We start from the raw sequence: 57,671 nt of genomic DNA on the forward strand, positions 1-57,671 counted from the left end.
ACACTGCCTTACCAACTGCTTCTGGCTTCGATGAACTGAAGCGCAACCGCTGCCGAAAACCGCGTAACTCGTTGAATCTCAAGGAGTTTTCCGTTTCGACTGCGCCGGAAGTGGGGCGAATTATAGAGAGATATAATTCGCCGTCAACACCTATTTTCGATTTTATTCAGATTTAAGCGTAATACGTGCAAATGCCTTCTTGCCGGCCTGACACACGTAGGTCGAACCCACCGCACATATAAAGGAACGATCAACAACCTCCCCCCCTACCCGCACACCACCCGAACCTAGAAGATCCCGTGCCACTGCCGCGTTCTTCACAAGCCCAGCCTTATTAAGGACAGCTGCAATCGGCATATCCTCAGCAGCGACCAACTCAACTTCCGGCAGATCCTCCGGCAGCTCGCCATCCTTCATACGGTTGCCCGCGCCACGATGGGCATTTGCGGCCGCCTCGTCACCATGGAAGCGCGCAACGATCTCCTCTGCCAGCTTGATCTTGATATCACGCGGGTTGGCGCCCGCTTCAACATCAGCCTTGAATGCATTGATCTCATCCATCGAGCGAAAGCTAAGCAGCTCGAAGTAACGCCACATCAGCGCATCAGGAATAGAGACCAGCTTGCCATACATAACCCCTGGAGCTTCCTGAATGCCTACATAGTTACCCAAGGACTTGGACATCTTCTTAACGCCATCCAACCCCTCAAGCAGAGGCATAGTCAAAATGCACTGAGCCTCTTGACCATAACCACGCTGCAGCTCACGACCCATCAACAGATTGAACTTCTGATCGGTACCACCCAACTCGACATCAGCGCGCAGAGCGACCGAGTCATAGCCCTGCACCAGCGGATACAAGAACTCGTGAATGGCAATCGGCTGATTGGTCGAATAGCGCTTGTCGAAGTCATCCCGCTCAAGCATGCGCGCAACGGTGTACTGGGAAGTCAGACGAATGAAGTCCGCCGGCCCCATCTTGTCCATCCAAGTAGAGTTGAATGCGACTTCAGTCTTAGCAGGATCAAGAATCTTGAAAACCTGACTCTTGTAGGTCTCTGCATTATCAAGAACCTGCTCGCGAGTCAGCGGCGGACGAGTAGCGCTTTTGCCACTCGGATCACCGATCATCCCGGTGAAGTCGCCAATCAGGAAGATTACCTGGTGACCAAGATCCTGGAACTGACGCAGCTTATTAATAAGCACGGTGTGGCCGAGATGCAGATCCGGAGCCGTCGGATCGAAGCCAGCCTTAATACGCAGCGGCTCGCCGCGCTTGAGCTTCTCGATCAACTCGGACTCGACCAACAACTCTTCCGCACCACGTTTGATCAGCGCTAGCTGCTCTTCAACCGACTTCATAACAGACCCGCAAGGCTCAGATTCAAAAGGGAACCAACCATACAAGATCACGGACTAATTACAAGTTTTGCCCGGCGTACGGGGGCATTCACGCAGCAGAGCGTCCGCGAGCTTGCGTCACAGATGATTTGGTTATATTTTATACAGTTATTTCATCTTCATCATGTCATTCATCTTTTCCATTTCATCTTTTCAAAGTCAAATTACCTATGACCACCGAACCGTCTAAAGCGCCACCGCTTTATCCGAAGAGCCACCTGCTCGCCGCAAGTGGCATCGCAGCCCTTCTAAGCCTGGCACTACTGGTATTCCCTTCCAGTGATGTAGAAGCCAAAAAAACGACACTAAGCCTTGACCTGGAAAGTCCGGTCGAGCAACTGACACAAGATCAAGACGCCGCCTCCGTCGAACAAGCCACAAGCGAAAGCGTCGCCTCTCCTTTCGCACAGATCGACAACGCCGCCGAAGCCACACCGGAGACTGCTGAAGCTGCACCAACAACCGCTGTCACGGAAGAGCAAAAAGCCCCAGGCCATAGAGAAGTGATAGTGGCCAAGGGCGATACCTTGTCCACACTCTTCGAGAAGGTTGGCCTGCCAGCTACATCTGTTCACGAAGTCCTGGCAAGCGACAAGCAAGCAAAGCAGTTTTCCCAGCTAAAACACGGCCAAAAGCTTGAGTTCGAACTGACTCAAGACGGCCAACTGAGCAACCTGCACACTAAAGTCAGTGATCTGGAAACCGTCACTCTGACCAAGGGCCCCAAAGGCTTTACCTTCAACCGAGTGATCACTAAACCAGTAGTCCGCTCGGCTTATGTACATGGCGTCATCAATAGTTCGCTTTCACAGTCCGCGGCACGTGCCGGCCTGTCTCATAGCCTGACCATGGATATGGCCAACATTTTCGGCTACGACATCGACTTCGCGCAGGATATTCGCCAGGGTGACGAGTTTGACGTCATCTACGAACAGAAAGTAGCCAACGGCAAAGTGGTCGGTACCGGCAATATCCTTTCTGCACGCTTCACCAATCGCGGCAAGACCTACACCGCCGTGCGCTACACCAACAAACAGGGTTCCAGCAGCTATTACACCGCCGACGGCAATAGCATGCGCAAAGCGTTCATCCGTACGCCAGTGGACTTTGCCCGTATCAGCTCGCGCTTCTCCATGGGTCGTAAACACCCGATTCTGAACAAGATCCGCGCTCACAAGGGCGTCGACTACGCCGCCCCACGAGGCACGCCGATCAAGGCTGCCGGTGACGGAAAGGTTCTGCTGGCGGGCCGCCGCGGTGGTTACGGCAACACCGTGATCATTCAGCACGGCAACACCTACAGGACCCTGTATGGCCACATGCAAGGCTTTGCCAAGGGCGTCAAGACCGGCGGCTCCGTGAAACAGGGTCAGGTCATTGGGTATATCGGCACCACAGGCCTGTCTACCGGCCCTCACTTGCACTACGAGTTCCAGGTCAACGGCGTCCACGTAGACCCTCTGGGCCAGAAACTGCCGATGGCTGACCCTATTGCCAAGGCCGAGCGAGCTCGCTTCCTCCAACAGAGCCAGCCTCTTATGGCTCGGATGGACCAGGAAAAGGCCACCATGCTGGCCTCGAGCAAGCGCTGAGCCATGGCGCTCTACATAGGAGTAATGTCCGGAACCAGCCTCGACGGCCTGGACATTGCCCTGATCGAGCAAAGCCCGGCGATCAGATTGATCGCTACCCACTACATCCCCATGCCAGAGACCCTGCGCGCCGAACTCCTGAGTTTGTGCGCCAGCGGCCCTGACGAGATCGCCCGTTCCGCCATGGCCCAGCAACACTGGGTCAAGCTGGCTGCCCAGGGCATCCAAAGCCTTCTGCAGCAACAACAACTCCAGCCTCAAGACATTCGCGCCATAGGCAGTCACGGGCAGACCGTGCGCCATGAGCCAAGCCGCGGTTTTACCGTGCAGATCGGCAACCCAGCATTGCTCACAGAACTCACCGGTATCACCGTTATCAGCGACTTCCGCAGTCGCGACGTGGCTGCCGGCGGCCAAGGCGCCCCTCTGGTCCCCGCCTTCCACGAAGCCCTGTTCGAGCAGCGCTCCGGAAAGCGCGCCGTTCTGAACGTCGGTGGCTTCAGCAACCTGAGCCTGATCGAAACCGCCAAACCGGTCGCCGGCTTTGATTGCGGCCCCGGCAACGTGCTGCTCGATGCATGGATACAGACTCAACGGGCTGAAACCTTCGACCGCAACGGCCAATGGGCGGCCAGCGGCCAGCTTGACCAGGCCCTTCTGAAGACCCTGCTCAGCGATCCCTTCTTCGCCACTCAAGGCCCCAAGAGCACGGGGCGCGAGGTATTCAACCTCCAGTGGCTGAATCAGCATCTGGCCCAGCATCCCGCCATCCCCGCAGAAAATGTACAGGCCACCCTGCTGGAACTGACGGCACTGACCATCGTCGACTCGCTGCAGGCCGCACAAGTCGGCACCCAGGAGCTTTTGGTTTGTGGCGGCGGAGCCCATAACGGCACATTGATGCGGCGCCTCAGCACGCTACTGCCCGGGACACAGGTCAACAGTACCGCCATTTATGGCGTGGACCCCGACTGGGTAGAAGCCATGGCCTTCGCCTGGCTGGCCCATTGCTGCCTGGAAGGCATCGCCGCCAACCGGCCCAGCGTCACAGGCGCCCGCGGCCTGCGTGTACTGGGCGCTATCTACCCGGCTTGAACGCCAGATAGCAAAACGCCGCAGAGTCGTTAGACACTGCGGCGTTTTGCTATCCGGTTTTTGCCGACTGATCAGATCGAGAACGAGGACCCGCAACCACAAGTAGTGGTGGCATTGGGGTTCTTGATCACGAACCGCGAACCTTCCAGACCTTCCTGGTAGTCCACTTCAGCACCGGCCAGGTATTGGAAACTCATCGGGTCGACCACCAGGCTTACGCCTTCGCGCTCGACGATGGTGTCGTCCTCGGCCACTTCCTCATCGAAAGTGAAACCGTACTGGAACCCCGAACAACCGCCGCCCGTAACGAATACGCGCAGCTTCAAGCGATCATTACCCTCTTCGTCGACCAGGGTCTTCACCTTGTGCGCTGCACCTTGAGTGAATTGCAAAGCCGTGGGGGTGAAGGATTCAACGCTCATGCTGACTATCTCCCGGCGTTAAGCCGCCATACTGCGTAATGACGCGCATTATCCGCTTCTCCCAGAAAAGCGGTCAACTATTGTTACGGTATATCAATAGTCATCCAGTTGCCCGCAGAACGCAGAAAGGCCCGTCAAACGGGCCTTTCTGTTCACCTCTAAACCGACCTTAAGGCAGCATGCCAGCGTGGGACAGCCCCAGGCGCTCGTCCAAGCCGAACAGAATGTTGAGGTTTTGCACCGCCTGGCCGGAAGCCCCCTTGACCAGATTGTCGATGACCGACAGCACCACCACCAGATCACCATCCTGTGGCCGGTGCACGGCAATCCGACATACGTTGGCACCACGCACACTGCGAGTCTCAGGATGACTGCCCGCCGGCATCACATCAACGAAAGGCTCGTTGGCATAACGCTTCTCAAACAGCGCTTGCAGATCAACCGAGCGGTCCACCACGGTCGCGTAGAGCGTCGAGTGAATGCCGCGAATCATTGGCGTCAGATGCGGCACAAAGGTCAGGCCGACGTCCTTGCCTGCCGCCCGACGCAGACCCTGGCGTATTTCCGGCAAGTGACGATGCCCTTTGACCGCATAGGCCTTCATGCTCTCGGAGGTTTCCGAGTACAGCGAACCAACGCTGGCACCACGGCCTGCTCCACTGACACCGGACTTGCAATCAGCGATCAACTGCGTGGTGTCGGCAAGACCGGCCTCCAGCAATGGCAGGAAGCCCAGCTGGGTGGCCGTTGGATAGCACCCGGGAACGGCAATCAGACGAGCCGTCTTTATTTGCTCGCGGTTGACTTCCGGTAGTCCGTAGACCGCCTCATCCAGCAGCTCAGGTGCGCCGTGGGGCTGGCCGTACCATTTGGCCCACTCATCGGCATCCTGCAGACGGAAGTCCGCCGACAAATCGATGACCTTGGTCCCAGCCGCCAGCAACTCGCCGGCCAGTGCATGGGCTACACCGTGGGGCGTTGCGAAGAACACCACATCACAGGCACCCAGCGTCTTGATATCCGGCACGCTGAAAGCCAGGCCGTCATAGTGACCGCGCAGGTTCGGGTACATGTCGGCTACGGCCAGGCCCGCCTCGGATCGCGAAGTGATGACTTCCACTCGCGCCTGCGGATGCTGTGCCAACAGACGCAGCAGTTCGACACCGGTGTAACCCGTGCCGCCGACAATACCGACCTTGACCATAAACCTGCCCTCAACGAACCCACTGGAAAGCTGCCGATAATAGGGGTGGCGCGCCCCTGCGACAACCGTCAAGGTGACGTGCGGCCGCTCTACCCTCTACTATCTTCGCCACCGTGAACCTGGGAATAACTAAAAATGCTCTATCTATGGCTCAAAGCCTTTCACATCGTCAGTGTGGTCTGCTGGTTTGCCGGCCTTTTCTACCTGCCGCGCCTGTTCGTCTATCACGCTCAAAGCGAAGACAGCATCAGCCGTGAGCGCTTCTGCCTCATGGAGCGCAAGCTGTATCGCTTCATCATGGGGCCGGCAATGATCGCCACGCTGATCTTTGGCATCTGGTTGATCAGCCTCAATCCCAGCGCCTACTTCGGCCAGGGTGGCTGGATGCACGCCAAACTGGCCCTGGTGGTGATCCTGATCGGGTACCACCACATGTGCGGCGCTCAAGTGAAACGTTTTGCCCGTGGCGAAAACACCCGCAGCCATGTCTTTTATCGCTGGTTCAATGAAGTACCGGTCCTGATATTGCTGGCTATTGTAATTTTGGTCGTTGTACGGCCGTTCTAACTCTTACTAGTCGCTTCCACTGGGGGTACTCCAATGTCACTGCCCGCTCTGCTCGAACAACGCCTGCGCCTGCCTCTGGTGGCGGCGCCAATGTTCCTGATCTCCAACCCTGAACTGGTTCTGGCCTGCTGTCGCAATGGCGTGGTAGGCAGCTTCCCTGCCCTCAACCAGCGTGAAAGCAGTGGCTTCAAGGCCTGGCTAGAGGAGATCGAAGCAGGGTTGGCCAAATTGGAGAACCCTGCCCCCTACGCAGTGAACCTGATCGTGCACAACAGCAACCCGCGTCTACAGGCGGATTTACAGATCTGCATCGAACACCAGGTGCCGATCGTCATCACCAGCCTGGGCGCGGTCAAGGAAGTGGTAGACGCCGTACACAGCTATGGCGGGCTGGTATTCCATGACGTGACCACCCGCCGGCATGCGGAGAAAGCTGCAGAGGCCGGAGTCGACGGACTGATCGCTGTAGCGGCAGGGGCGGGCGGACATGCCGGAACCTGGAGCCCGTTCTCCCTTATTGCCGAGATTCGCCAGTTCTTCGACAAGACCCTGTTGCTGGCCGGCTGCCTGAACCGCGGTCACGAGATTCTCGCCGCACAGCTGCTGGGCGCCGACCTGGCCTATCTGGGCACCCGTTTTATCGGCACCACCGAAAGCCATGCACCGGACGCCTATAAGGAGATGCTGCTCAACTCTCGCGCTGCGGATATCGTGCACACTGCCGCCGTCTCCGGGGTCCCTGCCAGCTTCATGCGCCAGAGCCTGGAAAACGCTGGTTTCGACCTGGCAGCCCTGCAAGGTAAAGGCGAAGTCAATTTCGGCTCCAAGCTCAAACCCATCAGCGACGAAGCCAAGGCCTGGAAAACCGTGTGGTCTGCCGGCCAGGGCGTCGGTGAGATCAACGACCTGCCCAGCGTCGATCAACTGATTGCCCGCCTGGACAGCGAATATCAGGCCGCTCAGGAACGCTCGGCGCAACTCATTAAACGCTGGCCACGCTAACCAGTTCTCATTGTTTTTTGGCCAGCCGGGGGGCACTGGCCTTAAACTGTCGGCCTTTTATGTAAGCCTTCTTTTCAAGCGACAGGGATGCCCCCATGAGCGAGACCCGCTACAAGATTGTTTTCGACGGCACATTGCTGCCCGGCGTGGAAAAATCCACCGCCCAACTGAACCTGGCCGAACTGTTCAAAAGCGACGTCGCTGCCGTGGAACGCCTGTTCAGTGGCCAACAGGTGGAACTCAAGCGCGACCTGACTCAGGCCGATGCCCAGCGCTACCTGGAAGCGTTGAAGAACACCGGGATCGATGCCCGCATCGAATCCGAGCCCTCGTTGCAGTTGAACCTCGATGCAGTAACCCCCACGCCCACGGCCGCCAGCATCAGCGCGTCGCCCTATGCGCCCCCGCAAGCGGCGGTGGGCGATGCCCTCCCCCAATACGCCACACTCAATGTCTTCAGTTTCGAAGGCCGCATCGGTCGCCTGCGCTATCTGGCCTGGACCCTGGTCCTGACGGTGGCCATGCTGGCAGTGATCGGTGTGGGTGCCTTCTTCGGCATCCTGTCCGCCGCAATGTTCAACTCCACACTGCTCACTGTCCTTGGAATTACTGGTGGGGCAGTGGTCTTCATCGGCTTCATCGTCGTCAGCATCCAGATCAGCGTGCAGCGCCTGCACGACCTCGGCTGGTCGGGCTGGCTGTGGCTGCTGAACTTCGTCCCTATCGTCGGCAGCGTGTTCCCGCTGGTGCTGATGGTCAGCCCGGGCAGCAACGTGGCCAACCGCTACGGCGCGCCACCTCCACCCAACACCACCGCCGTCAAGGTCCTGTCCTGGATGTGGGTAGTCTTGATCGCCGTCCTGATCGTGGGTGTGGTGGCCGGCGGCCTGAGCTCCCTGGAAGACAGCTACAGCGAAACCAGCTACAGCGAAACCATCGATTCCGGCAGCGCCGATGAAGATGCTGAACCAGCGGACATCGCCGCCCCTGTAGAATCCGAGCAAGAATAAACGCGCCCCAGCCTGCGACCCTTCCTGTCGCAGGCCGCTGGCCGTTGCGATGGAGAAATGCATGACCCGTTACGCTCTGATCACTGGTGCTTCCAGCGGCATAGGCCTGGCCCTTGCCGAAGCACTGGCCCGGCGTGGCCGCAACCTGATTCTCGTGGCCCGCCAGCGTGATCAGCTGGAATGCATCGCCCTGGAGCTGACCCAACGCTTCGGCGTCGAAGTATTGTTCCGGGCCTGCGATCTGGGAGAGCCCCTGCGACTGTCCGGCTTCCTGCTGGAACTGGAGGAAGGCGACCGCCAGATCGATCTGCTGGTCAACTGCGCCGGGATCGGTACCAGCGGCCCTTTCCTGGCCCAGGACTGGATGACCGAACAAGACCTGATCGAGGTCAACATCCTCGCGCTGACCCGCCTTTGCCACGCCTTGGGCAACAGCATGGCCCTGCTGGGTGGAGGACAGATACTCAACGTCGCCTCGGTAGCGGCCTTCTATCCCGGCCCCTGGATGAGTACCTACTACGCCAGCAAGGCCTATGTCCTGCACTTTTCCGAAGGGCTGCGCGAAGAGCTGAAAAAATGCGCGGTCAAGGTCTCGGTGCTGTGCCCCGGCCCCACCCGCACCGCATTCTTCCGCACCGCCCAGATGGACACCCAGAAGCTCAAGGACAGCAAGTTGCTCATGAGCCCCGAAGAAGTCGCGTTGTACGCAGTCCGGGCCCTGGAAAAGAACCGTGCCATCATCATCCCCGGCCGCTTGAACCGCTGGATGGCCTTCAGCAGCCGCCTGGGCTCTCGCTGGCTGACCCGCAAGATCGTCGGTTACTTCAATCGGGCCTATTGCCCACGTTAGATGTTCGGACTGGGCGCACATTGTGAGCCTGAGTACACTCACCCCGGACCAACCCAATGGAGAAACAGCTGTGGATACTCTGTTCACCAAGATCATCAACAGAGAAATACCCGCGAAGATCATCTACGAGGACGACCAGGTTCTGGCCTTCCACGATATTGCTCCGCAAGCACCGGTGCACTTCCTGGTCATACCGAAGAAGCCCATTCGCACCCTCAACGACCTCACCGAGGACGACAAAACCCTGGCCGGACACATCCTGTTCACCGCCCAGCGCCTGGCCAAGGAGCAAGGTTGCGAGGACGGCTTCCGGGTGGTGATGAACTGCAATGAGCTGGGCGGTCAGACCGTCTACCACATTCATATGCACGTACTGGGTCAGCGTCAGATGAACTGGCCTCCGGGCTGATTGCCCTGCTAACACTCATGTGCCGCGCCCTCTCGCCCACTCCCAGGCGAGGGTGCGCTGATCCAGCGCAGTTTTCACCCTGTCGATTGGAGTAAACTGGCCGCCGTGATTCTTCCCGGAGATAAGCATGACTACCCAACGTCACTACTCGCCGATTGACCGTCTGCTGCTGCAAGCCGACATGGCAATGCGTACGCTGCTGCCTTTCAGCGGCCAACCTTATCGCCCGTCACCGGCCATAGTGCAGCCGGAAGCGCAGATGAGTGACGAGGATACCCGGCACGTCGCCGGCCTGATGCGTATCAATCACACCGGGGAAGTCTGCGCCCAGGCGCTCTACCAGGGCCAGGCCCTGACCGCCAAACTGCCCCAGGTACGCCAGGCCATGGAGCATGCCGCCGAAGAGGAAATCGACCACCTGGCCTGGTGCGAACAGCGCATCCGCCAACTGGGCAGCCACCCGAGCGTTCTCAACCCGTTGTTCTACGGCCTGTCATTCGGCATCGGCGCCGCCGCCGGCCTGATCAGCGACAAAGTCAGCCTGGGGTTCGTCGCCGCCACCGAAGACCAGGTCTGCAAGCACCTGAACGAACACCTGGAACAACTACCGGCAGAAGACGAAAAGTCCCGGGCCATCCTGGAGCAGATGCGCATCGACGAAGAGCACCACGCAGAAACCGCTCTCGAAGCGGGCGGCTTCCGCTTCCCGGCACCGGTGAAGTTCGGCATGAGCCTGTTGGCCAAGGTCATGACCAAGAGCACCTATCGGATCTGATCCCGGCCAGTACCGAACACAAAAAAGGGCGCTCTTGAGGCGCCCTTTTCCTTTGCCGACGAACTGCGTCCCGGCTCAACCCAACTCGACGATTTCGTAATCGTGGGTAATGGCCACGCCAGCAGCCCCGAGCATGATCGAAGCCGAGCAATACTTCTCGGCAGACAGTTCGATGGCCCGCTTGACCTGAGCCTCCTTCAGCCCACGCCCCTTGACCACGAAATGCATGTGAATCTTGGTAAAGACCTTCGGGTCCTCGGTTGCACGCTCGGCTTCAAGAAAGGCCTCACAGCTTTCAACCGCCTGGCGCGACTTCTTCAGGATGCTGACCACGTCGAAATTGCTGCAACCACCCACACCGAGCAGGAGCATCTCCATGGGGCGAACACCCAGGTTGCGTCCACCGGCTTCTGGCGGACCGTCCATCACCACAACGTGGCCACTGCCCGACTCACCGAGGAACATGGCTTCGCCAGCCCATTGGATGCGTGCCTTCATCGCCAAGACTCCACTGTAAAAAAAGGGTCGCCAGCTTAGCACAGGGTTTTGCCCGGGCTGCGCTTTGCATGTTCACAGCAGATTACCGATCTTCACCAAGAAAAATCTTAAATCCGTCAAGGATGTGTCTGTTAAGCTGACGCCAAATGACTGGCGCTTAGCCAGCGTTCAACGTCCTCGTTTTACGCCCATAAAAATCACCTCATACCGTGCAGTCTTCTCGGGATACAACCATGGTTGCTATTGCCCCCACCCCCAGGATCAAAAATCTCGACAAGTTGCTGATGCACTGTCAACGCCGCCGGTATCAGGCCAAGAGCAACATCATCTGCGCCGGTGATGTGTCCGACAGCCTGTATTTCATCATCAAGGGCTCGGTGACCATCCTCATCGAGGACGACGATGGCCGGGAGATGATCATCGCCTACCTCAACGCCGGGGATTTCTTCGGTGAACTGGGGCTTTTCGAAGAGGCCGGGCACGAACAGCAGCGCAGCGCCTGGGTACGGGCCAAAGTGGAATGCGAAGTCGCCGAGATCAGCTACATCAAGTTTCGCGAGTTGTCGCAGAACGACCCGGACATTCTCTACGTCCTCAGCGGGCAGATTGCCCAGCGCCTGCGCAATACCACGCGCAAGGTCGGCGACCTGGCGTTCTTCGACGTGACCGGACGGGTTGCCCGCTGCCTGCTGGAGCTGTGCAAGCAACCGGATGCCATGACCCACCCTGACGGCATGCAGATCAAGATCACCCGTCAGGAGATCGGCCGGATAGTCGGCTGCTCCCGAGAAATGGTCGGCCGCGTCCTCAAGGATCTTGAGGAACGCAACCTGGTTCACGTCAAAGGCAAGACCATGGTGGTGTTCGGCACCCGCTAACCCGGCAGAAAGCTCTTGAGCATCTGCCGGTACAGGCTGTCCAGCCGGGCCACGGCATTCTCTGCGGTAAATGCCTCATGCAGGGCGATGTGGCTTTCAGCCCGGCAACGCTGCTCCAGGCCGCAAGCCTGATTGAAGGTATTGACCGCCCCCACCATGGAGTCGCGCTCGTTATCCAACAGCAGGGCACCGTGTACCAGCCCCACCGGGCGCTGTCCGCCTTTGCTCTGACGCCAGCGCTGGGCTGTACCAACCATCTTGCGCCCCTCCAGATTGACGTTGAAACGTCCATCGCAAAAGGCGCCGTCCACCTCCCCCAACGACGGATTGCCTCCCAGCTCACTGAGCAGATCGCAAATCGGCTGGCACAGACGCCGATAGGCCGTTTCGATCCGCCCCTGATCCCCCTCGCTGCGCGGTGGCGCATAAACCAGCGCAATATTCACCGTGGCTGCCGATTGCGGCACCGGCTCACCGCCGGTTTCCCGCAGCAGCACCGGCCAGCCGTTGGCCGCCGACGCCTGGCTGGCCTGCTCGAACCCCGGCAGGCGACTCAAGCGCCGAGGCATCACCAGCGCCCGATCGCTGGGCTGCCAGAACAGCAGCCCAAACTCCTGCTCGCCAGCACACACCAGCGCCAGCAGATCCTGCTCGGCCTGCAGGCCAGCTTCGACAGTCAAGGCAAGGGGTTGGGTCATGACAGTGGGAATCCTTTGCAATAGATACGAAAAAGCCGGCATCGCCGGCTTATTCATTGTTTCAGGTTCAGTCCAGGGTCGAACCGCTGACCGGCACGCCGCGCTCAGGGAAGAACAAGCGTTGCAACTCGCTGCCCGGGCTCTCGGCGCGCATGAATGCCTCGCCCACCAGGAACGAATAGACATCACTGATTTCCATCAGCTCGACATCGGCACGGTTGAGAATGCCGCTCTCGGTAATCACCAGGCGATCGCGAGGAATCCGCGGCAGCAGGTCGAGAGTGGTTTCCAGGTCGACTTCGAAGGTATGCAGATTGCGGTTGTTGATCCCGACCAACGGTGTGTCGAGGGTCTTCAGCGCCCGCTCCAACTCGTCGCCGTCGTGCACTTCCACCAGCACATCCAGACCGACGCCCTTGGCCACCGTGGCCAACTCGGCCATCCGCTGGTCGTCCAGCGCAGCGACAATCAGCAGCACACAGTCGGCACCGAGGGCACGGGCTTCGACGATCTGGTAGGGATCGATCATGAAATCCTTGCGGATCACCGGCAGTTTGCAGGCCGCGCGGGCCTGCTGCAGGTAGGCATCGGCCCCCTGGAAGTAATCGACGTCAGTCAACACCGACAGGCAAGTGGCACCGCCCTTCTCGTAGCTCTTGGCGATCTCTGCCGGCACGAAATTCTCGCGGATCACGCCTTTGCTCGGCGAAGCTTTCTTGATCTCGGCAATCACCGCCGGCTGCTTGAGCTTGACCTGCTCCTGCAGCGCCCTGGCGAAACCCCGCGGCGCATCGGCTGCCCGCGCCAGGCTCTCCAGCTCGGCCAGACTGACGCGAGCGCTGCGCTCGGCAACTTCCTCAACCTTGCGGGCGAGGATTTTTTCCAGAACTGTCGGCACACTCATCCTTCATTCTCCTGCTTGAACACCGCGGTAAAGGCGCCCAGCTCCTCGAGCTTTTCCCGGGCCAAGCCGGTGTGCAAGGCATCGTGCGCCAGGGCCACGCCCTCTCTCAAGCTGCTGGCATGATCCGCGGCATACAGCGCCGCACCGGCATTGAGCACAATCATCTCGGCGGCCTTCTGGCCGTGCTCGGTCTTGCGTCGTCCCAGGGCATCGCGGATCAGCTCAAGGGACGCCGCCGGGCTCTCCACCACCAAGCCAAACAGACTCTGGCTCTTCATGCCCAAGTCCTCGGGCTGTACCCAGTACTCGGTGATCTGGTCATTCTTCAGCTCGGCAACATAGGTCGGCGCCGCCAGGCTGAACTCGTCCAGGCCATCCTGGGAATGCACCACCAGCACATGTTTGCTGCCCAGACGTTGCAAAACCTCGGCCAATGGCCGGCACAAGGCCTGAGTGAATACTCCCACCACCTGATGTTTCACGCCGGCCGGATTCGTAAGCGGGCCAAGCATGTTGAACAGGGTGCGCAGGCCGAGGTCTCGGCGCGGGCCGGCGGCATACTTCATGGCGCCGTGATGAGACTGGGCAAACATGAAGCCGATGCCGACGTTGTCGATGCAGCGCGCGACCTGGATTGGCGTCAGGTTCAGGTAGATCCCGGCCGCCTCCAACAGATCGGCGCTGCCGCTCTTGCCGGATACCGCACGGTTACCATGCTTGGCGACGGTGCAGCCGGCGGCGGCAACAACAAAGGAAGACGCTGTGGAAACGTTGAAAATGTTCGCACCGTCACCACCGGTGCCGACCACATCCACCACACCGTCTAGGGTTTTCAGTTCGACCGTGTCAGCCAGTTCACGCATCACCGATACCGCGCCGACGATCTCGTCGATGCTTTCGCTTTTCATGCGCATGGCCATCATGAAGGCGCCAATCTGCGCATCGGTGCATTGGCCAGTCATGATCTCGCGCATGACATCGCGCATCTCATCGGTGCTCAGGTCCAGATGGCCGACAATACGGCTCAGGGCAGTCTTGATATCCATGAAAAGTCCTTAGCGCGTGCCGCCGCTCTGTTTGAGGAAGTTGGCGAACAGCTCGTGGCCCTGCTCGGTGAGGATAGACTCGGGGTGAAATTGCACCCCTTCGATATTCAGCGTCTTGTGGCGCAGCCCCATGATTTCGTCGACGCAGCCGTCTTCCAACTGGGTCCAAGCCGTGACTTCGAGGCACTCGGGCAGGCTCTCATGCTTGACCACCAGGGAATGGTAACGGGTCACGGTCAGCGGCATGTTCAAACCGTTGAACACCCCCAGGTCACGGTGAAACACCGGGCTGGTCTTGCCGTGCATCACTTGCCGGGCTCGCACCACTTGGCCGCCAAAAGCCTGGCCGATGGACTGGTGGCCCAGGCACACGCCCAGAATCGGCAGCTTGCCGGCGAAATGCTTGATCGCCTCGATGGAGACACCGGCCTCGGTCGGCGTGCAAGGGCCAGGCGAGACCACGATACGCTCGGGCTTGAGGGCTTCGATTTCAGCCACGGTCAGCTCGTCATTGCGTACCACTTTCACTTCGGCACCCAACTCGCCCAGATACTGGACGACGTTGTAGGTGAAGGAGTCGTAGTTATCGATCATCAGCAACATTATGGAAACTCCTCAAACCTTGGATGCGGGGGTTTGTTCTGCCAGCGCCACGGCACGGAACATTGCGCGACGCTTGTTCAGCGTCTCTTCCCACTCCAGGGTCGGCACTGAGTCGGCGACAATCCCGCCACCGGCCTGTACATGCAGCTCACCGCTCTTGATCACCGCCGTGCGAATGGCAATGGCAGTATCCATGTTGCCGTTCCAGGCGAAGTAACCCACAGCGCCGCCGTAGACCCCACGCTTGACCGGCTCCAGCTCGTCGATGATTTCCATGGCGCGAATCTTCGGCGCCCCGGACAACGTCCCCGCCGGCAGGATCGCCCGCAGGGCGTCCATCGCCGTCAGCCCGGCTTTCAGTTGACCGGTGACGTTGGAGACGATGTGCATCACATTGGAATAACGCTCGATCACCATCTTCTCGGTGAGCTTCACCGAGCCAATTTCGGATACGCGACCGGTGTCGTTGCGCCCCAGATCGATCAGCATCAAGTGCTCGGCGATTTCCTTGGCATCCGACAGCAGGTCCTGTTCCAGGGCCAGGTCGGCTTCCTCAGTAGCGCCCCGCGGACGGGTGCCGGCAATCGGCCGCACGGTAATCAGGTTGTCCTCGACCCGCACCAGCACTTCCGGCGAACTGCCCACTACATGAAAGTCGCCGAAGTTGAAGAAGTACATATAGGGCGTCGGGTTGAAGCAGCGCAACGCCCGGTACAGATCGATGGGCGCAGCCTTGAAGTCAATCGACATGCGCTGGGACGGCACCACCTGCATACAGTCACCGGCCAGGATGTACTCCTTGATGGTGTCCACGGCTCGCTCGTAGTCCGCCTGGGTGAAGCTGGAGCGGAATACCGGATCGGCCGCCTGCTGCTTGCTGAAATCCAGCCCGGGACGCGGCGTGATCGGCTGGCGCAGTTGCGCAAGCAACTCCTGCAAGCGCGCTTGCCCGGCCTCGAAGGCGTTGTCCTGGCTGGGGTCGGCCAGCACGATGGCGTGCATCTTGCCCGCCAGGTTGTCGAACACCACCACCGCATCGGAGACCATCAGCAGGATATCCGGCACGCCGATCGGGTCTGGATTCGGGCACTGGCCCAGGCGCGGCTCGACATAACGCACGCAGTCATAACCGAAATACCCCACCAGGCCACCGTTGAAGCGCGGCAGGCCGGCGATGGTCGGCACGTTGTAACGGGCTTTGAATTCCTCGACGAAAGCCAGCGGATCAGCCACTTCATGGCTCTCGATCTCGACACCGTCATGGCTCACGCTGACCTGGTGCCCATGCACGCGCAATACGGTGCGGCACGGCAAGCCGATGATCGAATAGCGCCCCCACTTCTCACCGCCCTGCACCGACTCCAGCAAGTAGGAGTTGGGCTGATCGGCCAGTTTCAGGTAGATCGACAGCGGCGTGTCGAAGTCGGCAAGGGTTTCGCAGGCCAGCGGGATACGGTTGTAACCGGCTGCGGCCAAACGCAGGAATTCTTCGCGAATCATGGGGTGCCTCGTGGCTTGAGGATCTAACAGTCAGGTATGCAAACGTGCCGGCAGGGCCGGCCAGACAAAAATCAGGCGCGCCAACGCCAACGGGCCAAGGCCTTGATGACTTTCATCCAGAGTTTGCGAGTGACCACCACGATGGAATTTCCAGAAGGGGATGGAACAGCGTCGGGCAACGTTATCTCAGCGGCTGGTTCTAAGCAACCGGGGATCAGCGCCCGCAAGTTGTCGATCACCAGCGCCGGCGACTCCTCGGCAATCGGCCGGCCGTGGTTATAGCCGTAGCTCAGCGCCACGCACTTGACCCCCGCCGCCTTGGCCGCCAGCACATCGCTGCGCGAGTCGCCGACGAACAGCGACTGCGACGCCGGTACGCTGGCCATCTTCATCACGAAGAACAGTGCCGCCGGGTCGGGTTTTTTTTGCGGCAGGGTGTCGCCGCCGATGATCCAGCGGAAATACCGGCCGATCTTCATCTGATCCAGCAATGGCGCGACGAAACGCTCGGGCTTGTTGGTGATCAGGGCCATTTCCACGCCCTGCTTGTGCAGCCACTTGAGGGTTTCGCGCACACCGGGATAGACCACAGTCAGCTCGTGGCTGTCCTCGTACGCGCTGTTGAACAACTCAAGAGCGTGCTCCGCCTCGACATCGTCGACACCCTGGGCATCCAGGCTGTTGGCCAGGGCCCGGCGCACCAGCATCGGCGCACCGTTGCCGACCCACTCGCGCACCGCCTCGATACCCGCGGGCTTGCGCCCCAGCTTGAGCAGCATTTGATCCACGGCGGCCGCGAGGTCCGGCACCGAATCGACCAGGGTGCCATCCAGGTCGAACATCACCAGTCGCGGCAAACGCCCCGAGAACAGCTGCTCAAATGCGCTCATGGCCGAGCCAGCGCCAGTTCGGCGCGCATCTTCTCAATGACTTCCTGATAGTTCGGCGCATTGAAGATGGCCGAACCGGCAACAAAGGTGTCAGCGCCTGCGGCGGCGATCTCACGGATGTTGCCGACGTTCACCCCACCGTCGATCTCCAGGCGGATATCGCGACCGGAAGCGTCGATCAGGGCCCGAGCCTCGCGCAGCTTGTCGAGGGTCCCAGGAATGAACTTCTGCCCGCCAAAGCCCGGGTTGACGCTCATCAGCAGGACCATGTCGACCTTGTCCATCACATACTTGAGCACGTCCAGCGGGGTCGCCGGATTGAACACCAGGCCGGCCTTGCAGCCGCCCTCGCGGATCATCTGCAGGGAACGGTCCACATGCAGCGTGGCTTCGGGGTGAAAGGTGATGTAGGTCGCGCCTGCCTCGATGAAGTCACCGATGATGCGATCCACCGGAGTCACCATCAGGTGCGCATCGATCGGCGCGGTGATCCCATACTTGCGCAGTGCAGAACAGACCATCGGGCCGATGGTCAGGTTCGGCACATAGTGGTTGTCCATGACATCGAAGTGGACGATGTCGGCACCAGCGGCCAGGACATTGTCCACTTCCTCACCCAGACGGGCGAAGTCGGCAGAGAGAATCGACGGAGCAATAGCGAAGGGCTGCATGACGCACCTTTTTTGAGCAGAATCACGATGGCGCGCATTGTATACCTCATGCTTTGGAGCGCACACCGTAACCGCGATCTTCAGTAAGCCGCGCGATAGATCTTCTCGATATCGGCAGGACTCAGTTTGCGCGGATTATTGCGCATCAGGCGCTCAATACCCGCGGCCTCCAACGCCATGGCGGGGATGGCCTCCTCCGGCACGCCAAAGCTGCGCAAGCCGCTGGGGATTTCCACCGCAGCGCACAACGCAGTCATTGCCTCCACGGCCCGATCAGCGGCCTCGCTGGCACTCAAATGCGCCGTCTGGACCCCCATGGCTTCGGCGATATCCTGCATACGCTCAACGCAGGCCATCTTGTTCCAGGTCATGACATAGGGCAGCAGCAAGGCATTGCCGACGCCATGGGACACATGAAAACGTCCACCCAGCGGATAGGCCAGGGCATGCACCGCCCCGACCCCGGCATTACCGAAGGCCATGCCGGCCATCAGGCTGGCGGTGGCCATGTCCTCCCTGGCTTGCAGGTTGGCCGGGTTGGCATAAGCCTTGGGCAACGCCTTGACGATCAGTTTGATCGCACCAATGGCCAGGGAGTCGGTGATGGATGAGGCGTTGAGGGACAGGTAGGACTCGACAGCGTGAACCAGGGCATCGACACCACTGGCGGCCGTGACGCTGCGGGGACAGGTCAAGGTCATCTGTGGACTGACCAGGGCCACATCCGGCAGCAGGTAATCACTGACAATGCCTTTCTTCAACAGCGCCGCCTTGTCCGACAGGATGGCCACGTTGGTCACTTCCGAGCCAGTGCCGGCCGTGGTGGGAATGGCGATCAACGGTGGTCCTTTGCGCGGGACCTGATCAACGCCGAACAGATCCTCCAGGGCGCCATGGTAGCCCGCATAAGCCGCGACACTCTTGGCGATATCGATGGCGCTACCGCCCCCAAGGCCGATCAGGCCGTCATGCCCGCCCTCGCGGTAGACCTGCATGCAGTCTTCGACAATGGCGATCTCCGGGTCCGGCTGCACCCGGTCGAAAATCTCATAACTGCGCTCACCCAGGTGTGCCAGGGCCAGTTCCACCGTGCCCGACTTGAGCAACGCAGCATCGGTGACAATCAGCGGGTTATCCACATCCAGTCGGGTCAGCTCGGCGGCCAGCTGTTCGATGGCGGTGCTGCCGGTGAGCAGTTTGTGGGCGATCTTGAAAGAGGAAATACTCATGTGCGCAGCCTCTTATATAAAGGTAGGAGCCGGCACAAGCGTAGTCGCGGATTGTCGATTGTCGCCTATTCAGCAGACGAATTCCCTTCTCTCCCTGACCGGTGCCGCGCCTGGCAACACCCGTCAGGAAGGCCAAGGACCTCACACCTGGGCGGTGCGCAACTTCTCACTGCGCCCACGCAGCCATTCCAGAGTCAGCAGCAGAATCACCGAGAAGGCGATCAGCAGCGTGGCGGCGGCGGCGATGGTCGGGCTGAGGTTTTCGCGGATACCGCTGAACATCTGCCGTGGCAACGTCGCTTGCTCGGGGCCGGCCAGGAACAGGGTCACCACCACTTCGTCGAACGAGGTGGCGAAGGCGAACAGCGCACCACTGATGACCCCAGGCGCGATCAGGGGCAAGGTCACCCGGCGAAAGGTGGTCAATGGTGAGGCGCCGAGGCTGGCTGCAGCCCGCACCAGGTTGTGGTTGAAGCCTTGCAGGGTCGCCGACACGGTGATGATCACGAAGGGCACCCCCAGCACCGCATGCACGACGATCAGCGAGAAGAAACTGTTGCCCATGCCCAGCGGGGCAAAGAACAGATAGCTGGCAACGCCGATGATCACCACCGGCACCACCATCGGCGAAATCACCAGGGCCATCACCAGCGCCTTGCCGGGGAAGTCGCCACGGGTCAGGCCGATCGCCGCCAGGGTGCCGAAGACCATCGCCAGCAAGGTGGCGGCCGGGGCGACAATGATGCTGTTCTTCAGGGCTCGCATCCATTCGGCGGAAGCGAAGAAGTCCTGGTACCAGTGCAGCGAGAAGCCCTGCAGCGGATACACCAGAAAGCTCCCGGAGTTGAACGACAGCGGGATGATCACCAGCACCGGCAATACCAGGAACAACAGGATCAAGCCGCAGAGAATCCGCAAGCTGTAGAACCAGACCCGTTCAACGGGCGACATGTAGGGGCTCAGCATTTCGATTCTCTCCTTAGCTCAGGCGCAGGCGACTGGCGCCCACCAGCCAGCTGTAAATCAGATAGAGCACGATGGTCGCCAGCAACAACAGGCCGCCCAGGGCCGTAGCCATGCCCCAGTTGATACTGGTGTTGGTGTAGAAGGCGACGAAGTAGCTGACCATCTGGTCGTTCGGGCTGCCCAGCAGCGCCGGAGTGATGTAGTAGCCGATGGCCAGGATGAACACCAGCAGACAGCCGGCGCCGACCCCGGCGTAGGTCTGCGGCAAATACACCCGCCAGAAGCTGGCGAATGGATGGCAGCCCAGGGAAATCGCTGCACGCATGTAAGTGGGCGAGATGCCCTTCATCACGCTGTAGATCGGCAGGATCATGAACGGCAGCAGGATATGCACCATGGAGATGTAGACCCCGGTGCGGTTGAACACCAACTCCAGCGGCTTATCGATCACCCCCATGGCCAGCAGCGCACTGTTGATCAAGCCGCCGGACTGCAGCAGCACGATCCACGCCGCTACCCGCACCAGGATCGACGTCCAGAACGGCAGCAGCACCAGGATCATCAGCAGATTGCTTTTGCGCGCCGGCAGGTTGGCCAGCAGGTAAGCCAGGGGATAGGCCAGCGCCAGGCAGATCGCGGTGATCACCAGGCCCATCCAGAAGGTCCGGGCAAAGATGTCCAGGTAGATGGACTGATCCGGGGTGGCCGGGGCCAGTTCCCCCAGGTCATCGATGCGATGGTCCACCGCCGCCAGCAGATAATAGGGCGTCAGGCTGCTGGTGTTGCGCCGGATCGCCTGCCAGTAGGCCGGGTCGCCCCAACGCTCGTCCAGACTCTCCATGGCTTCTTTATAGGATTCGGGCTCGGCCTTGAACGGCAAGGCACGGGCGGTCTTGGTCAACAGGCTGCGATAGCCGGCCAACTCCATGTTCAGGCGCTTGGACAGATCGCCCAAGGTTTGATTCTTGCGGGCTTCGAACAGGTCTTCGCTCAAGGCCTTGTAGGCCGCTTCGGCGGGCAGGCCACGACCATCCCAGGCACTCACGGCCGCGACAGTGCGCGGCATGCCCCCGACCACTTCCGGGTTGCCGACGCTCTTGTACAGCAGCGCCACAATCGGTACCAGGAACACCAGCAGCAGAAACAGCACCAGAGGCGCGATCAAGGCCTGTGCCTTCCAGCGGTTGACCCGCTCGGCACGGGCCAGCCGCTGCTTCAAGGTCGGGCCGGTGACCGCGTTCAAGGGAACGGTGATGGTCATGACAAACTCCGCGAATCGAACTTTCGAATACAAACCACCGGGGTAGGAGCGGGCTTGCCCGCGAACAAGGCGCATCAGGCGACATCGGTGGTGGTGCCGATCACGCCCTCGCGAGCAAGCTCGCTCCTACAACAGCGGGGTGGTTACTTGGCTGCCCAGGCGTTGAAGCGCTGCTCCAGTTGCTCACCGTTGTCAGCCCAGAAGCTGACGTCGATCTGCACCTGGTTGGCGATGTTTTCCGGGGTAGTGGGCATGTCCTTGAGAATGTCCTTGGCCAGCAGCGGCACGGCCTGGATGTTGGCTGGGCCGTAAGCAATGTTTTCCGAATAGGTTTTCTGCTGCTGCGGCTGTACCGAGTAGGCGATGAACTTCTTCGCGGCTTCAGCGCGATCCTTGTCCAGGCCTTTGGGAATGGCCCAGGCATCGAAGTCGTAGATGCCGCCGTTCCACACCACTTTCAGGTTGCTTTCCTTTTGCACCGCGGCGATCCGGCCGTTGTAGGCCGAGCTCATGACCACGTCGCCGGAAGCCAGGTACTGCGGCGGCTGGGCGCCGGCTTCCCACCACTGAATGTAGGGCTTGAGCTCATCGAGTTTCTTGAAGGCGCGATCCTGGCCGTCCTTGCCAGCCAGGACTTTATAGACATCCTTGGGCGCGACGCCGTCGGCCATCAGGGCGAACTCCAGGGTGTACTTGGCGCCCTTGCGCAGACCGCGCTTGCCCGGGAACTGCTTGGTGTCCCAGAAGTCGGCCCAACTGGCGGGGGCTGCTTTCAGCTTGTCGGCGTTGTAGGCCAGCACCGTGGACCAGACGAAGAAGCCCACGCCGCAAGGCTGGATGGCACCCTTGACGTAGTCTTCGCTCTTGCCGAACAGGGCCGGGTCCAGTTGCTCGAACATGTCCTCGTCGCAACCGCGGGACAGTTCAGGAGACTCGACCTCTACCAGGTCCCAGGACACGCTCTTGGTATCGACCATGGCCTTGATCTTGGCCATCTCGCCGTTGTACTCGCCAGCAACGATCTTGCCATGGCCTGCGGCTTCCCAAGGCGCGTAGAAGGCTTTGACCTGAGCCGCCTTGTTCGCCCCACCAAAGGACACCACGGTCAGGTCGGGACCCGCCGCCATGGCGTGTGCCGCACCCAGCATGCCCAGTGCCACAGCGATAGCGCTGAGGGGGGCGGTGAATTTCAGGGATCTCAACATTATTGTGTTCTCCACGTGCAGGTTGGTGTTGCAGGGGGGCGATCAATTCGCCTCTAGAAGCGGGTCAAGCGCGCGAACGTGCTCGACTTGCCAGCCAAGCGGCACCACGTCGCCCACCGCCAGCGCAGGATCGAGCTCGGCAATCGGTTGTTTCACGAAGAAGTCGCTCTTGCCGCAGACTTCCAGGCGCACCCGGACGTGGTCGCCCAGATAGATGAATTCCGCCACCCTCCCGGAGAAGCGGTTGACGCAGCGTTCGCTGGAGCCGTTAAGGCTCACGCGCTCCGGACGGATGGAAAGGGTCACCGGGCCACCGACCTGGCCGACGTTCACCGCCAGCGCCTCGACTTTTTCGCCACGCCCCAGCTCCACCACGCAACGCTCGCCGGTATGGCTGTGGAGCCGACCGTTGAGACGGTTGTTCTCGCCAATGAAGTTGGCGACGAAGGTGTTCTTGGGCTCTTCGTAAAGAGTGCGCGGCGGGGCAATCTGCTGGATTTCGCCCTGATGGAACACCGCCACCCGATCGGACATGGTCAGGGCCTCGCCCTGATCGTGAGTCACGTAGACCACGGTCACACCCAAGCGCTGGTGCAGATGCTTGATTTCCATCTGCATGTGTTCACGCAGTTGCTTGTCCAGAGCACCGAGGGGTTCGTCCATCAGCACCAACTGCGGCTCGAACACCAGGGCACGGGCCAGGGCCACACGCTGCTGCTGGCCACCGGACAATTGCGCCGGATAACGCTGGGCGAAGGCATCGAGCTGAACCATGCTCAGCACCCGTTTGACCCGTTCACTGATGTCGGTCTTGCTGAGGCCGCGCACCGACAGCGGAAAGCCCAGGTTCTCGGCCACGGTCATGTGCGGAAACAAGGCGTAGTTCTGGAACACCATGCCGATGTCGCGCTTGTGCGGCGGTACATTGTTGATGGAGCGCCCGGCCAGCTGGATCTCGCCGGCGGTTGGGGTCTCGAAACCGGCCAGCATCATCAGGCTGGTGGTCTTGCCGGACCCGGACGGCCCCAGCAGGGTGAGGAACTCGCCTTTGCGAATATCCAGGTTGAGGTCTTTGACGATCAGGTTTTCACCGTCGTAGCTTTTCTGCACACCACGAAAGCTGACCAGAACATCGTTGGCCCCAGCGCTTGAATCAACCTCGCTCATACCCACACCTTTTGTTTTAGACGGCTGTGGAACAAGCCTAGTGGAGGCCGCAGGCCGCGCAAATCGGGGCGCAGGAGAGATTCGCCTCAGCCGCCTGGAAGGTTGCGTGTAGGGATTGCCCTACAAGGATGGCGGGATTGGATAAGGGCAGAGGCCAGCGGCAAGCTACAAGCAGCAAGAAACGGCAGAAGGCCGAAAGCGGGGATGTCGTAAATGAATAAGTGCCCTCCCCGGGAGGTGGAGAGAGCACTGCAGATGACGTCAGAGCAGCTTGTGCTCCATGGCGTATTTCACCAGTTCCGCCAGGGAGGTGATATTGAGCTTCTGCATCAGCCGCGCCTTGTGGGTGCTGATGGTCTTGCTGCTCAGGGCCAGTTGCTGAGCAATGTCATTGACGTTGGCACCCTGGGCCAGGCGTTCGAAGACCGAGAACTCGCGCTCGGAAAGCAGCGAATGCAAGGGCCGGGCATCGGTCAGGCCGACCTCGAAGACCATACGGTCCGCCAGGTCCGGGTCGATGTAACGCCCACCGGACGCCACCTTGCGGATTGCCGTCAGCAACAGTGAAGGATCGCTGTCCTTGGTGGCGTAGCCGGCAGCGCCGATCTTCAGCGCACGCGCCGCCATCTGCGCCTCGTCATGCATCGACAGCACCAGGATCGCCGGGGGATTGTTCAGGGCCCGAATCCGTGGAATGGCTTCCAGGCCGTTTACCCCGGGCATGGAGATATCCAGCAGCACCACTTCACAGGGCACCTGGCGCAGGGTTTCCAACAGCTGTTCACCGTTGCTCGCCTCGCCCACCACCAGCAGGTCCTTGGCCAGGCCGATCAGCTGCTTGATGCCTTCGCGGACAATGGTGTGGTCTTCGGCTACCAGTACACGGATCACGCGCGTCTCCTCGTTATTGTTCTCGGTCCAGGGGCACCCGGACACTCAGGAGGGTGCCCTCTCCCTGTTCACTGTGCAGCGACAGGCTGCCGCCCATGATCAGCACCCGCTCGCGCATGCCCACCAGGCCAAAGGACGTCGGGCGTGCCGAGGCGGTGTCGAAACCAAGGCCGTCATCGCTGATGGTCATGCACAACTCGCCCTCTTCCAGGGCCAGGGTCAGTTCCACAGTATGCGCCTGGGCATGGCGCATGACATTGGTCAGGGCCTCCTGGAGGATACGAAACAGGCCGACGGCCTTGGCGTCACTCAGGCGCGGCAGGTTATCCGGCACTTGAACCAGGCAAGGAATCTGTGTGCGTGCTTCAAACCGCCGGGCCTGCCATTCGATGGCCGACGCGATGCCCGCATCGAGGATCGGCGGCCGCAGGGCCGTGGCCACGTCGCGCACCAGTTGGAACAATTGGGCAATCAGGCGCTTCATGCTGTTGAGTCGTTCGTGCAGGCCCGGGTCGAGTTGGGCATAGGCCAGTTCGCACATGGAGGTTTCCAGCTTGAGCACGGTGAGCATCTGCCCCAGCTCGTCATGGACTTCCCGGGCAATGCGGGCCTTTTCTTCTTCGCGCACGCTTTCCAGGTGCGCCGACAATTCCCGCAATTGCTCACGGGAGCTGGCCAGCTCCAGCTCGATGCGCTTGCTTTCGCTGATGTCCCAGACAATGCCGTCCCAGACAAAAGCGCCGTCATCCAGGCGGCGGGTGATGGCCTTGATCTCGGCCCAGCGCTGCTGGCCCTGGCGGGTCAGGATGCGACCTTGCCAGGACCAGTCGCTATCGGTGTCCAGGGCCTGATCCTGGGTCTGGTGATAACTGGCCTTGTCGTCCGGGTGCACCAGGCTGCGCAGGCCGGTGTCCCGGTGGGCCAGCGTCGCCGGCGAGTAGCCCACCAGGGTTTCACTGCCTTCACTGATATAGGCGAAATCGATCTGCCCGGTGACCGGCGCTCGCTCCAGGCGGAACACCAGGCCCGGGACGTTGGCGGCGATACCCTGCAGGCGCGCCTCGCTTTCCCGCAGCGCCGCCAGTGCACGACGACGCTCGGTGACGTCATTGAGGTAGACCACCAGGTATTCACTGTCGCGAAAACGCAGGAAGCTCAAGGACACGTCCGCCGGCAGGATACTGCCGTCAGCACGCACGCACTGGGTCTCGAAACTCTGCGCGCCCTCCTCACTGGCCCGGGCACGCTTCCACAGGTTGAGCCAGCGATCCATGTGCAGGTTGGGTTCGAAATCGATCAGCGGGCGGTCGATCACTCCGCCCGCCGGATAACCGAGCATCTCTTCAGCGGCCCGATTGGCATAACGCACATGACTGTCCCAGTTGACCCAGAGAATGCCCACAGTGCTTTGATCAATGGAAAACTGGGTCAGGCGCAGGGCTTCTTCGCTGGCGGCGCGCAGGGCGATATCCTCACGTGCCGCCAGCAACCTCTGCTCCAGACTGCGTTGCTGACGACGCTGCCAGAAGACAGTCGCCAAGCTGGCCAGCAACAGGATCATCAACAGTAGGCTGAGGTTCTGCCAGACGCCGGGGGATTCTCCCAGGCGCGGGTACTTGGGCTGCAGCCAACGACTGTGCAATTGCTCCAGCTCCTTGGCCGGGATCGCGTGCAAGCCGGCCTCTACGATACTGGCCAACTCCGGCCAGTCGCGACGGGTTGCTACCCGTAACAGCTGCGGCAGGCCGATATCCCCCACCACCGCCAACCCGGAAAACTCTGCCTCCGCCGACAGGCGACTGAGCTGGGCTTCATCCACAACCGCATAACGGGCTTGCTGGCTCAGCAGCAGTTGCAGGGCCTGGCGCTCCAGGGGAACCCCTTGCAGATTCAGGTTGGGGTAGGTCAGGCGCAGGTAATCGGCCACCGCGCTGGGCATGCGCACCGCGACTCGGGCCTGGCTGTCGAGCTTCTCCAGTTCCACGGCCCCCGCGCCCTTGCGCTCACCCACCACCAGCTGTGGCACACGCATATAAGGGTCGCTGAACAGCCACAGCCTCAGGCCCGCGGGCGTCTGGGTCAGGCCGGGGGCCATGTCCACTTCGCCGTCGCGCAGGGCTCTTTCCAGCTGTGCCTGATCGGGAAAGTTGCGCCAGCTGAGTTCAATCTTCAGCGCCTGGGCCAAGGTCTGCATCAGTTCGACGTTAGCCCCGGACAGGCGCTGCAGACGCCGGTCGTATTGGGCGAACGGTGCCTGCAGTACCAGCCCCACCCGCAACTCCGGGTGTTGTTCAAGCCATTGACGCTGCTCGTGGCTCAAGGGTGCTGTGGGCACATGGGGCGTCGGTGCCGCCCCGCCTATCAAGGGAAGGCACAGACAGCCGATAAGCAGAAGGCAGCGAAAACGCATCATCTGAAGTCTCACACCCTGACAAATACTGACCAACCCATTAGGCTGCCGGAATTACTTCTGGCCTGGAATATCCGATGCCCCTTGTCCACCGCTCGGCACTGCCTGCATTGTGCCTGTCGCTGATCCTGCCTTGGACCTTTTCTGTGGAAGCCGCCGACCCGGCCCCGGAAACCAAGAGCCCCGAGGAACAACCGGCGCAACGCCAAACCCTGCCTGAACGCAGCCAGGAAGATGCCAGCGCCCTGGAGCGTCAGTTGCCTGCCCAGGAGCAACAGCAGTTGCAAGCCGGTGGCGACACCTTCCTGGCCCTGTGGAAACCGGCCAACACCAGCGAACCCAACGGCGTGGTGATTATCCTCCCGGGAGCCGGCGAAAGCGCCGACTGGCCCCAAGCCGTGGCCCCACTGCGCAATAAACTGCCGGACACTGACTGGGGCAGCCTGAGCCTGACCCTGCCGGACATGCTCAGCGAAGCGGCACAACCGCGGATCGTCGAGGCCGCACCGCCGCCAGCGGACATCAGCAACACCGCCAAAGACGCCAGCGCCGAGGCCAAGCCCATCGAACAAGCCGCCGGTGGCGAAGCCGACGTGGCGGACCGCGCCGTCGCAGAAAGCACCGAAGAACAGGTCAAGGCCGATGCCGAGCGCATCTTCACCCGGATCGATGCAGCCCTGGCCTTCGCCGAACAGCAGAATGCCCGCAGCATCGTGCTCCTGGGCCACGGCACCGGCGCCTACTGGGCCGCACGCTACCTGAGCGAAAAGCAGCCCTCCCAGGTACAGAAGCTGGTGATGGTGGCTGCCCAGACACCTGCCAATGGCAAGCCACAACTGGCAGAGCTGACACCGACCCTGAAGCTGGCAATCGCAGATTTCTACTATGTCGACAAAAGCGCTGCGCAGAAAGCGGCACTGGAACGACTGCAAGCCAGCAAGCGCCTGAAGCATTCAAACTTCAGCCAGATCGCCCTCAAAGCCCTGCCCGGCAATCATGCCGCCCAGCAAGAGCAGCTGTTCCGCCGGGTACGTGGCTGGTTGAACCCGCAGAACACCGACAGCTGAAGAGCTCGAGCCGCCACTGCCTGACTGGCAATGGCGGCCCGGCCACGCCTCAGCGGAAATCCCGGCGCTCGCGTATCAGGGCATAGGCGCTGTGCAATTCACGGGTCGTTTCCGTCGCCTCCCGCACCTGGGCTGCACTGGCACCGCTACCGGCGATCTTGTCCGGGTGATGACGACTAAGCAGGCGGCGATAGGCGCGCTTGATCTGTGCCGGTTCAGCAGTGGCGGCAACCCCCAACAGGCGCAACGCCTCCTGATAGGTCAGGGTTCCCTCGGCCAACGACCTGCGCGCCGGGCCATACTCCTGCGCCAGCGCCTGGATCTGTTCCGTGGTCCAGCCCAGCCATTTACCCCAGAGCTGGATCAGTTCACGCTCCGCCGGACCCACCCGGCCATCGGCCCAAACCATCCGCCAGCAGGCACGCAACACACCCTCCGCGGCATGGGGCTGGGCACTCAGGCGCCGCAGATAACCGCGCAGACGGTCATTGCCCGACTTGCCTCGATTGAAGGCTGCAATGGCACGGCGCTGGGCTGAATCGTTCATGTCCAGCGAACGCATCTCCTGACGCGCCTGCTGGATATGCCCATCCACCACCCGGCCATCACTTTTCGCCAAGCGCCCCAGCAACACGAACAGCAATTCATCATTGCGCAACGCTGGGCGACCGCCCAGGCGCTCACGCACATGCGCCCAGCTGTGCAGTTGCAGGCGCCGGTCCAGAGCCTGCCCCAACAACGCACCAAGCATGGCCCCCGGAATGCTGGCAATTGCAAAACCCGCTCCGGCTCCGATCAGAGTCCCTGGCCACCACATATCAGCGCCTCGCTTGCAGCAGGGCTTCGACCTGCGCCAGACGCTCGACCGTTCCCACGTCGATCCATTGCCCCTGCATATGCTCGCCGCTGACCTGTCCCCGGGCCATGGCCTCACGCAACAGCGGTGCCAGTTTGCAGGGGCCCGGGACACAGTGCTGGAACAAATTCGGATGCAGAACCGAAATCCCACTAAAGGTCAGGGCTGCAGCTCCGGGCCGGGCATCGTGCAACATCCCGTCCTGCAGGCAGAAATCGCCACCGCTGGGATGGTGCGCCGGGTTATCCACCATCACCAGGTGAGCCAGTCCAGCCAGGGGCCGACGCAAGGAGGCGAAGTCGTAGTCGGTCCAGATATCGCCATTGACCACCAGAAACGGTTCATCCCCCAACAAGGGCAAGGCTTTGAAAATACCGCCGGCGGTTTCCAGAGGCTCGCTTTCCGCCGAGTACTGAATGTTCAGGGCCCAGCGTTGACCGTCGCCAAGGGCGTCCTCGATCTGCTGGCCAAGCCAGGCATGGTTGATGACGATGTCGCAAAAACCCGCCTTGGCCAGCGCCAGCAGGTGGTATTCGATCAGGGGCATGCCGGCTACAGGCAACAGCGGCTTGGGGGTGGCCAGGGTCAGGGGGCGCATGCGCTCGCCCTTGCCGGCGGCCAGAATCATTGCCTTCATGCATCGGCTCCCGCTGGCTGGCGCAGGCTGAGCAGCAGTTGCGAAAGCTCGGCCAATTCGGGACGACGGGCCAGCACTGCTTCTATATAGGCAAAGAACCGTGGCACGTCGGCCAGGTAACGAGGCTTGCCATCGCGGTGGCATATCCGCGAGAAGATACCGATCACCTTGAGGTGACGCTGTACGCCCATCAGGTCACTGGCCCGGAGGAACTCCTCGAAGTCTTCCTGGACCGGAATCCCCAGCGCTCGGGCCTGGTGCCAATAGCCCTCCAGCCAGCCACGCACCCGGGGCTGCGGCCAACTGAGGAAGGCATCCTTGAACAGGCAGGTCACGTCGTAGGTCACTGGGCCGTAGACCGCATCCTGAAAGTCCAGCACCCCTGGGTTCGGTTCGCTGAGCATCAGGTTGCGAGGCATATAGTCGCGATGCACCAGCACCTTGGGCTGCGCCAGGGCGCTGTCGATCAGCAGGTCACTGACCCGCTGCCACTGTTCACGCTGCTGCGCACTGAGCGTGACAGCCAGTTCACGTCCGACGTACCACTCAGGAAACAGCTCCAGCTCACGGCGCAAGAGAGCGACATCGTAGCTGGGCAATGGCGCATCCATCGGCAACTGTTGAAACGCCAGCAAGGCCTGCAGTGCATCTTCGAAAAGTGCATCGGCATTGCTTTCGTCGATCACATCGAGATAGGTCTTGTTGCCCAGGTCGTTGAGCAATAAAAAGCCCCGAACCAAGTCTTGGGCATAAATTTTCGGCACATTGATGCCGGAAGTCGCCAGTAACTGGGCGATATCCACGAAGGGTTTGCAGTTTTCCTGGGGTGGCGGAGCATCCATGACCACAAAGCTGCGGCCTGCACCCTGCCAACGGAAATAACGGCGGAAACTCGCGTCGCTGCTGGCCGCGGTCAATGTCGCCGGGGGTACTTCACCCCAGCCTTGTGCTGCATAAACAATCGCCAACTGCTCATCGAGCCAAACTTTCAGGTGTTGCAAGCGTACATCTTGGTCAGGCATTACAAGGGTCTCCGACGGCGCTAGCCGTCAAGCGGGTCATGCTTTATTATCCAGCATCTTTTTCAGACCATCGAGAGGCGTGCGGCCCACACCGCGGGCAGATGGCACGCAGGAAGCCCGGACTAATAAGATGGCATTGAAATCCCCCGCGTTTCGTAAAAAATTTCCGTTGCTGGTTACCGGCGGTTTGCTGGCCCTGCAACCTCTAGCCACTTCCTTCGTGGTCGCCGCGGAACAGTATGACTGCTCAGTCTCTGCTTCGGGTGGCTGGGCCTGTGCGCCGAAAGCCAGTGCAGCCCCACTGCCTCCACGGCCGATTCACGATGCCAGCTCGGTCAGTTCCAACGGCGCCGCCGCAACCGACAGTGGCACAGCAGAACAAGCTACCGGCGACAAGCCAGTGCTGGTCACCGAGGCCAAAGGCCGGGGTCTGAAGTCCCGCAGCGCGGACTACAGCCACCTCGACTGGGTACCGCGCGAGAAGCTCACCGCCGCTCAATTGGCCGAAACCGGTCCTTACTGCTCTGGTTCCTATATCGAACCAATTCGTCCTGGCATGAATGACAAGACGAATAAAAGTGACGCCCCCACCTTTATCGGTGCCAAGGCCTCGCGTTATCAGCAGGAAGAACAGGTGGCGACCCTGGCCGGTGACGTGGTCATGCGCCAGGGCAGCATGCAGGTCGAAGCCGACGAGGCCAACCTGTATCAGGCCGAGAACCGTGGCGAGCTCAGCGGCAACGTACGCATCCGCGATAACGGCACGCTGATGGTCGGCGACCACGCCGACGTACAACTCGACACTGGCGAAGCCAAGGTCGATAACGCCGAATACGTGATGCACAAGTCGCGGGTTCGCGGCAGTGCGCTGTATGCCAAGCGTGCGGAAAACGCCATCATCCGCCTCAAGGATGGTACGTACACCACGTGCGAACCGAACAGCAACGCCTGGCAGCTCAAGGGCAACAACATCACCTTGAACCCGGCCACCGGCTTCGGTACCGCGACCAACGTGACCTTGCGGGTCAAAGACATTCCGGTGCTCTACACCCCGTATATCTATTTCCCGATCGACGACCGTCGTCAGTCCGGCTTCCTGCCGCCGAGCATCGGCACAGGCGGCGATACCGGCTTCATGCTGGTCACGCCCTACTACTTCAACCTGGCACCGAACTACGATGCCACGTTGTACCCGCGCTACATGTCCAAGCGCGGCCTGTTGATGGAAGGCGAGTTCCGCTACCTGACCAAGAGCAGCGAGGGTCAGTTCGGCGCCGCCTACCTCAATGACGACGACACCGATCGCAAGAAGCAGACCGACTACGAAAAAACCCGCTACATGCTCAACTGGCAGCATAAGGGCGGGCTTGATTCGCGAGTGATGACCGAGGTCGACTACACCAAAATCAGCGATCCGTATTACTTCCAGGACCTGGAAACCGATCAGATCGGCGTGAAAACTAACGATTACGTCAACCAGCAAGGCGTAGTGACCTACCGTGGTGATGACTACACCGCACGCCTCAACGTACAAGCGTTTGAGCTGGCAAGCGTCTCCAACATCACTCCGTACAACAAGCTGCCGCAGATCACCTTCAACGGTGCGCTGCCGTACCATCCGCAAGGTCTGGATTTCACCTATGAAACCGAGCTGGTTCGGTTTGAGCGGGATCTACTGAAGGGCAACTACACAGATAAAGATGGCGGACCGATTGACCCTATCACCGGGCTGGTAGGCAATCCGCGCCTGGACACCAACGTAGCGGGCCTGGCCCGCGCCAACGGTGATCGCTTGAACCTCAAGCCCGGTGTCAGCCTGCCGTTGAACTGGAGCTATGGCTATCTGACTCCATCCCTGAAGTATATGTACACCCAGTACAATCTTGATCTGGATGGCCAAGGCAAAGACGACTTGGTCACCAACAGGAATAGAGCTGCTGCCTTGGGTGAGTCGTACAAGAGCTCACAAAACCGCGGCGTACCAATCGCCAGCGTCGACGGCGGCCTGTACTTCGACCGTGACACTCAATGGTTTGGCAAGAACTACCGCCAGACCCTGGAGCCGCGTGCGTTCTACCTCTATGTACCCGAGGAAGACCAGAAGGACATCCCGGTATTCGATACCGGCGAATCCACCTTCAACTACTCGTCGCTGTTTCGTGAAAACCGCTTCTCTGGTTCAGACCGTGTCGGCGACGAGAACAAGCTGTCTCTGGGCGTGACCAGCCGCTGGATCGAAGACAACGGCTTCCAGCGTCAGCGCGTCAGCGTTGGCCAGGCCCTGTACTTCAAGGATCGCACCGTCCAGTTGCCAGGTATCGACTACCGCACTCGCGACGATGCAACGTCCAACGTCTCGCCTTACGCCCTTGAATACGAATACCGTTTCAACCGCGACTGGCGCGCCAACGCAGAGTACAACTGGGACCCGGACAGCCACACCGCACGCTCCGGCAGTGCGATGTTCCACTACCAGCCTGAAGACAACCCGAACAAGGTGGTCAACGCCGGCTATCGCTATCGCAACGACCAGATCCGCTACGACCAGAACAGCGGTACCTGGAAAATGGGCGGCGACTACGGCACTCCAGGTACGCCTGGCTACGTGAAGGACTACTACAAGATCCAGCAGCATGACTTCTCGGTGATCTGGCCGATCGTGCCGCAATGGAACGCCATCAGCCGCTGGCAGTACGACTACAACCGTAACCGCACGCTTGAGGCCTTCGGTGGTTTCGAATACGACAACTGCTGCTGGAAACTGCGCCTGATCAGCCGTTACTGGGTCAAGTATGACGAGTTCAGTCAGAACGCTCCGGAGAACGAGAAAGGCGACCGCGGCATCTTCCTCCAAATTGTTCTGAAGGGTCTCGGTGGCGTCATGGGCACCAAAGTAGAGAGCTTCCTCGACAAAGGCATCCAAGGTTATCGTGAACGTGAAGACCAAGCTTTCTGATTGTCTGCGCCCGCTGATGTTGGGCGCGCTGTTCCTGAGCACTGCGGCCAGCGCCGCAGTGCAGTCCATCGACAAGGTTGTGGCCATCGTCGACAACGACGTGGTCATGCAGAGCCAGTTGGATCAGCGGGTTAACGAAGTTCAGCAAACCATCGCCAAGCGTGGCGGTGGTGTGCCGCCTACCAGCGTCCTGGAACAGCAGGTTCTGGAGCGTCTGATCGTTGAAAACCTGCAACTGCAGATTGGCGAGCGTTCCGGCATCCGCATCACCGATGAAGAACTGAACCAGGCCATCGGCACCATTGCCCAGCGCAACAGCATGAGCATCGAGCAGTTCCGTGCCGCTCTGGCCCGCGACGGCCTGTCTTATGAAGACGCTCGTGACCAGGTGCGCCGTGAAATGATCATCAGCCGCGTGCGTCAGCGCCGGGTGGCCGAGCGTATTCAGGTATCGGAACAGGAAGTGAAGAACTTCCTGGCCTCGGACCTGGGCAAGATGCAGCTCTCCGAAGAACTGCACCTGGCCAATATCCTGATCCCGACCCCGGAAAGCGCCAACTCCGAAGCGATTCAGAGTGCCGCCCGCCAGGCCATGGACGTGTACCAGCAACTCAAGCAAGGTGCGGACTTCGCGCAATTGGCGATTGCCCGCTCCGGCAGCGACAACGCCCTGGAAGGCGGCGACATGGGCTGGCGTAAAGCTGCTCAATTGCCTCCTCCGTTCGACCGTGAACTGAGCGCAATGGCCGTGGGCGATATCACCCAGCCAGCGCGCACCCCAGGCGGCTTTATCATTCTCAAGCTGCTGGACAAGCGCGGTGGCGGCAATCAGGTGCGCGATGAAGTGCATGTGCGCCACATCCTGATCAAGCCAAGCGAGATTCGCAGCGAAGAAGAGACCAAGCGCCTGGCACAGAAACTCTACGACCGCATCGAAGCCGGCGAAGACTTTGCCGAACTGGCGAAAAGCTACTCGGAAGACCCGGGTTCGGCGCTCAACGGCGGCGACCTCAACTGGATCGACCCGAACGCCCTGGTGCCTGAGTTCCGCGAAGTGATGGCCAAGACCCCACAAGGTCAACTGTCCAAGCCGTTCAAGAGCCCTTATGGCTGGCATGTACTGGAAGTCCTTGGCCGTCGCGCCACCGACAGCACCAGCCAGGCCCGCGAGCAACAAGCCATGACCGTCCTGCGTAACCGCAAGTACGACGAAGAGCTGCAGACCTGGTTGCGGCAGATCCGTGATGAGGCCTACGTCGAGATCAAACTGCCTGGCGCTGAACAGGCGGCCCAGTGAAACCCAGACGTTTCGCTCTGACACCCGGCGAACCGGCGGGTATAGGTCCTGACCTGTGCCTGCTGCTCGCCTCGCAACCCCAGCCATACCCCCTGATTGCCATCACCAGCCGCAACCTGCTCCTTGAGCGGGCCGCGCAGCTGGGTGTGGCAGTCAATCTGCTGCCGGTGACCCTGGAACAACTGCCGAGTCAACCTGCCCCCGCAGACAGCCTGTATGTCTGGGACACGCCCCTGGCCAAGCCGGTAGTCAGCGGCCAGCTGGACCAGGCCAATGCCGCCTTCGTCCTGGAAACCCTGACTCGCGCCGGCCAAGGCTGCCTGGATGGGCACTTTGCCGGCATGATCACGGCCCCCGTGCACAAGGGCGTGATCAACGACTCCGGAATCGCCTTTTCCGGGCATACCGAATTTCTCGCGGACCTGACCCACACCGAACAAGTGGTGATGATGCTGGCCACCCGTGGCCTGCGCGTGGCCCTGGTGACCACCCACCTGCCCTTGCGGGAGATTGCCGACGCCATCACCGCAGAACGCCTGGAACGGGTCACACGAATCCTGCATGCCGACCTGCAGCATAAGTTCGGCATCCCCCAGCCACGCATCCTGGTGTGTGGGCTCAACCCTCATGCCGGTGAAGGCGGACACCTGGGCCGCGAAGAAATCGACATCATCGAACCCACCCTAGAGCGTCTGCGCACCGAAGGCATGGACCTGCGCGGCCCACTGCCTGCCGACACTCTGTTTACCCCCAAATATCTGGAGCACTGCGACGCAGTGCTGGCGATGTACCACGACCAAGGCTTGCCCGTGCTGAAATACAAAGGCTTCGGCGCGGCCGTCAATGTGACGCTCGGCCTGCCGATCATCCGCACCTCCGTCGACCACGGCACCGCCCTGGACCTGGCCGGCAGCGGCAAGATCGACACCGGCAGCCTGCAGGTCGCCCTGGAAACCGCCTACCAGATGGCCGAGAACCGTTTATGAGCGAGCAATACCAACACCGGGCGCGCAAGCGCTTCGGCCAGAACTTCCTGCACGACGCCGGCGTCATCGACCGTATCCTGCGGGCTATCCACGCCAAACCCGAAGACCGCATGCTGGAAATCGGCCCGGGCCAGGGCGCCCTGACCGAAGGCCTGCTGGGCAGCGGCGCGCAGCTGGATGTGGTGGAGCTGGACAAGGACCTGATCCCGATCCTCAACCAGCAGTTCGCCGGCAAGAGCAACTTCAACCTGCACCAGGGCGATGCCCTGAAGTTCGACTTCAATACACTGGGCGCCGCACCAAGCAGCCTGCGGGTGGTCGGCAACCTGCCCTACAACATCTCCACCCCGCTGATCTTCCACCTGCTGCAGAACGCCGGGCTGATCCGCGACATGCACTTCATGCTGCAAAAGGAAGTGGTCGAGCGCCTGGCCGCCGGCCCTGGTGGAGGTGACTGGGGTCGCCTGTCGATCATGGTTCAGTATCACTGCCGAGTGGAACATCTGTTCAACGTCGGCCCCGGCGCCTTCAATCCTCCACCGAAGGTTGATTCGGCCATCGTGCGCCTGGTACCTCACGCGGTGCTGCCACATCCAGCCAAGGATCATCGCCTGCTGGAACGCATCGTCCGCGAAGCCTTCAACCAGCGCCGCAAGACACTGCGCAATACCCTCAAGGCCCTCCTCAGCAGCGCCGAGATCGAAGCCGCCGGTGTCGATGGCAGCCTGCGACCCGAGCAGCTGGATCTGGCCGCCTTTGTACGCCTGGCCGATCAATTGGCCGACCAGCCCAAGCCTGCCAACGACTGAGAAACGCCCTTGCCCGAGATCGGGTAGGACGCCGGACAGGATGTCTGGTTTACTACCCGATACTTGACCTAGACTGACCTCCATCAGCTTTGTCCCGCGCCCCGCTTTGCTTTAAAGGCCTTTTGCATGTCCGATCCTCGTTATCAGGTCGACGTCAGCGTCGTCACCCGCTTTCTGGCAGACCAATCGCAACCCGAGCAGAACCGTTTCGCTTTCGCCTACACCATTACCGTTCAGAACAACGGATCACTCCCGGCCAAGCTGCTGTCCCGGCACTGGGTGATCACCGACGGTGATGGCCATGTAGAAGAGGTTCGTGGCGCTGGCGTGGTTGGCCAGCAGCCATTGATTGCCGCTGGCAAGAGCCACACCTATAGCAGCGGCACGGTGATGACCACCCGGGTCGGTAACATGCAGGGCAGTTACCAGATGCTGGCCGAGGACGGCAAACAGTTCGACGCCATCATTGCCCCCTTCCGCCTGGCGGTCCCCGGGGCCCTGCACTGATGGCAACCTACGCCGTCGGCGATCTGCAAGGCTGCCTGGAACCGCTGCAGTGCCTGCTTGAACAAGTCGCGTTCGACCCTGCCAGGGACCGCCTGTGGCTGGTGGGAGACTTGGTCAATCGCGGCCCACAGTCACTGGAAACCCTGCGCTACCTTTATTCCATCCGCGATTCGCTGGTTTGCGTGCTGGGCAATCACGACCTGCACCTGCTGGCAGCCTGGCGCAATATCGAACGGCTGAAGAAGTCCGACACGCTGCGGGAAATCCTTGAAGCCCCAGATTGCGAAGAACTGTTGCAGTGGTTGCGCCAGCAAAAACTGATGCATTACGACGAAGCCCGCAACGTGGCCCTGGTCCATGCCGGCATCGCCCCGCAGTGGTCCCTGAAGAAGGCCCTCAAGTGCGCCGCCGAAGTCGAGGAAGCGCTACGCGACGACAACCTCTTCGAGCCCTTCCTGGACGGCATGTACGGCAACGATCCTGCGAAATGGGACAGCGACCTCAAGGGCGTGACCCGCCTGCGCGTCATCACCAACTACTTCACCCGCATGCGTTTCTGCACCAGCGAGGGCAAGCTCGACCTCAAGAGCAAGGAAGGACTGGACACCGCACTACCGGGCTACGCGCCCTGGTTCAGTCACAAGGAGCGCAAGACTCGGGACCTGAAGATCATCTTCGGTCACTGGGCGGCCCTGGAAGGCCATTGCAACGAACCCGGCATCTTCGCCCTGGACAGCGGCTGCGTCTGGGGCGGGGCCATGACCTTGCTGAATGTCGATACCGGCGTGCGCCTGACCTGCGATTGCGACGCCCAGGGGCACACTGCGCCCCTTTCCCCAGAACCCTTGCCCGTCCCGGCAAAGCGCTAGTCGGCGCTGACTATCTAGCTCCAGGAGCCCGCCATGAGCGAATTCAAACGCATCCCTCCAGAACAGGCCCAGGCACTGCGCGAACAAGGTGCCGTGGTCGTGGATATCCGCGATCCGCAAACCTATGCACTGAGCCATATCAGCGGCGCGCAACACTTGGATAATCACTCCATTTCCGACTTCATTCGTGGTGCCGACCTCGATGCCCCATTGGTGGTGGTCTGCTATCACGGCAACTCCAGCCAGAGCGCTGCCGCGTATCTAGTGAGCCAGGGCTTCTCCGACGTTTACAGCCTCGATGGCGGCTTCGAACTTTGGCGCAGTACCTATCCGACGGAAATCGCTCAAGGCACCGCCGAATAATTTTTTTCAGTAGCGCTAGCCCGCGTACTACGCGGGCTTGCGCGCCACCGGACGAACGGTAGTGCGCAACTAATTCCCCATCTCGCCTTGACCTCCCGGATTCCGAACTATCCTTAGCCTCAGGCCATCCAAATCAGGGGAGAGCCGGTACACCGGCGAGCGGGTCATCGGTACTAGCTTTCAAGGTCGATAGCTTTGAAAGTGTTCTGGGGGGTAAACAGCAGCTGGAAACTCAGCTGCATGCCAGCACTTGACTGACTGATCCGACGCCGGCTCCACGTATCGAGCGAGGTGACGTCATGAGTATTTTTAGCCACTTCCAACAACGCTTCGAATCCACACGCCAGGAAGAGTTTTCGCTGCAGGAATACCTGGAACTGTGCAAAAAGGACCGAAGCGCCTATGCATCCGCCGCCGAGCGCTTGCTATTGGCCATCGGCGAACCCGAGCTGCTGGACACCTCGACCAACTCGAGGCTGTCGCGAATCTTCTCCAACAAGGTAATCCGGCGCTATCCGGCCTTTGAAGACTTCCATGGCATGGAAGAATGCATCGACCAGATCGTCTCCTATTTCCGCCATGCCGCTCAGGGCCTGGAAGAGAAGAAACAGATCCTCTATCTCCTGGGTCCGGTGGGCGGTGGTAAATCGTCCCTGGCCGAGAAGCTCAAGCAACTGATCGAAAAAGTGCCCTTCTACGCCATCAAGGGCTCCCCGGTCTTCGAATCGCCGCTGGGCCTGTTCAATGCCACGGAAGATGGCGCCATTCTCGAAGAAGACTTCGGCATCCCGCGGCGCTACCTCAACACCATCATGTCGCCATGGGCCACCAAGCGCCTGGCGGAGTTTGGCGGTGACATCAGCCAGTTCCGGGTGGTGAAACTTTACCCGTCGATTCTCAACCAGATCGCCGTGGCCAAGACCGAGCCCGGGGACGAGAACAACCAGGACATCTCGGCCCTGGTGGGCAAGGTGGATATCCGCAAACTGGAAGAATTCCCGCAGAACGACGCCGACGCCTACAGCTACTCCGGGGCGCTGTGCCGGGCCAACCAGGGCCTGATGGAGTTCGTCGAAATGTTCAAGGCACCGATCAAGGTGCTGCACCCATTGCTCACCGCCACCCAGGAAGGCAACTACAACAGCACCGAAGGGCTGGGGGCGATCCCCTTCACCGGCATCCTGCTGGCCCACTCCAACGAATCGGAGTGGCACACCTTCCGCAACAACAAGAACAACGAAGCCTTCATTGACCGTATCTACATCGTCAAGGTGCCTTACTGCCTGCGTGTCAGCGATGAGGTGAAGATCTACGACAAGCTGCTGTTCAACAGCTCGCTGGCCAAGGCCCATTGCGCCCCCGACACCCTGAAGATGCTGGCACAGTTCACTGTGCTGTCGCGCCTCAAGGAGCCGGAAAACTCCAATATCTACTCGAAGATGCGCGTCTATGACGGCGAGAACCTGAAAGACACCGATCCCAAGGCCAAGTCGATCCAGGAGTACCGCGACAGTGCCGGCGTCGATGAAGGCATGAATGGCCTATCGACCCGCTTTGCCTTCAAGATCCTGTCAAAAGTCTTCAACTTCGATCCCCATGAAGTGGCGGCCAACCCGGTGCACCTGCTGTATGTGCTGGAGCAGCAGATCGAGCAGGAGCAGTTCCAGGCAGAAACCCGCGAGCGCTACCTGCGCTTCCTCAAGGAGTACCTGGCACCACGCTACATCGAGTTCATCGGTAAGGAGATCCAGACTGCCTACCTCGAGTCCTACAGCGAGTACGGCCAGAATATCTTCGACCGTTACGTGCTCTACGCGGACTTCTGGATTCAGGATCAGGAATACCGCGACCCGGAAACCGGCGAAATCCTCAATCGCGTTGCCCTCAACGAAGAGCTGGAGAAGATCGAAAAGCCTGCGGGCATCAGCAACCCGAAGGACTTCCGCAACGAAATCGTCAACTTCGTCCTGCGGGCACGAGCCAACAACAATGGCAAGAACCCCACCTGGCTCAGCTACGAGAAGCTGCGGGTGGTCATCGAGAAGAAAATGTTCTCCAACACCGAGGATCTGCTGCCGGTCATCAGCTTCAACGCCAAGGCCAGCAAGGAGGATCAGCAGAAACACAACGACTTCGTCACACGAATGGTCGAGCGCGGCTACACCGACAAACAGGTACGGCTGCTGTCCGAATGGTATCTGCGGGTCAGAAAATCGCAGTAAAGCAGCTGCAAGCTTCTAGCCACAAGCTGCAAGCCCGGTGCCGTAGAGCCCTCACAGGCTCTGCTGCAGCGTGACTTACGGCTTGAGGCTTATGTCTTGAAGCTCCCCGGAGGGGCCCATGAGCTATGTGATCGACCGACGTCTCAATGGCAAGAACAAGAGCACGGTGAACCGCCAGCGGTTTCTGCGGCGCTACCGTGACCACATCAAAAAGGCCGTCGAAGAGGCCGTCAGCCGCCGCTCCATCACCGATATGGAGCATGGCGAACAAATCAGTATTCCCGGACGGGACATCGACGAACCGGTGCTGCACCACGGCCGTGGCGGCAAACAGACCGTGGTCCATCCCGGCAACAAGGAATTCACGGCTGGGGAGCATATCGCCAGGCCTCAGGGTGGTGGTGGAGGCGGTGCTGGCCGCGGCAAGGCGGGCAATTCCGGCGAGGGCATGGATGAGTTCGTCTTCCAGATTACCCAGGAGGAATTCCTCGAGTTCATGTTCGAGGATTTGGAGCTGCCCAACCTGGTCAAACGCAACCTGACCGGGACAGACACCTTCAAGACCGTGCGTGCCGGGATCAGCAACGAAGGCAACCCATCGCGGATCAACATCATCCGCACCTTGCGCTCGGCCCACGCCCGACGCATTGCCTTGTCCGGCAGCAGCCGGGCCAAGCTGCGGGAGGCCAAGGAGGATCTGGAGCGCTTGAAGCGGGAAGAACCGGACAACTTCGGCGATATCCAGGAACTGGAAGCTGAAATCGAGCGCCTGAGTGCGCGGATTCACCGCGTGCCCTTTCTCGACACCTTCGACCTCAAATACAACCTGCTGGTGAAACAGCCCAACCCCAGCTCCAAGGCGGTGATGTTCTGCCTGATGGACGTATCCGGCTCCATGACCCAGGCGACCAAGGATATAGCCAAACGCTTCTTCATCCTTTTGTACCTGTTCCTCAAGCGCAACTACGACAAGATCGACGTGGTCTTCATCCGCCACCACACCAGCGCCCGGGAAGTGGACGAGGAAGAGTTCTTCTATTCCAGGGAAACCGGCGGGACCATTGTCTCCAGCGCGCTGAAGCTGATGCAGGAAATCATGGCCGAGCGCTACCCGAGCAACGAATGGAACATCTACGCCGCCCAGGCCTCCGACGGCGACAACTGGAACGATGACTCACCCATCTGCCGCGATATCCTGATCAACCAGATCATGCCTTTCGTGCAGTACTACACCTACGTGGAGATCACTCCACGTGAACACCAGGCCCTGTGGTTCGAGTACGAACGTATCGCCGAGGCCTTCTCCGACACGTTCGCCCAGCAACAATTGGTTTCGGCCGGCGATATCTATCCGGTCTTCCGTGAACTCTTCCAGCGCAGGTTAGTGACATGACCGCCAGAGAGCAGAAGCGCCAACCTATCTCCACCGGCTCGGAATGGACCTTCGAGCTGATCCAGGCCTACGACCGCGAAATCAGCCGTATCGCGGCTCGCTATGCTCTGGATACCTATCCCAACCAGATCGAAGTGATCACCGCCGAGCAGATGATGGATGCCTATGCCTCGGTGGGCATGCCCTTGGGTTATCACCATTGGTCCTACGGCAAGCACTTTCTCAGCACCGAAAAGTCCTACAGCCGTGGGCAGATGGGACTGGCCTACGAGATCGTGATCAATTCAGACCCTTGCATCGCCTATCTGATGGAGGAGAACACCATCTGCATGCAGGCACTGGTGGTGGCCCACGCCTGCTACGGCCACAACAGTTTCTTCAAGGGCAACTACCTGTTCCGCACCTGGACCGATGCCAGCTCGATCATCGATTATCTGGTGTTCGCCAAGCAGTACATCATGCAATGCGAGGAACGCCATGGCATCGATGCCGTGGAGGATCTGCTGGATTCCTGCCATGCCCTGATGAACTACGGCGTCGATCGCTACAAGCGGCCTTACCCGATCTCCGCCGAGGAAGAACGGCGTCGGCAGAAGGATCGGGAAGAGCACCTGCAGAAACAGATCAACGACCTGTGGCGCACGATTCCCAAAGGCGCGGACAAATACAGCGACAAGGACAACGCGCGATTCCCCGCAGAGCCTCAGGAAAACATCCTGTATTTCATCGAAAAACATGCGCCATTGCTGGAGCCCTGGCAGCGAGAAATTGTCCGCATCGTGCGCAAGATCGCCCAGTACTTCTACCCGCAGCGCCAGACCCAGGTGATGAACGAAGGCTGGGCCACCTTCTGGCATTACACCCTGATGAATGACCTGTATGACGAAGGCCTGGTCACCGACGGCTTCATGATGGAATTCCTCGCTTCCCACACCAGCGTGGTTTATCAGCCGGGATTCGACAGCCCTTATTACAACGGCATCAATCCTTACGCTCTGGGTTTTGCCATGTACCGGGACATCCGCCGCATGTGCGAAGACCCCACCGAAGAAGATCGCCGCTGGTTCCCGGAACTGGCCGGCACCGACTGGCTGTCGAGCATCAAGTTCGCCATGAGCAGTTTCAAGGATGAGAGCTTCATCCTGCAGTATCTGTCCCCCAAGGTGATCCGCGACCTCAAGCTGTTCAGCATCATGGATGACGACCAGAAGGATGACCTGCTGGTACCAGCAATCCATGATGAAAGCGGCTATCGAATCATTCGGGAAACCCTGGCCGCGCAATACAACCTGGGCAACCGTGAACCCAACGTGCAGATCTGGAGCATCGACCGTCGTGGCGACCGCTCGCTGACCCTGCGCCATCAGCAACACGATCGCAAACCCTTGGGGGATTCCACCGAGGAGGTGCTCAAGCACCTGCACCGCCTCTGGGGCTTCGATATTCACTTGGAAACCCTGCAGGGCGATCAGGTGATAAAAACCCTTCACGTACCGCCGAGAAGCGATCACAACGAAAACGACTACGGACGACTGGACCTGGCAGTCATCCACCTCTAAGCCCAAGAACGAGCCTCCGTTAGCGCGACACAAGGGTTATCCTGTCGTGCTAACGGAGGTTTTTTTATGCGGATTTATAAAGTCGGCGGAGCTGTACGCGATCGCCTGCTGGGCAGACCAGTCACCGACGTCGACTGGGTCGTGGTGGGCGCCAGTGCGCAAGACATGATCGCCAAGGGCTTTCGCCCGGTTGGCGCCGATTTTCCAGTGTTTTTGCACCCCAAGAGCGGCGAGGAATACGCCCTCGCTCGAACCGAGCGCAAGAGTGGACGGGGTTACGGCGGTTTCACTTTCCATGCCAGTCCGGAAGTCACCCTGGAAGAGGACCTGATTCGCCGCGACCTGACGATCAACGCCATGGCCGAAGATGATCAGGGTCTTGTGACTGATCCTTACAACGGTCAAAAGGATCTGGAAAACCGGCTGTTGCGTCATGTTTCACCGGCATTCGCCGAAGATCCCTTGCGAGTTCTGCGAGTGGCACGCTTTGCCGCGCGCTACGCCGACCTGGGTTTCAGCGTGGCCCCTGAGACACTTGAATTGATGCGCCAACTCAGCGAGTCAGGCGAGCTTCAAGCCCTGACGGCGGAACGCAGCTGGAAGGAGATGTCTCGCGCCTTGATGGAGGATCAGCCTCAGGTCTTTATCCAGGTATTGCGTGACTGCGGCGCCCTGGCCGTACTGATACCTGAGGTCGACGCACTATTCGGCGTTCCCCAGCCACCGACCCATCATCCGGAAATAGACACCGGCCTGCATACCCTCAGCGTGTTGCAGCAAGCGGCGCTGCACCAGCAGCCCCTCTCGGTACGTTGGGCTTGCCTGCTCCACGACCTGGGCAAAGGCGTGACACCCGAGGAGGAGTGGCCACGCCACATTGGTCACGAGCACAAGGGACTTGAACTGATCAAGGCCGTCAATGAGCGCTTCAAGGCCCCACGGGAATGCCAGGAGCTGGCGCTGTTGGTGGGGCAGTATCACACCCACGCCCACAAGGCCCAGGAACTGAAGGCTTCGACACTGCTTGAGCTGCTGCAAAGCTTCGACGTCTTCCGCCGTCCGCAGCGCTTTGAAGAGTTCATTGCCGCTTGCGAAATGGACGCCCGTGGTCGCCTGGGGCTGGAGTCACGACCCTACTCCCAAGCAGATTACCTGCGCGGCGGCGCCAACGCGGCGCGCTCAGTGGCGGTTCAACCTTTACTGGAGCAGGGCTTCAAAGGCCCGGAACTGGGTAAGGCGTTGAGGCTGGAGCGACTGAAGGCAATCAAGACCTACAAGGAACAGCACGCATCCTGAGAAACGGCTGACAAGGCTCCAGCCTTGTCAGCACAAGGAGAGTCCGAGGAGTTACAGGCCCGGAGGCGTCAGTTGCCTGCCCTGCCATTCGAACGCCACGGGCGCTAGAACCTGATCGATCTGCGCCTCATCCCAAAGCATCCCCAAGCTCTTGCCGGCCAATGGATGTAGCCGCTCCGGCGCCATCAGCGACAGCGGCCAAAGCACAAAGGCATTCTTCAGGATTTCCGCACGGGGCAGGATCAGGCCATCGAAATTGCCAGTCAGGTCGCCGTACAGCAGCACATCGATATCCAGTGGCAAACCTTTGCGGTCCGGGGCATAACGACCGTTGTCCGCCTCGATGAACTTCAAACGCCGGTCCAGTTCAGTCAACGGCAAGTCGGTGTAACCCGACACCACCAGATTGAAGAACGGACCGCTCTTGATTCCCACCGGCTGGCTTTCAAACACTGCCGAGCAACGCATATCCACCAGGAAACCGGCCAAGGCATCGAGCCCGGCCCGCAGATGAGCTTCACGCTCGATATTGCTACCAAGCCCCAGAAACACCTGAGTCAGAGACATCCGCGCTCGATCTCCACACCCACGCCAGTGGCGGCCGGAACAGCGCCTGGCTTGGTCAGCTTCAAATGCAGCCAAGGAATGTGAAACTCGCTCATCAACACTTCGGCAAGACGCTCGGCAAAGGTTTCCACCAACTGGTACTGGGCCTGCTCGGCAAACGCCTGGATCCGCGCGGAAACACTGGCATAATCCAACGCCAGCGTCAGATCGTCCCCAGCAGCAGCCGGACGATTATCCCAAGCAAAGCTCAGATCAAGACGCAGACACTGTCGGATGCCACGCTCCCAGTCGTAGGCTCCAATCACGGTGTCCACTTCCAGTCCTTCGATAAACACTCTGTCCAAGCACTCTTCTCCGCAGCACGACAAGGGCGCAATGCGCCGTTAGAATCAGGGCATCCTCGCCCGGAATAGTTAGCATGTTTTGGTTACTGGCGATTCTCGCCTACCTGCTTGGCTCTCTGTCCTTCGCCATTTTGCTCAGCCGCCTCACGGGCAACCCCGACCCGCGAATGAGTGGATCGGGCAATGCCGGTGCCACCAACATGCTGCGTCTGGCCGGCAAAAAACTCGCTGTCCTAACCCTGCTGGGGGATCTGTGCAAAGGCCTGGTACCTGTGCTGATCGCCCACCTTGCGGGGCTTTCGTTGCAACAACAGGCGTGGATCGGACTCTACGCCGTAATCGGCCACCTGTTCCCACTGTACTTCCGCTTTCGCGGCGGCAAAGGTGTCGCCACTGCTGCCGGCATGTTGCTGGGGCTCTATCCCCCGGCGGCGCTCCTGGCCATCGCCGCCTGGGCGCTGACCTTCTACCTGACCCGCACCAGCTCACTGGCCGCCCTGATCGCCACCCCCCTGACCCTGCCGCTACTGGCCTGGCAGGAACCTGAGGCACTACTACCGATGAGCGTACTCACGCTACTGATCGTTTGGCGCCATCGCGGCAATCTACGCGACCTGTTTGCCGGGCGCGAACGGCATTTTTGAATCCGACAGATGAAAAGACTTCAGCTTGCGCGTCTCTCTCAGAGTGCTGACAGCTGCTCCATCGGCCAGCGTGCCTGCACACTGATCGCCAGGCTTTCCTGCTGTCCGGCCTGCAAACGCTGACAGCCGGCATAGGCGATCATCGCGCCGTTGTCGGTGCAGAACTCGGGACGAGCGTAGAACACATTGCCGTTCATCTCGGCGAGCATGTTTTCCAGGGAGGCTCGCAGGGCCTTGTTGGCACTCACGCCCCCGGCAATGACCACACGCTTGAGGCCTGTCTGCTTCAAGGCGCGCTTGCACTTGATGGTCAAAGTTTCCACCACCGCTTGCTGGAAGGCGAGAGAGATGTCGCAACGGGTTTGCTCACCGTCGTCTCCAGCACTGACACACTGCTGCCAGGTGTTCAGGGCGAAGGTCTTCAAGCCGCTGAAGCTGAAGTCCAGGCCCGGACGATCGGTCATTGGCCGCGGGAAGACAAAACGCCCAGGGACGCCCTGTGTTGCCAGGCGGGCGATCTCGGGGCCGCCTGGATAATTCAGGCCAATCATTTTCGCGGTCTTGTCGAACGCTTCGCCTGCCGCATCGTCCAGGGTCTCGCCCAACAGCTGGTATTGGCCGATGCCATCAACCCGGACCAACTGGGTGTGGCCGCCCGACACCAACAAAGCGACGAACGGAAATTCCGGCGGATGCTCCTCGAGCATCGGCGCCAGCAGGTGACCTTCCATGTGATGCACGCCCAGGGCCGGAATCCCCCAGGCAAAGGCCAGCGCCTGGGCGCAGGAGGCACCTACCAACAAGGCGCCCACCAAGCCGGGACCTGCGGTATAGGCAATGGCATCGATCTCGGTGGAGACACAGTCAGCTTGCGCCAGGACCTGACGAATCAGGGGCAGCATACGCTTGACGTGGTCACGAGAGGCCAGTTCCGGCACCACGCCACCGTAGACGCGATGCAGGTCGATCTGACTGAACAGCGCGTCGGCCAGCAGGCCACGCTCACTGTCGTAAAGCGCGACGCCGGTTTCGTCGCAAGAGGTTTCTAATCCCAGTACTAGCATGGGTTTGCGCCTTGTAGAGGCTGAATTCGAAGGCGCGCATAATAGTCGCCACTCCTGCGCCCGGCCAGCGGTTTTCGATCAGAGGCTTTGCATTCCGAGCGTTGAGGGGTTAACATCCGCAACCCTTAAAAACCGACGACCTCAGCCGCGATTTTTGCGACGAGAACGTTGACCCCGGTAATGAATGAAGGTAGCTCTGGATGCCAGCCGTCAAAGTTAAAGAGAACGAACCCTTCGACGTAGCTCTGCGTCGTTTCAAGCGCTCCTGCGAAAAAGCCGGTGTTCTGGCTGAAGTTCGTAGCCGCGAATTTTACGAGAAGCCGACTTCCGAGCGTAAGCGCAAAGCAGCTGCTGCTGTTAAGCGTCACGCCAAGAAAGTTCAGCGCGAACAGCGCCGCGCCGTACGTCTGTACTAATACACAGACGTTCGCTGCAAGCTTCTGCCAAGCCCGGCCCTCAGCCGGGCTAATGGCATTTGCGGAATACGCTTGATGCTTCACCGTCAAAGCCGCCCATGCGACCCAGACGAATCTGCTTCACCACGTCAGACCTGGCTTCTTGCCAGCGGTGCACGTCTTTTCTGACGAGCCTTCCAAGGCTACTGACGAGCACACCCTTACTGATTCCTGCAGACGATCAGCCCAAGGCGCCCTTCTCCAGCGCCCGCTTGATGAGCTATCCGAGGCCCTCCAATGGCCACTGTCGGACTCAGCGCACGGCCTCAAATAGTCGAATACTGATTGCAATTAACGTCAGTGGACGTTCGGCAGATACACTTCCCGACTGCGATCAAGCCGAAAACCAGGTCGAGCAGCGCCCCCTTCAGGCCCCGCCTCACCTGATCTTTCGACAGCGTCGCCAGGGCTATTTTTCCCCGCAGTGATGACGAGAACGCAATGGCCGGGCTTATTCCCCAGAGCTTTATTGACGACCTTCTGAACCGCACCGACATCGTCGATGTAGTCAGCTCGCGCCTGCAGATCAAGAAAGCCGGCAAGAATTACACAGCCTGTTGCCCATTCCACAAGGAAAAGACCCCCTCCTTCAGCGTCAGCCCCGACAAGCAGTTCTATTACTGCTTCGGCTGCGGCGCAGGCGGCAATGCCCTCGGCTTCATCATGGACCACGACAATCTGGACTTTCCCCAGGCCGTCGAGGAACTGGCGAAAGCTGCCGGCATGGAGATCCCCCGCGAGGAAAGCAATCGTGGCCAGCGCAAACCCCGACAACCCACAGACTCACCGCTGTACCCGCTGCTCAGCGCCGCTGCCGACTACTATCGCCAGGCACTGAAAAGCCACCCGGCACGCAAGGCAGCAGTCGACTACCTCAAGGGGCGCGGCCTCACCGGCGAAATTGCCCGGGACTTCGGCCTGGGTTTTGCGCCGCCCGGCTGGGACAACCTGTTCAAGCATCTGAGCAGCGACACTCTGCAGCAGAAAGCCATGATCGATGCCGGACTGCTGATTGAGAACGCCGAGACCGGCAAGCGCTATGACCGCTTTCGCGATCGCGTGATGTTCCCGATCCGCGATACCCGCGGCCGGATCATTGCCTTCGGCGGCCGGGTGCTGGGGGACGACAAACCCAAATACCTGAACTCTCCGGAAACTCCGGTATTCCACAAGGGCCAAGAGCTTTACGGTCTGTTCGAAGCCCGCAAGAACAACCGCAACCTCGACGAAATCATCGTCGTCGAAGGCTATATGGACGTGATCGCCCTGGCCCAGCAGGGCCTGCGCAATGCCGTCGCGACTCTGGGCACCGCCACCAGCGAGGAACACCTCAAGCGCCTGTTCCGCATCGTGCCCAACGTATTGTTCTGCTTTGACGGCGACCAAGCCGGACGCAAAGCTGCCTGGCGCGCCCTCGAGGCCACCCTGTCCTGCCTGCAGGACGGGCGCCGCGCGCGTTTCCTGTTCCTGCCGGAAGGGGAAGACCCCGATACCCTGGTCCGCTCCGAAGGCACAGACGCCTTCCGCGCCCGTATCAACCAGCACGCCCAGCCGCTGGCGGACTATTTCTTTCAACAACTGATCGACGAGGCCGACCCACGCTCACTGGAAGGCAAGGCTCATCTGGCGACCCTGGCAGCACCGCTGATCGAGAAAATCCCAGGGGCCAACCTGCGCACCCTGATGCGCCAGCGCCTGACCGAAATCACCGGCCTGACCAATGAAACGGTGAATCAACTAGCCCACAGCGCCCCAGCGGAAGCCCCCCCAATCTATGACGCTGGCATCGACTATGACGCCATGCCGGATTATGCCGACTACCACGAGCCCCATCAGGAAGCGTACGCCCCCCAAAAAGAGTGGACGCCGAAGAAAAGCGGCGGTGGCAAGAAGTGGGAAAACAAGCCCTGGGACAAGAACAGCAAAGGCAAGCGCCAGGGCGATCGCGACCAGCCTCGCGGCCCTCGCGTCCCGGCGGCGGTGGAGCCTCCTACGCTTGCAGCCTTGCGCACCCTGCTGCATCACCCGCAACTGGCAGAAAAAGTTGAAGATGCCGGACATTTTGCCGATGACGACAACACCAACACTCAGTTGCTGGCGGCCCTGATCGAAGCCGTACAGAAAAATCCTAAGCTACGCTCTATTCATCAGCTGATGGCGCGCTGGCACGGTACTCAACAGGGGCACCTGCTTACCGCACTGGCAGAAAAAGAGTGGTTGATCGACGGAGATAACCTTGAACAACAGTTTTTCGACACCATTAATAGCTTGTCCGCTCGCCAACGCGAGCGTGTTTTAGAACAACTTCTCAGGAAATCGCGCCAAAGCGAGCTCAGCAGCGAAGAGAAAATACAGCTGGTTGAGCTTCTAAAACGCAATGTTCCCGCATCAAACCCGACCTCAACTGGCGCGTGAGGTCATAGCTCGGGTATAATCCTCGGCTTGTTTTTTGCCCGCCAAGACCTTCAGTGGATAGGGTGTTATGTCCGGAAAAGCGCAACAGCAGTCTCGCCTCAAAGAGTTGATCAGCCGTGGACGTGAGCAGGGTTACCTGACTTACGCGGAGGTCAACGACCACCTGCCGGAGGATATTTCAGATCCGGAACAGGTGGAAGACATCATCCGCATGATCAACGACATGGGGATCAACGTATTCGAGAGTGCTCCGGATGCGGATGCCCTTTTGTTGGCCGAAGCCGACACCGACGAAGCAGCAGCTGAAGAAGCCGCAGCAGCGTTGGCGGCTGTGGAAACCGACATTGGTCGCACTACCGACCCAGTGCGCATGTACATGCGCGAAATGGGTACGGTAGAGCTGCTCACACGTGAAGGCGAAATCGAAATCGCCAAACGTATCGAAGAGGGCATCCGTGAAGTGATGGGCGCAATCGCGCACTTCCCTGGCACGGTTGATCACATCCTCTCCGAATACACTCGCGTCACCACCGAAGGTGGCCGCCTGTCTGACGTTCTCAGCGGGTACATCGACCCGGATGACGGTATTACGCCGCCTGCCGCCGAAGTACCGCCTCCTGTCGACACCAAAACCGCGAAAGCGGATGACGACAGCGATGACGAAGAAGCTGAAGCAACCGAAGACGAAGAAGAAGCCGAAAGCGGTCCGGATCCGGTCGTCGCTGCACAGCGCTTTGGCGCCGTCGCCGATCAGATGGAGATCACCCGCAAGGCGCTGAAGAAGCACGGCCGCGAGAACAAGCAAGCCATCGCCGAGATGTTGGCCCTGGCCGAACTGTTCATGCCGATCAAGCTGGTTCCGAAGCAATTCGAAGGCCTGGTTGAACGTGTACGCAGCGCCCTGGATCGTCTGCGTCAGCAAGAACGCGCCATCATGCAACTCTGCGTGCGTGATGCCCGCATGCCGCGTGCCGACTTCCTGCGCCAGTTCCCGGGCAACGAAGTGGATGAAAGCTGGACCGACGCCCTGGCCAAAGGCAAGAGCAAGTACGCCGAAGCCATTGCCCGTCTGCAGCCGGATATCATCCGTTGCCAGCAGAAGCTGACCGCGCTTGAAGTTGAAACCGGCCTGAAGATTGCCGAGATCAAGGACATCAACCGTCGCATGTCGATCGGTGAGGCCAAGGCCCGCCGCGCGAAGAAAGAGATGGTTGAAGCCAACTTGCGTCTGGTGATCTCCATCGCCAAGAAGTACACCAACCGTGGCCTGCAGTTCCTCGACCTGATCCAGGAAGGCAACATCGGCTTGATGAAAGCGGTAGACAAGTTCGAATACCGTCGCGGCTACAAGTTCTCGACCTATGCCACCTGGTGGATCCGTCAGGCGATCACTCGCTCGATTGCCGACCAGGCCCGCACCATTCGTATTCCGGTGCACATGATCGAGACGATCAACAAGCTCAACCGCATTTCCCGGCAGATGCTGCAGGAAATGGGTCGTGAACCGACCCCGGAAGAGCTGGGCGAACGCATGGAAATGCCTGAGGACAAGATCCGCAAGGTATTGAAGATCGCTAAAGAGCCGATCTCCATGGAAACCCCGATCGGTGATGACGAAGACTCCCATCTGGGCGACTTCATCGAAGACTCGACCATGCAGTCGCCAATCGATGTAGCCACCGTTGAGAGCCTGAAAGAAGCGACCCGCGAAGTACTCTCCGGCCTCACTGCCCGTGAAGCCAAGGTCCTGCGCATGCGCTTCGGCATCGACATGAATACCGACCACACCCTTGAGGAGGTTGGTAAACAGTTCGACGTGACCCGTGAACGGATTCGTCAGATCGAAGCCAAGGCGCTGCGCAAGCTGCGCCACCCGACGCGAAGCGAGCATCTGCGCTCCTTCCTCGACGAGTAAGACCAAAACCCCCAGCCCAGCTGGGGGTTTTGCTTTTTGCAGATCCCCCCTCTCCCACCCCATAGCCCGTCTACACTCGAAACATTCCCCGTGCCATAACGAGACGGTTATGCCCAGACTGTCGGCCATGCTTCTGCTGGCGCTACTTACCTGGACCGCAACGGCTGGCGCGCTGACTCTCACCGATGAAGAACGTGGCTGGCTCAAGGCCCACCCGCAACTGCGTCTGGGTGTAGATGCCTCCTGGCCGCCCTTTGAGTATCGGGATGAAGAGGGCCGCTACCAGGGCCTGGCAGCAGACTACATCCAGCTGATCCAGGAACGCCTGTCAATCACCCTGACGCCCGTCGAACCGGCCAGTTGGACCGCCGTGCTCGAAGATGCCAAGCAAGGCAAGCTGGACCTGCTGCCCGGCATCATGTCGACTCCGGAACGCCAGAGTTACATGGCCTTCACCCGCCCCTATCTCGACTTTCCCATTGTTATCCTGGCCCATGCAGGTGGCGCACAACCGCGTAACCTCAAGGATCTCTACGGCCTCAAGGTCGCGGTGGTGGAGAACTACGCCCCCCACGAGTTGCTGCGCACCCAACACCCGGACCTGAACCTGGTGGCCCTGCCCAATATCAGCTCGGCCCTGCAGGCCCTGGCCACCGACGAGGTGGACGCCGTAGTGGGCGATCTGGCCTCCAGTGTCTGGAGCCTGCGCCAGCTCAAGCTCGAGGGCCTGTACGTCAGCGGCGAAACCCCTTATCGCTACCAGTTGGCCATGGGCGTCCCACGGGACAGCAAGATCCTGGCGGGCATACTCGACAAGGTCCTGGCGGACCTCAGTGCCGAGGAAATCAGCGAAATTCAACAACATTGGGTCGGCAGCGTCCTCGACCATCGGACGTTCTGGTCGGATGTCCTGATGTACGGTCTGCCCGGCCTCCTGCTGTTGGTCACAGTGCTGGCGGTGGTGATCCGCATCAACCGTCGCCTGAGCTCGGAGATCTCCCGCAGGGTGGCTCTGGAACAAGAGTTGCGCCGCAGTGAATACCATTACCGCAGCCTGGTGGAGAGCCTCTCGGCCATCGCCTGGGAGGCGCGTGTCAGCGACTTCACTTACAGCTATGTCTCCCCCCATGCCGAGGCCCTGCTGGGCTACCCCCTATCCCACTGGCTGATCCCGGGGTTCTGGCGCAACATCATCCACCCCGCCGACCTGACTCGTGCCCAGGCCTTCTGCGACCACGAAGTACAGGCCGGACGCGACCACAGCCTCGACTATCGAGTGATCACCGCCGACGGCCGATGCCTCTGGGTGCGCGATATCGTCAGCCTGATCGAACACGGCCATGAGCCGGTGATGCGCGGCCTGATGATCGACATCAGCGAGACCAAGCACACTGAAGAGGCCCTGCGCCTTTCCGAACAGAAGTTCGCCTCGGTGTTCCAGCAGTGTCCGGACATCCTGGTCATCGCGCGCCTGTCCGACGGCTGCCTGCTGGAGGTCAACAAAGCCTTCGAGGAGCAGATCGGCCTGAGCGCCGAAACCGTGATTGGCCAGACCGCCACCGAACTGAATATCTGGGGCATCCCGGGGGTCGGCCCGAGCCTCTTGCAGCGCTTGCAGGCCGGTAGCATCCGCAACCTGGAAATGCCCTTCCGCCGCCACAATGGCCAACTCTTCACCGGCCTGATCTCCGCCGAACCCTTCGACCTCGACACCACCCCGGCGCTGGTGGTGGTAGTCCGCGACATCAGCCAGCTCAAGGAAACCCAGCAACAGTTGCAGACCTCAGAGGAGAAGTTCGCCAAAGCCTTCCATGCTTCACCAGATGGGCTGTTGCTGACCCGGCAACGGGATGGACTGCTGATCGAGGTCAACGAGGGCTTTAGCCGCATCACCGGCTTCAACAGTGCCATGTCCCTGGATCGTTCGACTCTGGACCTGGGAATCTGGGTCAACCTCAACGAGCGCAAGCAGCTGCTCGACCTGCTGCAGCGGGACGGTTTTGTCCGTGACTTCAGCTGCCACATCCGACGCAACGATGGCCAGATCCGTCTCTGTGAACTGTCGAGCCGACCGCTGCCCATTGGCGGCGACGACTGCATGCTGACCATTGCCCGGGATATCACCGACCGCCAGTTGATGCAGGAAAAACTGCAGCAGGCCGCCACGGTGTTTGAGAGCACCGCCGAAGGCGTAATGATCACCGATACCCAGCAGCGCATCAGCGCCGTCAATCGTGCCTTCAGCGAGATCACCGGTTACAGCGAAAGTGAAACCCTGGGACACACACCGCGCCTGTTGGCGTCCGGCCTGCATGACAGCGCCTTCTATGCGGCGATGTGGCACCAACTGACCCTGGAAGGCCACTGGCAGGGCGAGATCTCCAACCGCCGCAAGAACGGCGAGCTCTACCCCAACTGGCTGACGATCAACGCAGTGCGCAACAAGGATCGGCAGATCACCCATTTCGTTGCGGTGTTCGCCGACATCTCCAGCCTCAAGCATGCCCAGGCACGCCTCGACTACCAGGCCCACCACGATCCACTCACCGGACTGCCGAACCGCACCTTGTTCGAAAGCCGCTTACTGACCGCGCTCAACAGCCAAGAGGAAAACGGCAGCCAGGGCGCCGTGCTGTTTCTCGACCTGGACCGCTTCAAGCACATCAACGACAGCCTTGGGCACCCGGTGGGCGACCTGCTGCTCAAAGGCATCGCGGTACGTCTCAAGGAACAGTTGCGAGACATCGACACTGTCGCCCGCCTGGGTGGGGACGAATTCATCATCTTGCTTCCGGGCCTGCATCAGGCCAGCGACGCCGACCATATCGCCACCAAGCTGCTGAACTGCTTCACCGCCCCCTTCCAGGCAGGCGAACACGAGTTCTTCATCAGCGCCAGCATCGGCACCAGCCTGTACCCCAAGGACGGCTGCGACGTTGCCACGCTGATCAAGAACGCCGACGCCGCCATGTATCGCTCCAAGGCCAAGGGGCGCAACCGGGTCGAGCGCTACACCCGCGACCTGACCGCCCAGGCCAGCGAACGTGTCGCCCTGGAGCACGAACTGCGACGAGCCATCGAACGCGGAGAGCTGTCTCTTTATTTCCAACCCAAGATCAGCCTCAGCAGCCACGAACTGGTGGGGGCCGAAGCGCTGATTCGCTGGCACCACCCCAACTTCGGCGACGTCCCCCCCGAGCATTTCATTCCATTGGCGGAAGAGAACGGCATGATCCTGCTGATCGGGGACTGGGTACTGGAACGGGCCTGCCAGCAACTCCATACCTGGAGTCAGCGCTATGAGAATTTCGGGCCACTGTCAGTGAATCTGGCAGGTGCCCAGTTGCGCCAACCCAACCTGCTGGGCCGCATCGAACAACTACTGCGCGACTATGACCTGCCGCCTGGGTTGCTGCAGTTGGAAATCACCGAGAACTTCATCATGAGCCAGGCCGAAGAAGCCCTGGAGGTACTGCATCAGCTCAAACGCCTGGGAATGCAACTGGCCATCGACGACTTCGGCACCGGCTACTCGTCCTTGAGCTACCTCAAGCGCCTGCCTCTGGACTTTCTCAAGATCGACCAATCATTCGTCCGCGGCTTGCCGGACGACCCCCACGATGTGGCGATAGTCCGCGCCATCATCGCCCTGGGCCGCAGCATGCAATTCACGGTCATTGCCGAAGGTGTTGAAAACCAGGCCCAGCAGACCTTCCTCACTCTCGAAGGCTGCGAGCAGATCCAGGGCTACATCGTCAGCCTGCCCCTGGAAGCCGATGAGTTCTGCGCAACCTTCCTGCAGATCCGGGTTTCCGACTTTTCGGATAGCACAGCCGAGAAACCATCGTTATAATCCGCCGCCTACTGAGGGCCTATAGCTCAGTTGGTTAGAGCAGAGGACTCATAATCCTTTGGTCCACGGTTCAAGTCCGTGTGGGCCCACCAAATTGAAAGCCGCGTGATACGCGGCTTTTTTGTGCCCGCAGGTTTTACCTGGCTTCAGGACATGGCGCGCTTCGCGCAGTCTTTTCCAGGGTCACCCAAGACCGAGATACCTGGCGTGCGCTGATGAAAAAGCCGCGCTGGGCGCGGCTTTTTTAGAGTGCCGTGACGCGGTGGCTATTTCGGCAGCGCGTAGGCGATCACATAATCGCCACGGTCCGTCGACTGACGAGCACCGCCTGCGGTGAGCAGGATGTACTGGCGCCCGGTCTTGGGCGATACGTAAGTCATCGGCCCCGACTGACTACCGACCGGCAAGCGCGCCTTCCAGATTTCGTTGCCATTGCCGGTATCGAAGGCCCGCAGGTAGAAGTCCTGGGTGCCAGCGAAGAACAACAGGCCGGATTGGGTCGCCAGGGACGCGCCCAGAGTCGGCATGCCAATCGGGATCGGCAGGTGCATGCGAATCCCCAGCGGACCTGTGTCCTGCACAGTGCCCACAGGCACCTGCCACACCAATTTCCTGGTCTTCAGATCAATGGCCGACATGGTGCCGAACGGCGGCTTCTGACAAGGAATACCAACAGCCGAGAGGAAACGCTGACGCATGGCACCGAACGGCGTGCCTTCCTGGGGCACTACGCCCATTTCGATACCACTGGCACCGGCAGCGATCTGATCCCGAGGGATCATGTAGTTGGCCAGGCCCAGGCGCATGTCGTTGACGAACATGTAGTGGCTGGTCGGATCCACCGACACGCTGCCCCAGTTCATGCCTCCCAGGGAGCCGGGGAACTGCAGTGCGTGATCCAGGCCAGGCGGGGTGTACACACCTTCATGGCGCATGCCCTTGAACTGAATGCGGCACATCAGTTGGTCGAAGGGCGTTGCGCCCCACATATCGGATTCGGTCAGGGTCTGGTTGCCAATGGATGGCATTTCCACCGAGAACGGCTGGGTCGGCGAGTAACGCTCACCCGGCACATTGCCCTGGGGCACCGGCCGCTCTTCGACCCGGGCAATCGGCTTGCCGGTCTCGCGGTTGAGCACGAAGATCTCGCCCTGTTTGGTGACCTGGGCCAATGCCGGTTGCACGCCACCCTTGTCGTCCGGAATGTCGTACAGCAGCGGCTGCGCCGGCAGGTCGAAATCCCAGAGGTCATGGTGGGTGGTCTGGAAATGCCAGCGCACCTGGCCAGTCTTCACGTCGAGGGCGACGACCGAGGAGCTCCACTGGTCATCGAACTCGCTGCGCTGACCGCCGAAGAAATCCGGCGTGGCGTTGCCGGTGGGCAGGTACACCAGGCCCAGCTTGGCGTCATAGGACATCGCCGACCAGACG

General features: G+C 60.4%; 51 protein-coding genes and 1 tRNA gene (1 of these 52 running past the window's edge). 27 read left to right on the plus strand and 25 right to left on the minus strand.

Translation table 11 applies throughout. The features are described from left to right. Positions 1-162 precede the first annotated feature (162 nt). On the minus strand, positions 163-1,362 hold the full coding sequence (gene tyrS, locus J5M73_RS19790; protein WP_102861892.1) for a tyrosine--tRNA ligase: 1,200 nt from the start codon (positions 1,360-1,362) through the stop codon (positions 163-165). Between the two features lie 209 nt (positions 1,363-1,571). Between tyrS and J5M73_RS19795 the strand changes: the two genes are divergently transcribed. Together J5M73_RS19795 and J5M73_RS19800 are read left to right on the plus strand one after the other, a co-directional pair. Further along, the gene (locus tag J5M73_RS19795; RefSeq protein WP_102861893.1) at positions 1,572-2,993 is read left to right on the plus strand and encodes a peptidoglycan DD-metalloendopeptidase family protein; all 1,422 of its coding nucleotides are present in this window, start codon (positions 1,572-1,574) and stop codon (positions 2,991-2,993) included. Between the two features lie 3 nt (positions 2,994-2,996). Beyond that, entirely contained in the window at positions 2,997-4,088 is a 1,092-nt protein-coding gene (locus J5M73_RS19800) for an anhydro-N-acetylmuramic acid kinase (RefSeq protein ID WP_102861894.1), read from the plus strand. A gap of 71 nt (positions 4,089-4,159) precedes the next feature. Here J5M73_RS19800 and erpA read toward each other — a convergent pair whose 3' ends face one another. Beyond that, positions 4,160-4,510, minus strand: coding sequence for an iron-sulfur cluster insertion protein ErpA (gene erpA / locus J5M73_RS19805; protein WP_011063789.1), 351 nt, complete (start codon positions 4,508-4,510; stop codon positions 4,160-4,162). Between the two features lie 169 nt (positions 4,511-4,679). Continuing rightward, complete coding sequence (gene argC / locus J5M73_RS19810) at positions 4,680-5,714, minus strand: N-acetyl-gamma-glutamyl-phosphate reductase (protein WP_102861895.1); 1,035 nt, start codon at positions 5,712-5,714, stop codon at positions 4,680-4,682. A gap of 135 nt (positions 5,715-5,849) precedes the next feature. Here argC and hemJ point away from each other — a divergent pair, with 135 nt between their 5' ends. The 6 genes from hemJ to coq7 all read left to right on the plus strand — a co-directional run bounded on the left by hemJ (position 5,850) and on the right by coq7 (position 10,327). Then, a complete protein-coding gene (gene hemJ / locus J5M73_RS19815; protein WP_102861896.1) occupies positions 5,850-6,281 on the plus strand; it encodes a protoporphyrinogen oxidase HemJ in 432 nt (143 codons plus the stop codon). A gap of 33 nt (positions 6,282-6,314) precedes the next feature. After that, positions 6,315-7,283: a nitronate monooxygenase family protein gene (locus J5M73_RS19820; RefSeq protein WP_102861897.1), complete on the plus strand. Its 969-nt coding sequence runs from the start codon at positions 6,315-6,317 to the stop codon at positions 7,281-7,283. A 95-nt stretch (positions 7,284-7,378) separates the two neighbouring features. Then, positions 7,379-8,293 (plus strand): DUF805 domain-containing protein, encoded by a 915-nt coding sequence (locus tag J5M73_RS19825; protein WP_102861898.1) that lies wholly within the window; start codon positions 7,379-7,381, stop codon positions 8,291-8,293. A gap of 61 nt (positions 8,294-8,354) precedes the next feature. Continuing rightward, on the plus strand, positions 8,355-9,143 hold the full coding sequence (locus J5M73_RS19830; RefSeq protein WP_115581054.1) for an SDR family oxidoreductase: 789 nt from the start codon (positions 8,355-8,357) through the stop codon (positions 9,141-9,143). 70 nt (positions 9,144-9,213) lie between these two features. Next, positions 9,214-9,552, plus strand: coding sequence for a histidine triad nucleotide-binding protein (locus tag J5M73_RS19835; RefSeq protein WP_011063795.1), 339 nt, complete (start codon positions 9,214-9,216; stop codon positions 9,550-9,552). A 127-nt stretch (positions 9,553-9,679) separates the two neighbouring features. Next, positions 9,680-10,327: a 2-polyprenyl-3-methyl-6-methoxy-1,4-benzoquinone monooxygenase gene (gene coq7, locus J5M73_RS19840; protein WP_011063796.1), complete on the plus strand. Its 648-nt coding sequence runs from the start codon at positions 9,680-9,682 to the stop codon at positions 10,325-10,327. A gap of 75 nt (positions 10,328-10,402) precedes the next feature. On the opposite strand, the gene J5M73_RS19845 is transcribed toward coq7, so the two are convergent. Continuing rightward, a complete protein-coding gene (locus J5M73_RS19845) occupies positions 10,403-10,825 on the minus strand; it encodes an OsmC family protein (protein WP_020295492.1) in 423 nt (140 codons plus the stop codon). Positions 10,826-11,058: 233 nt separating this feature from the next. Here J5M73_RS19845 and crp point away from each other — a divergent pair, with 233 nt between their 5' ends. Continuing rightward, positions 11,059-11,703, plus strand: a complete 645-nt coding sequence (crp, locus tag J5M73_RS19850) for a cAMP-activated global transcriptional regulator CRP (RefSeq protein ID WP_102861900.1) — start codon at positions 11,059-11,061, stop codon at positions 11,701-11,703. Here crp and J5M73_RS19855 read toward each other — a convergent pair. From J5M73_RS19855 to J5M73_RS19920, 14 genes are all read right to left on the minus strand, one after another. After that, complete coding sequence (locus J5M73_RS19855) at positions 11,700-12,401, minus strand: lipoate--protein ligase family protein (protein WP_180988536.1); 702 nt, start codon at positions 12,399-12,401, stop codon at positions 11,700-11,702. The two genes, crp and J5M73_RS19855, sit on opposite strands and share 4 nt — an antisense overlap. A gap of 67 nt (positions 12,402-12,468) precedes the next feature. Then, positions 12,469-13,305 (minus strand): indole-3-glycerol phosphate synthase TrpC, encoded by an 837-nt coding sequence (trpC, locus tag J5M73_RS19860; protein ID WP_102861902.1) that lies wholly within the window; start codon positions 13,303-13,305, stop codon positions 12,469-12,471. Further along, entirely contained in the window at positions 13,302-14,351 is a 1,050-nt protein-coding gene (gene trpD, locus J5M73_RS19865; protein ID WP_102861903.1) for an anthranilate phosphoribosyltransferase, read from the minus strand. The genes trpC and trpD overlap by 4 nt, the downstream gene beginning before the upstream one ends. A 9-nt stretch (positions 14,352-14,360) precedes the next feature. Continuing rightward, positions 14,361-14,954 carry an aminodeoxychorismate/anthranilate synthase component II gene (locus tag J5M73_RS19870; RefSeq protein ID WP_102861904.1) on the minus strand — a complete coding sequence of 198 codons (594 nt, stop codon included), beginning with the start codon at positions 14,952-14,954 and terminating at the stop codon, positions 14,361-14,363. Between the two features lie 12 nt (positions 14,955-14,966). After that, complete coding sequence (gene trpE / locus J5M73_RS19875) at positions 14,967-16,454, minus strand: anthranilate synthase component I (RefSeq protein WP_102861905.1); 1,488 nt, start codon at positions 16,452-16,454, stop codon at positions 14,967-14,969. A gap of 71 nt (positions 16,455-16,525) precedes the next feature. Beyond that, on the minus strand, positions 16,526-17,344 hold the full coding sequence (locus J5M73_RS19880) for a phosphoglycolate phosphatase (RefSeq protein ID WP_102861906.1): 819 nt from the start codon (positions 17,342-17,344) through the stop codon (positions 16,526-16,528). Beyond that, positions 17,341-18,015, minus strand: a complete 675-nt coding sequence (rpe, locus tag J5M73_RS19885; protein WP_102861907.1) for a ribulose-phosphate 3-epimerase — start codon at positions 18,013-18,015, stop codon at positions 17,341-17,343. Before rpe ends, J5M73_RS19880 begins: the two co-directional genes overlap by 4 nt. A gap of 80 nt (positions 18,016-18,095) precedes the next feature. After that, complete coding sequence (locus tag J5M73_RS19890; RefSeq protein ID WP_102861908.1) at positions 18,096-19,244, minus strand: iron-containing alcohol dehydrogenase; 1,149 nt, start codon at positions 19,242-19,244, stop codon at positions 18,096-18,098. Positions 19,245-19,385: 141 nt separating this feature from the next. Continuing rightward, entirely contained in the window at positions 19,386-20,210 is an 825-nt protein-coding gene (locus J5M73_RS19895) for an ABC transporter permease (RefSeq protein WP_102861909.1), read from the minus strand. Between the two features lie 13 nt (positions 20,211-20,223). Further along, positions 20,224-21,471, minus strand: a complete 1,248-nt coding sequence (locus J5M73_RS19900; RefSeq protein WP_102861910.1) for an ABC transporter permease — start codon at positions 21,469-21,471, stop codon at positions 20,224-20,226. Between the two features lie 143 nt (positions 21,472-21,614). After that, complete coding sequence (locus tag J5M73_RS19905; RefSeq protein ID WP_102861911.1) at positions 21,615-22,676, minus strand: ABC transporter substrate-binding protein; 1,062 nt, start codon at positions 22,674-22,676, stop codon at positions 21,615-21,617. A gap of 42 nt (positions 22,677-22,718) precedes the next feature. Next, positions 22,719-23,843, minus strand: coding sequence for an ABC transporter ATP-binding protein (locus tag J5M73_RS19910; RefSeq protein WP_102861912.1), 1,125 nt, complete (start codon positions 23,841-23,843; stop codon positions 22,719-22,721). A gap of 261 nt (positions 23,844-24,104) precedes the next feature. Then, the gene (locus J5M73_RS19915) at positions 24,105-24,734 is read right to left on the minus strand and encodes a response regulator transcription factor (RefSeq protein WP_102861913.1); all 630 of its coding nucleotides are present in this window, start codon (positions 24,732-24,734) and stop codon (positions 24,105-24,107) included. Between the two features lie 13 nt (positions 24,735-24,747). Continuing rightward, on the minus strand, positions 24,748-27,147 hold the full coding sequence (locus J5M73_RS19920) for a sensor histidine kinase (protein WP_102861914.1): 2,400 nt from the start codon (positions 27,145-27,147) through the stop codon (positions 24,748-24,750). A gap of 74 nt (positions 27,148-27,221) precedes the next feature. On the opposite strand from J5M73_RS19920, the gene J5M73_RS19925 reads away from it, so the two are divergent. After that, a complete protein-coding gene (locus J5M73_RS19925) occupies positions 27,222-28,211 on the plus strand; it encodes an alpha/beta hydrolase family protein (RefSeq protein ID WP_102861915.1) in 990 nt (329 codons plus the stop codon). Between the two features lie 49 nt (positions 28,212-28,260). Here J5M73_RS19925 and J5M73_RS19930 read toward each other — a convergent pair whose 3' ends face one another. From J5M73_RS19930 to J5M73_RS19940, 3 genes are read right to left on the minus strand one after another with little or no spacing between them, the layout of a single operon-like run. Further along, entirely contained in the window at positions 28,261-29,028 is a 768-nt protein-coding gene (locus J5M73_RS19930) for a TerB family tellurite resistance protein (protein ID WP_102861916.1), read from the minus strand. Between the two features lies 1 nt (position 29,029). Further along, complete coding sequence (murU, locus tag J5M73_RS19935; RefSeq protein WP_102861917.1) at positions 29,030-29,704, minus strand: N-acetylmuramate alpha-1-phosphate uridylyltransferase MurU; 675 nt, start codon at positions 29,702-29,704, stop codon at positions 29,030-29,032. Beyond that, positions 29,701-30,726: a phosphotransferase gene (locus tag J5M73_RS19940; RefSeq protein ID WP_102861918.1), complete on the minus strand. Its 1,026-nt coding sequence runs from the start codon at positions 30,724-30,726 to the stop codon at positions 29,701-29,703. The genes murU and J5M73_RS19940 overlap by 4 nt, the downstream gene beginning before the upstream one ends. A 130-nt stretch (positions 30,727-30,856) precedes the next feature. Here J5M73_RS19940 and J5M73_RS19945 point away from each other — a divergent pair, with 130 nt between their 5' ends. From J5M73_RS19945 to J5M73_RS19995, 11 genes are all read left to right on the plus strand, one after another. Beyond that, complete coding sequence (locus tag J5M73_RS19945; protein ID WP_102861919.1) at positions 30,857-33,682, plus strand: LPS-assembly protein LptD; 2,826 nt, start codon at positions 30,857-30,859, stop codon at positions 33,680-33,682. After that, entirely contained in the window at positions 33,663-34,979 is a 1,317-nt protein-coding gene (gene surA, locus J5M73_RS19950; protein WP_146036396.1) for a peptidylprolyl isomerase SurA, read from the plus strand. Before J5M73_RS19945 ends, surA begins: the two co-directional genes overlap by 20 nt. Then, on the plus strand, positions 34,976-35,965 hold the full coding sequence (pdxA, locus tag J5M73_RS19955; protein ID WP_102861921.1) for a 4-hydroxythreonine-4-phosphate dehydrogenase PdxA: 990 nt from the start codon (positions 34,976-34,978) through the stop codon (positions 35,963-35,965). The genes surA and pdxA overlap by 4 nt, the downstream gene beginning before the upstream one ends. Continuing rightward, a complete protein-coding gene (rsmA, locus tag J5M73_RS19960; RefSeq protein WP_102861922.1) occupies positions 35,962-36,774 on the plus strand; it encodes a 16S rRNA (adenine(1518)-N(6)/adenine(1519)-N(6))-dimethyltransferase RsmA in 813 nt (270 codons plus the stop codon). Before pdxA ends, rsmA begins: the two co-directional genes overlap by 4 nt. Before the next feature lie 126 nt (positions 36,775-36,900). Next, a complete protein-coding gene (gene apaG, locus J5M73_RS19965) occupies positions 36,901-37,281 on the plus strand; it encodes a Co2+/Mg2+ efflux protein ApaG (RefSeq protein WP_025131262.1) in 381 nt (126 codons plus the stop codon). Then, on the plus strand, positions 37,281-38,150 hold the full coding sequence (locus J5M73_RS19970) for a symmetrical bis(5'-nucleosyl)-tetraphosphatase (protein WP_102861923.1): 870 nt from the start codon (positions 37,281-37,283) through the stop codon (positions 38,148-38,150). The genes apaG and J5M73_RS19970 overlap by 1 nt, the downstream gene beginning before the upstream one ends. A gap of 33 nt (positions 38,151-38,183) precedes the next feature. Continuing rightward, positions 38,184-38,513, plus strand: a complete 330-nt coding sequence (glpE, locus tag J5M73_RS19975; protein ID WP_102861924.1) for a thiosulfate sulfurtransferase GlpE — start codon at positions 38,184-38,186, stop codon at positions 38,511-38,513. Positions 38,514-38,812: 299 nt separating this feature from the next. Continuing rightward, positions 38,813-40,735, plus strand: a complete 1,923-nt coding sequence (locus tag J5M73_RS19980; protein ID WP_016967942.1) for a PrkA family serine protein kinase — start codon at positions 38,813-38,815, stop codon at positions 40,733-40,735. A gap of 118 nt (positions 40,736-40,853) precedes the next feature. Continuing rightward, on the plus strand, positions 40,854-42,128 hold the full coding sequence (locus J5M73_RS19985; RefSeq protein WP_102861925.1) for a YeaH/YhbH family protein: 1,275 nt from the start codon (positions 40,854-40,856) through the stop codon (positions 42,126-42,128). Next, entirely contained in the window at positions 42,125-43,687 is a 1,563-nt protein-coding gene (locus tag J5M73_RS19990) for a SpoVR family protein (protein WP_102861926.1), read from the plus strand. Before J5M73_RS19985 ends, J5M73_RS19990 begins: the two co-directional genes overlap by 4 nt. Positions 43,688-43,753: 66 nt before the next feature. Then, a complete protein-coding gene (locus J5M73_RS19995; protein ID WP_102861927.1) occupies positions 43,754-44,983 on the plus strand; it encodes a multifunctional CCA addition/repair protein in 1,230 nt (409 codons plus the stop codon). Between the two features lie 51 nt (positions 44,984-45,034). Here the strand turns inward: J5M73_RS19995 and folK are convergent, their stop codons facing one another. Together folK and folB are read right to left on the minus strand one after the other, a co-directional pair. Beyond that, on the minus strand, positions 45,035-45,550 hold the full coding sequence (gene folK / locus J5M73_RS20000) for a 2-amino-4-hydroxy-6-hydroxymethyldihydropteridine diphosphokinase (RefSeq protein ID WP_102861928.1): 516 nt from the start codon (positions 45,548-45,550) through the stop codon (positions 45,035-45,037). Continuing rightward, positions 45,541-45,894 (minus strand): dihydroneopterin aldolase, encoded by a 354-nt coding sequence (gene folB / locus J5M73_RS20005; protein ID WP_102861929.1) that lies wholly within the window; start codon positions 45,892-45,894, stop codon positions 45,541-45,543. Before folB ends, folK begins: the two co-directional genes overlap by 10 nt. A gap of 74 nt (positions 45,895-45,968) precedes the next feature. Here folB and plsY point away from each other — a divergent pair, with 74 nt between their 5' ends. Further along, the gene (plsY, locus tag J5M73_RS20010) at positions 45,969-46,538 is read left to right on the plus strand and encodes a glycerol-3-phosphate 1-O-acyltransferase PlsY (protein ID WP_102861930.1); all 570 of its coding nucleotides are present in this window, start codon (positions 45,969-45,971) and stop codon (positions 46,536-46,538) included. 38 nt (positions 46,539-46,576) lie between these two features. Here the strand turns inward: plsY and tsaD are convergent, their stop codons facing one another. Beyond that, positions 46,577-47,602, minus strand: coding sequence for a tRNA (adenosine(37)-N6)-threonylcarbamoyltransferase complex transferase subunit TsaD (gene tsaD / locus J5M73_RS20015; RefSeq protein WP_102861931.1), 1,026 nt, complete (start codon positions 47,600-47,602; stop codon positions 46,577-46,579). A 200-nt stretch (positions 47,603-47,802) separates the two neighbouring features. On the opposite strand from tsaD, the gene rpsU reads away from it, so the two are divergent. The 5 genes from rpsU to J5M73_RS20040 all read left to right on the plus strand — a co-directional run bounded on the left by rpsU (position 47,803) and on the right by J5M73_RS20040 (position 56,332). Continuing rightward, entirely contained in the window at positions 47,803-48,018 is a 216-nt protein-coding gene (rpsU, locus tag J5M73_RS20020; protein WP_002551877.1) for a 30S ribosomal protein S21, read from the plus strand. Between the two features lie 480 nt (positions 48,019-48,498). Then, positions 48,499-50,472, plus strand: a complete 1,974-nt coding sequence (gene dnaG / locus J5M73_RS20025) for a DNA primase (RefSeq protein WP_102861932.1) — start codon at positions 48,499-48,501, stop codon at positions 50,470-50,472. Between the two features lie 67 nt (positions 50,473-50,539). Next, positions 50,540-52,387 carry an RNA polymerase sigma factor RpoD gene (rpoD, locus tag J5M73_RS20030; RefSeq protein ID WP_102861933.1) on the plus strand — a complete coding sequence of 616 codons (1,848 nt, stop codon included), beginning with the start codon at positions 50,540-50,542 and terminating at the stop codon, positions 52,385-52,387. A gap of 109 nt (positions 52,388-52,496) precedes the next feature. Then, the gene (locus J5M73_RS20035) at positions 52,497-56,240 is read left to right on the plus strand and encodes an EAL domain-containing protein (RefSeq protein ID WP_102861934.1); all 3,744 of its coding nucleotides are present in this window, start codon (positions 52,497-52,499) and stop codon (positions 56,238-56,240) included. A gap of 15 nt (positions 56,241-56,255) precedes the next feature. Beyond that, positions 56,256-56,332: transfer RNA gene (locus J5M73_RS20040), tRNA-Ile, on the plus strand. A 174-nt stretch (positions 56,333-56,506) separates the two neighbouring features. On the opposite strand, the gene J5M73_RS20045 is transcribed toward J5M73_RS20040, so the two are convergent. Continuing rightward, a protein-coding gene (locus tag J5M73_RS20045) for a glucose/quinate/shikimate family membrane-bound PQQ-dependent dehydrogenase (RefSeq protein WP_102861935.1) crosses the window boundary here: on the minus strand, positions 56,507-57,671 show its end. It continues 1,208 nt past the right edge of the window; the window shows 1,165 of its 2,373 coding nt (coding positions 1,209-2,373); its start codon lies beyond the right edge, outside the window — the gene reads right to left on this strand; the stop codon is at positions 56,507-56,509.

This window comes from Pseudomonas sp. 50_B (assembly GCF_017491625.1).
GTDB classification, from domain to species: domain Bacteria; phylum Pseudomonadota; class Gammaproteobacteria; order Pseudomonadales; family Pseudomonadaceae; genus Aquipseudomonas; species Aquipseudomonas danubii.

Bases quoted from the DNA above. Each gene is read 5' to 3' on its own strand.
- tyrS (WP_102861892.1), bottom strand. From the start codon at position 1,362: ATGAAGTCGGTTGAAGAGCAGCTAGCGCTGATCAAACGTGGTGCGGAA.
- J5M73_RS19795 (WP_102861893.1), top strand. From the start codon at position 1,572: ATGACCACCGAACCGTCTAAAGCGCCACCGCTTTATCCGAAGAGCCAC.
- J5M73_RS19800 (WP_102861894.1), top strand. From the start codon at position 2,997: ATGGCGCTCTACATAGGAGTAATGTCCGGAACCAGCCTCGACGGCCTG.
- erpA (WP_011063789.1), bottom strand. From the start codon at position 4,510: ATGAGCGTTGAATCCTTCACCCCCACGGCTTTGCAATTCACTCAAGGT.
- argC (WP_102861895.1), bottom strand. From the start codon at position 5,714: ATGGTCAAGGTCGGTATTGTCGGCGGCACGGGTTACACCGGTGTCGAA.
- hemJ (WP_102861896.1), top strand. From the start codon at position 5,850: ATGCTCTATCTATGGCTCAAAGCCTTTCACATCGTCAGTGTGGTCTGC.
- J5M73_RS19820 (WP_102861897.1), top strand. From the start codon at position 6,315: ATGTCACTGCCCGCTCTGCTCGAACAACGCCTGCGCCTGCCTCTGGTG.
- J5M73_RS19825 (WP_102861898.1), top strand. From the start codon at position 7,379: ATGAGCGAGACCCGCTACAAGATTGTTTTCGACGGCACATTGCTGCCC.
- J5M73_RS19830 (WP_115581054.1), top strand. From the start codon at position 8,355: ATGACCCGTTACGCTCTGATCACTGGTGCTTCCAGCGGCATAGGCCTG.
- coq7 (WP_011063796.1), top strand. From the start codon at position 9,680: ATGACTACCCAACGTCACTACTCGCCGATTGACCGTCTGCTGCTGCAA.
- J5M73_RS19845 (WP_020295492.1), bottom strand. From the start codon at position 10,825: ATGAAGGCACGCATCCAATGGGCTGGCGAAGCCATGTTCCTCGGTGAG.
- crp (WP_102861900.1), top strand. From the start codon at position 11,059: ATGGTTGCTATTGCCCCCACCCCCAGGATCAAAAATCTCGACAAGTTG.
- J5M73_RS19855 (WP_180988536.1), bottom strand. From the start codon at position 12,401: ATGACCCAACCCCTTGCCTTGACTGTCGAAGCTGGCCTGCAGGCCGAG.
- trpC (WP_102861902.1), bottom strand. From the start codon at position 13,305: ATGAGTGTGCCGACAGTTCTGGAAAAAATCCTCGCCCGCAAGGTTGAG.
- trpD (WP_102861903.1), bottom strand. From the start codon at position 14,351: ATGGATATCAAGACTGCCCTGAGCCGTATTGTCGGCCATCTGGACCTG.
- J5M73_RS19870 (WP_102861904.1), bottom strand. From the start codon at position 14,954: ATGTTGCTGATGATCGATAACTACGACTCCTTCACCTACAACGTCGTC.
- trpE (WP_102861905.1), bottom strand. From the start codon at position 16,454: ATGATTCGCGAAGAATTCCTGCGTTTGGCCGCAGCCGGTTACAACCGT.
- J5M73_RS19880 (WP_102861906.1), bottom strand. From the start codon at position 17,344: ATGAGCGCATTTGAGCAGCTGTTCTCGGGGCGTTTGCCGCGACTGGTG.
- rpe (WP_102861907.1), bottom strand. From the start codon at position 18,015: ATGCAGCCCTTCGCTATTGCTCCGTCGATTCTCTCTGCCGACTTCGCC.
- J5M73_RS19890 (WP_102861908.1), bottom strand. From the start codon at position 19,244: ATGAGTATTTCCTCTTTCAAGATCGCCCACAAACTGCTCACCGGCAGC.
- J5M73_RS19895 (WP_102861909.1), bottom strand. From the start codon at position 20,210: ATGCTGAGCCCCTACATGTCGCCCGTTGAACGGGTCTGGTTCTACAGC.
- J5M73_RS19900 (WP_102861910.1), bottom strand. From the start codon at position 21,471: ATGACCATCACCGTTCCCTTGAACGCGGTCACCGGCCCGACCTTGAAG.
- J5M73_RS19905 (WP_102861911.1), bottom strand. From the start codon at position 22,676: ATGTTGAGATCCCTGAAATTCACCGCCCCCCTCAGCGCTATCGCTGTG.
- J5M73_RS19910 (WP_102861912.1), bottom strand. From the start codon at position 23,843: ATGAGCGAGGTTGATTCAAGCGCTGGGGCCAACGATGTTCTGGTCAGC.
- J5M73_RS19920 (WP_102861914.1), bottom strand. From the start codon at position 27,147: ATGATGCGTTTTCGCTGCCTTCTGCTTATCGGCTGTCTGTGCCTTCCC.
- J5M73_RS19925 (WP_102861915.1), top strand. From the start codon at position 27,222: ATGCCCCTTGTCCACCGCTCGGCACTGCCTGCATTGTGCCTGTCGCTG.
- J5M73_RS19930 (WP_102861916.1), bottom strand. From the start codon at position 29,028: ATGTGGTGGCCAGGGACTCTGATCGGAGCCGGAGCGGGTTTTGCAATT.
- murU (WP_102861917.1), bottom strand. From the start codon at position 29,704: ATGAAGGCAATGATTCTGGCCGCCGGCAAGGGCGAGCGCATGCGCCCC.
- J5M73_RS19940 (WP_102861918.1), bottom strand. From the start codon at position 30,726: ATGCCTGACCAAGATGTACGCTTGCAACACCTGAAAGTTTGGCTCGAT.
- J5M73_RS19945 (WP_102861919.1), top strand. From the start codon at position 30,857: ATGGCATTGAAATCCCCCGCGTTTCGTAAAAAATTTCCGTTGCTGGTT.
- rsmA (WP_102861922.1), top strand. From the start codon at position 35,962: ATGAGCGAGCAATACCAACACCGGGCGCGCAAGCGCTTCGGCCAGAAC.
- apaG (WP_025131262.1), top strand. From the start codon at position 36,901: ATGTCCGATCCTCGTTATCAGGTCGACGTCAGCGTCGTCACCCGCTTT.
- J5M73_RS19970 (WP_102861923.1), top strand. From the start codon at position 37,281: ATGGCAACCTACGCCGTCGGCGATCTGCAAGGCTGCCTGGAACCGCTG.
- glpE (WP_102861924.1), top strand. From the start codon at position 38,184: ATGAGCGAATTCAAACGCATCCCTCCAGAACAGGCCCAGGCACTGCGC.
- J5M73_RS19980 (WP_016967942.1), top strand. From the start codon at position 38,813: ATGAGTATTTTTAGCCACTTCCAACAACGCTTCGAATCCACACGCCAG.
- J5M73_RS19985 (WP_102861925.1), top strand. From the start codon at position 40,854: ATGAGCTATGTGATCGACCGACGTCTCAATGGCAAGAACAAGAGCACG.
- J5M73_RS19990 (WP_102861926.1), top strand. From the start codon at position 42,125: ATGACCGCCAGAGAGCAGAAGCGCCAACCTATCTCCACCGGCTCGGAA.
- J5M73_RS19995 (WP_102861927.1), top strand. From the start codon at position 43,754: ATGCGGATTTATAAAGTCGGCGGAGCTGTACGCGATCGCCTGCTGGGC.
- folK (WP_102861928.1), bottom strand. From the start codon at position 45,550: ATGTCTCTGACTCAGGTGTTTCTGGGGCTTGGTAGCAATATCGAGCGT.
- plsY (WP_102861930.1), top strand. From the start codon at position 45,969: ATGTTTTGGTTACTGGCGATTCTCGCCTACCTGCTTGGCTCTCTGTCC.
- tsaD (WP_102861931.1), bottom strand. From the start codon at position 47,602: ATGCTAGTACTGGGATTAGAAACCTCTTGCGACGAAACCGGCGTCGCG.
- rpsU (WP_002551877.1), top strand. From the start codon at position 47,803: ATGCCAGCCGTCAAAGTTAAAGAGAACGAACCCTTCGACGTAGCTCTG.
- dnaG (WP_102861932.1), top strand. From the start codon at position 48,499: ATGGCCGGGCTTATTCCCCAGAGCTTTATTGACGACCTTCTGAACCGC.
- rpoD (WP_102861933.1), top strand. From the start codon at position 50,540: ATGTCCGGAAAAGCGCAACAGCAGTCTCGCCTCAAAGAGTTGATCAGC.
- J5M73_RS20035 (WP_102861934.1), top strand. From the start codon at position 52,497: ATGCCCAGACTGTCGGCCATGCTTCTGCTGGCGCTACTTACCTGGACC.